Origin of the sequence: Pseudomonas sp. LLC-1, from assembly GCF_002992185.1 — a bacterium.
GTDB classification, from domain to species: domain Bacteria; phylum Pseudomonadota; class Gammaproteobacteria; order Pseudomonadales; family Pseudomonadaceae; genus Aquipseudomonas; species Aquipseudomonas monteilii.
The window spans coordinates 57,672-113,591 of the sequence record NZ_LUVY01000002.1 but is presented as its reverse complement, the minus strand read 5'-3'; the positions used below and the strand labels follow the sequence as shown (position 1 = coordinate 113,591).

At 60.4% G+C, this 55,920-nt stretch carries 54 protein-coding genes and 1 pseudogene (2 of these 55 running past the window's edge); 32 read left to right on the top strand and 23 right to left on the bottom strand.

What is annotated here, in order from left to right; genetic code table 11:
* Positions 1-446, bottom strand: partial view of a CsiV family protein gene (locus A0O30_RS00605; RefSeq protein ID WP_060498878.1) — the 5' portion only. 127 nt of this gene lie to the left of the window's left edge; 446 of the gene's 573 nt are visible here — the first part of the coding sequence; it begins with the start codon at positions 444-446; its stop codon lies beyond the left edge, outside the window.
* A 9-nt stretch (positions 447-455) separates the two neighbouring features.
* Positions 456-3,905, bottom strand: coding sequence for a transcription-repair coupling factor (gene mfd, locus A0O30_RS00600; RefSeq protein ID WP_105945225.1), 3,450 nt, complete (start codon positions 3,903-3,905; stop codon positions 456-458).
* A 167-nt stretch (positions 3,906-4,072) separates the two neighbouring features.
* Between mfd and A0O30_RS00595 the strand changes: the two genes are divergently transcribed.
* The 3 genes from A0O30_RS00595 (at position 4,073) to sthA (ending at position 8,344) form a co-directional block, all read left to right on the top strand.
* Positions 4,073-5,536: a glyceraldehyde-3-phosphate dehydrogenase gene (locus tag A0O30_RS00595; protein ID WP_016714907.1), complete on the top strand. Its 1,464-nt coding sequence runs from the start codon at positions 4,073-4,075 to the stop codon at positions 5,534-5,536.
* A gap of 210 nt (positions 5,537-5,746) precedes the next feature.
* A complete protein-coding gene (locus A0O30_RS00590; protein ID WP_105945224.1) occupies positions 5,747-6,745 on the top strand; it encodes an FAD:protein FMN transferase in 999 nt (332 codons plus the stop codon).
* Positions 6,746-6,949: 204 nt separating this feature from the next.
* The gene (gene sthA, locus A0O30_RS00585; protein WP_105945223.1) at positions 6,950-8,344 is read left to right on the top strand and encodes a Si-specific NAD(P)(+) transhydrogenase; all 1,395 of its coding nucleotides are present in this window, start codon (positions 6,950-6,952) and stop codon (positions 8,342-8,344) included.
* Positions 8,345-8,392: 48 nt separating this feature from the next.
* Here sthA and A0O30_RS00580 read toward each other — a convergent pair whose 3' ends face one another.
* Together A0O30_RS00580 and A0O30_RS00575 are read right to left on the bottom strand one after the other, a co-directional pair.
* Positions 8,393-9,109, bottom strand: a complete 717-nt coding sequence (locus tag A0O30_RS00580; RefSeq protein ID WP_019096214.1) for a glycerophosphodiester phosphodiesterase — start codon at positions 9,107-9,109, stop codon at positions 8,393-8,395.
* Positions 9,110-9,140: 31 nt separating this feature from the next.
* On the bottom strand, positions 9,141-9,725 hold the full coding sequence (locus A0O30_RS00575; protein ID WP_105945222.1) for a PilZ domain-containing protein: 585 nt from the start codon (positions 9,723-9,725) through the stop codon (positions 9,141-9,143).
* Between the two features lie 93 nt (positions 9,726-9,818).
* On the opposite strand from A0O30_RS00575, the gene A0O30_RS00570 reads away from it, so the two are divergent.
* The 3 genes from A0O30_RS00570 (at position 9,819) to A0O30_RS00560 (ending at position 13,063) form a co-directional block, all read left to right on the top strand.
* Complete coding sequence (locus A0O30_RS00570; protein ID WP_105945221.1) at positions 9,819-11,069, top strand: lipoprotein-releasing ABC transporter permease subunit; 1,251 nt, start codon at positions 9,819-9,821, stop codon at positions 11,067-11,069.
* A gap of 7 nt (positions 11,070-11,076) precedes the next feature.
* Positions 11,077-11,760: a lipoprotein-releasing ABC transporter ATP-binding protein LolD gene (gene lolD / locus A0O30_RS00565; RefSeq protein ID WP_174244669.1), complete on the top strand. Its 684-nt coding sequence runs from the start codon at positions 11,077-11,079 to the stop codon at positions 11,758-11,760.
* Between the two features lie 61 nt (positions 11,761-11,821).
* Positions 11,822-13,063 (top strand): lipoprotein-releasing ABC transporter permease subunit, encoded by a 1,242-nt coding sequence (locus A0O30_RS00560; RefSeq protein WP_025754455.1) that lies wholly within the window; start codon positions 11,822-11,824, stop codon positions 13,061-13,063.
* 141 nt (positions 13,064-13,204) lie between these two features.
* Here the strand turns inward: A0O30_RS00560 and A0O30_RS00555 are convergent, their stop codons facing one another.
* Positions 13,205-14,557 carry a heavy metal sensor histidine kinase gene (locus A0O30_RS00555; protein ID WP_105945220.1) on the bottom strand — a complete coding sequence of 451 codons (1,353 nt, stop codon included), beginning with the start codon at positions 14,555-14,557 and terminating at the stop codon, positions 13,205-13,207.
* Positions 14,554-15,234, bottom strand: a complete 681-nt coding sequence (gene cinR, locus A0O30_RS00550; RefSeq protein ID WP_105945219.1) for a two-component system response regulator CinR — start codon at positions 15,232-15,234, stop codon at positions 14,554-14,556. Before cinR ends, A0O30_RS00555 begins: the two co-directional genes overlap by 4 nt.
* Before the next feature lie 160 nt (positions 15,235-15,394).
* Here cinR and A0O30_RS00545 point away from each other — a divergent pair, with 160 nt between their 5' ends.
* Both A0O30_RS00545 and queF read left to right on the top strand, forming a co-directional pair.
* Positions 15,395-15,904: a plastocyanin/azurin family copper-binding protein gene (locus tag A0O30_RS00545; protein ID WP_105945218.1), complete on the top strand. Its 510-nt coding sequence runs from the start codon at positions 15,395-15,397 to the stop codon at positions 15,902-15,904.
* A gap of 68 nt (positions 15,905-15,972) precedes the next feature.
* The gene (queF, locus tag A0O30_RS00540) at positions 15,973-16,803 is read left to right on the top strand and encodes an NADPH-dependent 7-cyano-7-deazaguanine reductase QueF (RefSeq protein ID WP_105945217.1); all 831 of its coding nucleotides are present in this window, start codon (positions 15,973-15,975) and stop codon (positions 16,801-16,803) included.
* Between the two features lie 143 nt (positions 16,804-16,946).
* Here the strand turns inward: queF and A0O30_RS00530 are convergent, their stop codons facing one another.
* Both A0O30_RS00530 and A0O30_RS00525 read right to left on the bottom strand, forming a co-directional pair.
* Positions 16,947-17,210, bottom strand: coding sequence for a DUF4404 family protein (locus tag A0O30_RS00530; RefSeq protein ID WP_003248815.1), 264 nt, complete (start codon positions 17,208-17,210; stop codon positions 16,947-16,949).
* Positions 17,211-17,332: 122 nt separating this feature from the next.
* On the bottom strand, positions 17,333-17,899 hold the full coding sequence (locus A0O30_RS00525) for a phosphonoacetaldehyde phosphonohydrolase-related protein (protein ID WP_105945215.1): 567 nt from the start codon (positions 17,897-17,899) through the stop codon (positions 17,333-17,335).
* 201 nt (positions 17,900-18,100) lie between these two features.
* Between A0O30_RS00525 and A0O30_RS00520 the strand changes: the two genes are divergently transcribed.
* A complete protein-coding gene (locus tag A0O30_RS00520; RefSeq protein WP_060500427.1) occupies positions 18,101-18,808 on the top strand; it encodes a VacJ family lipoprotein in 708 nt (235 codons plus the stop codon).
* A gap of 34 nt (positions 18,809-18,842) precedes the next feature.
* Here the strand turns inward: A0O30_RS00520 and A0O30_RS00515 are convergent, their stop codons facing one another.
* On the bottom strand, positions 18,843-19,142 hold the full coding sequence (locus A0O30_RS00515) for a PilZ domain-containing protein (RefSeq protein WP_060500429.1): 300 nt from the start codon (positions 19,140-19,142) through the stop codon (positions 18,843-18,845).
* 281 nt (positions 19,143-19,423) lie between these two features.
* On the opposite strand from A0O30_RS00515, the gene rssB reads away from it, so the two are divergent.
* Complete coding sequence (rssB, locus tag A0O30_RS00510; RefSeq protein ID WP_105945348.1) at positions 19,424-20,605, top strand: two-component system response regulator RssB; 1,182 nt, start codon at positions 19,424-19,426, stop codon at positions 20,603-20,605.
* On the top strand, positions 20,602-21,084 hold the full coding sequence (gene rssC / locus A0O30_RS00505) for an anti-sigma factor antagonist RssC (protein WP_019096598.1): 483 nt from the start codon (positions 20,602-20,604) through the stop codon (positions 21,082-21,084). The genes rssB and rssC overlap by 4 nt, the downstream gene beginning before the upstream one ends.
* Before the next feature lie 12 nt (positions 21,085-21,096).
* On the opposite strand, the gene A0O30_RS00500 is transcribed toward rssC, so the two are convergent.
* The 3 genes from A0O30_RS00500 to dusA form a co-directional block, all read right to left on the bottom strand.
* The gene (locus A0O30_RS00500) at positions 21,097-22,947 is read right to left on the bottom strand and encodes an alkaline phosphatase D family protein (protein ID WP_105945214.1); all 1,851 of its coding nucleotides are present in this window, start codon (positions 22,945-22,947) and stop codon (positions 21,097-21,099) included.
* Between the two features lie 144 nt (positions 22,948-23,091).
* Positions 23,092-24,018, bottom strand: a complete 927-nt coding sequence (gene tal, locus A0O30_RS00495; protein WP_105945213.1) for a transaldolase — start codon at positions 24,016-24,018, stop codon at positions 23,092-23,094.
* Positions 24,019-24,188: 170 nt separating this feature from the next.
* Entirely contained in the window at positions 24,189-25,199 is a 1,011-nt protein-coding gene (gene dusA / locus A0O30_RS00490) for a tRNA dihydrouridine(20/20a) synthase DusA (RefSeq protein WP_105945212.1), read from the bottom strand.
* A gap of 101 nt (positions 25,200-25,300) precedes the next feature.
* Between dusA and A0O30_RS00485 the strand changes: the two genes are divergently transcribed.
* The 6 genes and pseudogenes from A0O30_RS00485 (at position 25,301) to A0O30_RS00460 (ending at position 30,516) form a co-directional block, all read left to right on the top strand.
* The gene (locus A0O30_RS00485; protein ID WP_105945347.1) at positions 25,301-26,434 is read left to right on the top strand and encodes a site-specific integrase; all 1,134 of its coding nucleotides are present in this window, start codon (positions 25,301-25,303) and stop codon (positions 26,432-26,434) included.
* Positions 26,431-27,237 carry a hypothetical protein gene (locus A0O30_RS27600; RefSeq protein ID WP_146256283.1) on the top strand — a complete coding sequence of 269 codons (807 nt, stop codon included), beginning with the start codon at positions 26,431-26,433 and terminating at the stop codon, positions 27,235-27,237. The genes A0O30_RS00485 and A0O30_RS27600 overlap by 4 nt, the downstream gene beginning before the upstream one ends.
* A gap of 113 nt (positions 27,238-27,350) precedes the next feature.
* A pseudogene (locus tag A0O30_RS00475) lies at positions 27,351-27,650 on the top strand (glycoside hydrolase family 19 protein); the annotation flags it as partial.
* A complete protein-coding gene (locus A0O30_RS00470) occupies positions 27,650-28,204 on the top strand; it encodes a lysis system i-spanin subunit Rz (RefSeq protein ID WP_105945210.1) in 555 nt (184 codons plus the stop codon). The pseudogene A0O30_RS00475 and the gene A0O30_RS00470, both read left to right, overlap by 1 nt.
* Before the next feature lie 151 nt (positions 28,205-28,355).
* Positions 28,356-29,162 carry a DNA adenine methylase gene (locus A0O30_RS00465; RefSeq protein ID WP_105945209.1) on the top strand — a complete coding sequence of 269 codons (807 nt, stop codon included), beginning with the start codon at positions 28,356-28,358 and terminating at the stop codon, positions 29,160-29,162.
* Positions 29,163-29,229: 67 nt separating this feature from the next.
* Complete coding sequence (locus A0O30_RS00460; RefSeq protein ID WP_105945208.1) at positions 29,230-30,516, top strand: hypothetical protein; 1,287 nt, start codon at positions 29,230-29,232, stop codon at positions 30,514-30,516.
* A 103-nt stretch (positions 30,517-30,619) separates the two neighbouring features.
* Here A0O30_RS00460 and A0O30_RS27595 read toward each other — a convergent pair whose 3' ends face one another.
* The 6 genes from A0O30_RS27595 to A0O30_RS00430 form a co-directional block, all read right to left on the bottom strand.
* Positions 30,620-31,699, bottom strand: a complete 1,080-nt coding sequence (locus tag A0O30_RS27595) for a HEPN domain-containing protein (RefSeq protein ID WP_146256282.1) — start codon at positions 31,697-31,699, stop codon at positions 30,620-30,622.
* A gap of 712 nt (positions 31,700-32,411) precedes the next feature.
* The gene (locus A0O30_RS00450) at positions 32,412-33,713 is read right to left on the bottom strand and encodes a hypothetical protein (protein ID WP_105945206.1); all 1,302 of its coding nucleotides are present in this window, start codon (positions 33,711-33,713) and stop codon (positions 32,412-32,414) included.
* A 407-nt stretch (positions 33,714-34,120) separates the two neighbouring features.
* A complete protein-coding gene (locus tag A0O30_RS00445; RefSeq protein WP_105945205.1) occupies positions 34,121-34,990 on the bottom strand; it encodes a GyrI-like domain-containing protein in 870 nt (289 codons plus the stop codon).
* 198 nt (positions 34,991-35,188) lie between these two features.
* A complete protein-coding gene (locus A0O30_RS00440) occupies positions 35,189-35,518 on the bottom strand; it encodes a hypothetical protein (RefSeq protein ID WP_105945204.1) in 330 nt (109 codons plus the stop codon).
* 184 nt (positions 35,519-35,702) lie between these two features.
* On the bottom strand, positions 35,703-36,092 hold the full coding sequence (locus A0O30_RS00435) for a GFA family protein (RefSeq protein WP_105945203.1): 390 nt from the start codon (positions 36,090-36,092) through the stop codon (positions 35,703-35,705).
* Between the two features lie 85 nt (positions 36,093-36,177).
* Positions 36,178-37,698, bottom strand: a complete 1,521-nt coding sequence (locus A0O30_RS00430; RefSeq protein ID WP_105945202.1) for an NCS1 family nucleobase:cation symporter-1 — start codon at positions 37,696-37,698, stop codon at positions 36,178-36,180.
* Positions 37,699-37,962: 264 nt separating this feature from the next.
* Between A0O30_RS00430 and A0O30_RS00425 the strand changes: the two genes are divergently transcribed.
* Both A0O30_RS00425 and A0O30_RS00420 read left to right on the top strand, forming a co-directional pair.
* Complete coding sequence (locus A0O30_RS00425; protein ID WP_105945201.1) at positions 37,963-38,997, top strand: L,D-transpeptidase; 1,035 nt, start codon at positions 37,963-37,965, stop codon at positions 38,995-38,997.
* 85 nt (positions 38,998-39,082) lie between these two features.
* Positions 39,083-39,799 (top strand): murein L,D-transpeptidase catalytic domain family protein, encoded by a 717-nt coding sequence (locus A0O30_RS00420; protein ID WP_105945200.1) that lies wholly within the window; start codon positions 39,083-39,085, stop codon positions 39,797-39,799.
* 16 nt (positions 39,800-39,815) lie between these two features.
* Here the strand turns inward: A0O30_RS00420 and A0O30_RS00415 are convergent, their stop codons facing one another.
* Complete coding sequence (locus A0O30_RS00415; protein WP_105945199.1) at positions 39,816-40,508, bottom strand: tellurite resistance TerB family protein; 693 nt, start codon at positions 40,506-40,508, stop codon at positions 39,816-39,818.
* 337 nt (positions 40,509-40,845) lie between these two features.
* On the opposite strand from A0O30_RS00415, the gene A0O30_RS00410 reads away from it, so the two are divergent.
* Positions 40,846-42,108 (top strand): FAD-binding oxidoreductase, encoded by a 1,263-nt coding sequence (locus A0O30_RS00410; protein WP_105945198.1) that lies wholly within the window; start codon positions 40,846-40,848, stop codon positions 42,106-42,108.
* Between the two features lie 39 nt (positions 42,109-42,147).
* On the opposite strand, the gene A0O30_RS00405 is transcribed toward A0O30_RS00410, so the two are convergent.
* Positions 42,148-43,074, bottom strand: coding sequence for a LysR substrate-binding domain-containing protein (locus A0O30_RS00405; RefSeq protein ID WP_105945197.1), 927 nt, complete (start codon positions 43,072-43,074; stop codon positions 42,148-42,150).
* 279 nt (positions 43,075-43,353) lie between these two features.
* Between A0O30_RS00405 and A0O30_RS00400 the strand changes: the two genes are divergently transcribed.
* The 9 genes from A0O30_RS00400 (at position 43,354) to A0O30_RS00360 (ending at position 51,294) form a co-directional block, all read left to right on the top strand.
* Entirely contained in the window at positions 43,354-44,247 is an 894-nt protein-coding gene (locus A0O30_RS00400) for a LysR substrate-binding domain-containing protein (protein WP_105945196.1), read from the top strand.
* A gap of 99 nt (positions 44,248-44,346) precedes the next feature.
* Positions 44,347-45,051, top strand: coding sequence for an SDR family oxidoreductase (locus tag A0O30_RS00395; protein ID WP_105945195.1), 705 nt, complete (start codon positions 44,347-44,349; stop codon positions 45,049-45,051).
* 56 nt (positions 45,052-45,107) lie between these two features.
* Positions 45,108-45,662, top strand: a complete 555-nt coding sequence (locus A0O30_RS00390) for a pyridoxamine 5'-phosphate oxidase family protein (RefSeq protein ID WP_105945194.1) — start codon at positions 45,108-45,110, stop codon at positions 45,660-45,662.
* 106 nt (positions 45,663-45,768) lie between these two features.
* Positions 45,769-46,323 (top strand): helix-turn-helix domain-containing protein, encoded by a 555-nt coding sequence (locus A0O30_RS00385; RefSeq protein ID WP_060500453.1) that lies wholly within the window; start codon positions 45,769-45,771, stop codon positions 46,321-46,323.
* Positions 46,324-46,350: 27 nt separating this feature from the next.
* Positions 46,351-47,697: a glutamine synthetase family protein gene (locus A0O30_RS00380; RefSeq protein ID WP_105945193.1), complete on the top strand. Its 1,347-nt coding sequence runs from the start codon at positions 46,351-46,353 to the stop codon at positions 47,695-47,697.
* A 74-nt stretch (positions 47,698-47,771) separates the two neighbouring features.
* On the top strand, positions 47,772-48,545 hold the full coding sequence (locus A0O30_RS00375; RefSeq protein WP_105945192.1) for a gamma-glutamyl-gamma-aminobutyrate hydrolase family protein: 774 nt from the start codon (positions 47,772-47,774) through the stop codon (positions 48,543-48,545).
* A 68-nt stretch (positions 48,546-48,613) separates the two neighbouring features.
* Complete coding sequence (locus A0O30_RS00370) at positions 48,614-49,972, top strand: aspartate aminotransferase family protein (protein ID WP_105945191.1); 1,359 nt, start codon at positions 48,614-48,616, stop codon at positions 49,970-49,972.
* Between the two features lie 144 nt (positions 49,973-50,116).
* Entirely contained in the window at positions 50,117-50,671 is a 555-nt protein-coding gene (locus tag A0O30_RS00365) for a helix-turn-helix domain-containing protein (protein ID WP_105945190.1), read from the top strand.
* 113 nt (positions 50,672-50,784) lie between these two features.
* A complete protein-coding gene (locus A0O30_RS00360; RefSeq protein ID WP_105945189.1) occupies positions 50,785-51,294 on the top strand; it encodes a ProQ/FinO family protein in 510 nt (169 codons plus the stop codon).
* Between the two features lie 59 nt (positions 51,295-51,353).
* Here A0O30_RS00360 and A0O30_RS00355 read toward each other — a convergent pair whose 3' ends face one another.
* Positions 51,354-51,914 (bottom strand): nucleotidyltransferase family protein, encoded by a 561-nt coding sequence (locus tag A0O30_RS00355; protein WP_105945188.1) that lies wholly within the window; start codon positions 51,912-51,914, stop codon positions 51,354-51,356.
* A gap of 136 nt (positions 51,915-52,050) precedes the next feature.
* On the opposite strand from A0O30_RS00355, the gene A0O30_RS00350 reads away from it, so the two are divergent.
* Positions 52,051-52,293 carry a hypothetical protein gene (locus tag A0O30_RS00350; protein WP_177410236.1) on the top strand — a complete coding sequence of 81 codons (243 nt, stop codon included), beginning with the start codon at positions 52,051-52,053 and terminating at the stop codon, positions 52,291-52,293.
* Between the two features lie 53 nt (positions 52,294-52,346).
* Complete coding sequence (locus A0O30_RS00345) at positions 52,347-52,844, top strand: glycine zipper domain-containing protein (RefSeq protein ID WP_105945186.1); 498 nt, start codon at positions 52,347-52,349, stop codon at positions 52,842-52,844.
* Between the two features lie 26 nt (positions 52,845-52,870).
* Here the strand turns inward: A0O30_RS00345 and A0O30_RS00340 are convergent, their stop codons facing one another.
* Both A0O30_RS00340 and A0O30_RS00335 read right to left on the bottom strand, forming a co-directional pair.
* A complete protein-coding gene (locus A0O30_RS00340) occupies positions 52,871-53,950 on the bottom strand; it encodes an AraC family transcriptional regulator (RefSeq protein WP_105945185.1) in 1,080 nt (359 codons plus the stop codon).
* Positions 53,951-54,145: 195 nt separating this feature from the next.
* Entirely contained in the window at positions 54,146-55,156 is a 1,011-nt protein-coding gene (locus A0O30_RS00335; protein ID WP_105945184.1) for a phosphotransferase enzyme family protein, read from the bottom strand.
* Between the two features lie 230 nt (positions 55,157-55,386).
* Between A0O30_RS00335 and fabG the strand changes: the two genes are divergently transcribed.
* Positions 55,387-55,920, top strand: partial view of a 3-oxoacyl-ACP reductase FabG gene (gene fabG / locus A0O30_RS00330; RefSeq protein WP_105945183.1) — the 5' portion only. The gene runs 240 nt beyond the window's last position; only the first 534 of its 774 coding nucleotides appear in the window; the start codon lies at positions 55,387-55,389; the stop codon falls past the right edge of the window.

Here is a 55,920-nt window from a genome sequence, read left to right as displayed (position 1 = left end):
CTTTGTTTGAACTGCTCGCTTTGCAGCACGCTGCCGTTGCCGTCCAGCTGGTTGACCCAGAAATTGGCGTCGACCGTGATGAAGCGGCCTTCAGCGATGCTGAGGTTGCCTTCGATGGGGAAGTGGCCGAACTGCTCGGCGCCTTCGCCCAGGGCAATGCGGCTTGGCTCGCTGCCCACCTGTTGTTGCCAGGCCTTGTGCATTAACACGGTGTAGTCGGCAGTGGCTTCCAGGCGGGTGGCTTCGTCTTCCAGCGCCAGGCGGCGCTCGGCGTCCTTTTCCAGGCGTGGGGCGCCGGCGCTCCAGTTTTCCGGGGCGAACGGGCTGGTGAAGGCGGGCACGGCGTTTTGCCGCACCAGGATCATTTCAACCTGATACAGGCCTTCGGCGAAGGCGGCTGGCGCAAACAGCGCCAGCAGCAGGGTCAGGCTACGGATGGCACGCATGGATCTTCCTTAGGCAGGCTGTGGGGTCAGGCGCTCGAACAGCGCCTCCAGGGTGTTGAAACGTTCGTCGGGGCGCTCCATCGGCACCAGGAAGCGGAACTGGGTCGCGCCTTCGAACTTGTAGCGTTTGGGCTGGCCCTGAATCAGCTTGATCAGGGTCAGCGGGTCGACCGGGGTTTCGGCCTCGAACTCGAGCTTGCCGCCATTGGGGCCGGCGTCGACTTTCTTGATGCCGAGCTTTTCCGCAAGCAGCTTGAGCGAGGTCAGGCGCATCAGGTTCTTGGTCGGCTCCGGCAGCAGGCCGAAGCGGTCGATCATTTCCACTTGCAGGTCTTTGAGGCCTTCTTCGTCGGCCGCCGAGGCAATGCGCTTGTACAGGATCAGCCGTGCGTGCACGTCGGGCAGGTAGTCTTCGGGGATCAGCGCCGGCAGGCGCAGGTTGATCTCCGGGCCGCCGCCCAGTGGCTGTTCGAGGTTTGGCTGGGTGCCTTTGCGAATCGCCTTCACCGCCCGTTCGAGCATTTCCATGTACAGGGTGAAGCCCACCGCCTGGATCTGCCCGCTTTGACCTTCGCCCAGCAGCTCGCCCGCACCGCGGATTTCCAGGTCGTTGGTGGCCAGCACGAAACCGGCGCCCAGGTCCTGGGTGTTGGCGATGGCCTCCAGGCGTTTTTCGGCATCGGCGCTGACTTTTTGCCGGGTGGGCGTGAGCAGGTAGGCGTAGGCCTGGTGGTGGCTACGGCCGACCCGGCCACGCAACTGGTGCAACTGGGCCAGGCCGAACTTGTCGGCACGCTCGATGACGATGGTGTTGGCGCTGGGCACGTCGATGCCGGTTTCGATGATGGTCGAGGCCACCAGCACGTTGAAGCGCTTGTGGTAAAAGTCGCTCATCACCTGTTCCAGCTCGCGTTCGCGCATTTGCCCGTGGCCAATGCCGATGCGCGCCTCGGGTACCAGTTCGGCGAGGTCGGCGGCGCATTTCTCGATGGTTTTCACATCGTTGTGCAGGTAGTACACCTGGCCACCGCGCAGCAGTTCACGCAACAGCGCTTCCTTGACCGTGCTCTTGTTCTGCTCCATGACGAAGGTGCGCACCGACAGGCGGCGCGCCGGCGGGGTGGCGATGATCGACAGGTCGCGCATGCCCGCTACCGCCATGTTCAGCGTACGCGGAATCGGCGTGGCGGTGAGGGTAAGGATGTCGACCTCGCTGCGCAGGGCCTTCAGTTGCTCCTTCTGGCGCACGCCAAAACGGTGTTCTTCGTCGATGATGGCCAGACCCAGATCCTTGAAGCGCACATCGTCCTGCAACAGCTTGTGGGTGCCGATGAGGATGTCGATCTTGCCTTCGGCCAGGTCGACGGCGGCGGCGGCCACTTCCTTGGCGGATTTGAAGCGGCTCATCACTTCCACGGTCACCGGCCAGTCGGCGAAGCGGTCGCGGAAGCTGTTGTAGTGCTGTTGGGCGAGCAGGGTGGTGGGCACCAGCACGGCCACCTGGCGGCCGCTGTGCACGGCGATGAACGCGGCGCGCATGGCCACTTCGGTTTTGCCGAAGCCCACATCACCGCACACCAGGCGGTCCATCGGCTTGGGTGCCAGCATGTCGGCACGCACGGCTTCGATGGCGGCTTGCTGGTCCGGGGTTTCTTCGAACGGGAAGCCGGCGCTGAAGGTGGCGTAGTCGGCAGACGGGTCGGCAAACGCATAACCCTTGCGCGCAGCGCGGCGGGCATAGATGTCGAGCAGCTCGGCGGCCACGTCGCGCACCTGTTCGGCGGCCTTGCGCTTGGCTTTCTGCCAGGCCTCCGAGCCCAGCCGGTGCAGCGGCGCCAGCGCGTCGTCGCTACCGGTGTAGCGGGCGATCAGGTGCAGGTTGGCCACCGGCACATACAGTTTGGCGTTCTCGGCGTATTCCAGGGTAAGGAACTCGGCGGCCTGGCCGTCGATTTCCAGGGTGGCCAGGCCCAGGTAGCGGCCCACGCCGTGGTCGATGTGCACCACTGGCGCGCCTTCGCGCAGCTCGGTGAGGTTCTTGATGACGGCGTCGTTGGCGGTTTCGCCACGCTTGTCGCGGCGTCGGCGCTGCATCACCCGCTGGCCGAACAGCGGGCTTTCGGCCACCAGGGCCAGGCCTGGATCGTCCAGCACCAGGCCGTCGTCCAGCGGGGCAATGGTGATTGCCAGTCGCTCGCTGCCGGTAATGAAATCGTCCCAGCCGTCGACGGTATGCGGGCGCAGCTTCAGCCGGTCGAGCAGCTCCAGCAACACTTCGCGGCGGCCCGCCGATTCGGCGGTGAACAGCACGCGGCCGGGGAACTGGTCGAGAAAGTTGGCCAGTTCGGCCAGCGGCTGGTTGGCCTTGGCCTCGATGGCCAGGTTGGGCAGGGCGCGTGCCGGGAAGCGCTCGCGGCCCGCGCCCGGGTCGACGTCTTCGCTGCTGGCCACCACCCGTGGCCATTGCTTGAGCCGGGCGAAGCAGTCTTCCACCGGCAGGAACAGCTCGGCCGGTGGCAGCAGTGGCCGGCTCAGGTCGCCGCGACGGTCTTCATAACGCCCGCGCACGTCGTTCCAGAAATGTTCGGCGGCCTGTTCCACGCCGGGCAAGGAGAACACCTGGGTGTCGGCTGGCAGGTAGTCGAACAGGGTCGAGGTTTCTTCGAAGAACAGCGGCAGGTAGTACTCGATGCCGGCGGGGATGATGCCGCTGGCCAGGTCCTGGAAGATGGCGCTGCGGCGGAAGTCGACGTCGAAGCGCTCACGGAAGCGCGCCTTGAAGCGGGTCACTTCCTCTTTCTGCATCGGGAACTCGCGTGCAGGCAGCAGGCGCACCGAATCCACCTTGTCGATCGAGCGCTGGGTCTCGGGGTCGAAGGTGCGCAGTGTCTCGATCTCGTCATCGAACAGGTCGATACGGTAGGGCAGTTTGCTGCCCATCGGGAACAGGTCGATCAGCGCACCACGCACGGCGAACTCGCCATGCTCGTACACGGTGTCGACGCAGCGATAGCCGCTGGCCTCCAGGCGCGTGCGCATCTGCTCGACGTCGATGGTCTGCCCCACATCCAGCACCAGGCTGCTGCCCAGCAGGAAGCGCGTGGGCGCCAGGCGGTGCAGGGCGGTGGTGACCGGCACCACGAGGATGCCGTGGCTCAGCTCCGGCAGGCGGTACAGGCTGGCGATGCGCTGGGAAATGATGTCCTGGTGTGGCGAGAACAGGTCGTAGGGCAGGGTTTCCCAATCGGGAAACGGCAACACCGGCAGGTCCGGGGCAAAGAAGCGCAGCTCCTGTTCCAGACGGTCGGCGGCCTGGCTGTCGGCCGTCAGCAGCAGGGTGAAGCGGCCAGCACTGCTGGCGGCCTCGGCGATGGCAAGGCTGAGGGCGGCACCGGGCAGGTTGCCCCAGGTTTGTTTGCCGGCCGTGGCCGACATTTGCGGTAGGCGCAGAACTGACACGGGAGATTGCACTCCAAGCGTTGCGGCAAAGAGACCGATTGTACCGGTGCCAGTGCCGCCTGTCAGGCTTGAAAGGGCATGAACGCTGGCTTGCGTGACTGCGACAGGCGCTCATTGCCGGTTCCGCGTTGGGGCGTCATAATGTAGCCCCTTTTTTCTGTCCCTACATGTGGAAGGTTCCCGTGACTCAGAAGCCCGACCAGTGTCTTGGTGAGTGGATTGATCGTGAAGCCCTGGCTGAAGCGATGATCCCGCTTATCGGTCAGCTCTACCGCAACAACAACGTGGTGAGCTCGATTTATGGCCGCAGCCTGATCAACCGTTCGGTTATCTCGATCCTCAAGGCGCACCGCTTTGCGCGTCATCGTCAAGCCGACGAAACCGAACTGTCCGTCCACGAGACATTCCCACTGCTCAAGGCCATGAGCGAGCTGAAACTGGGCGCCGCTTCGGTCGACCTGGGCAAGCTGGCCAACAAGTTCAAGCAGGAAGGCAATGGCCGCACTGCCGAGCAGTTCGTCCGTGAAGAGCTGGCTGACGTGGTTGGCCAGCAGAACGCTTCGGCCCGTAAAGGCACCGACGTTGTCCTGTACGGCTTCGGCCGTATCGGCCGCCTGCTGGCGCGTATCCTGATCGAGAAGACCGGTGGTGGCGACGGCCTGCGCCTGCGTGCCATCGTCGTGCGCAAAGGCGCCGAAAACGACCTGGTCAAGCGTGCCAGCCTGCTGCGCCGTGACTCGGTTCACGGCCCGTTCGATGGCACCATCACCATCGACGAAGCCAACAACACCATCACCGCCAACGGCAACCTGATCCAGGTTATCTATGCCAAGAGCCCGAGCGAAGTCGACTACACCCAGTACGGCATCGACAACGCGCTGATCGTCGACAACACCGGCGTATGGCGTGACGCTGACGGCCTGGGCCAGCACCTGGCCTGCCCGGGCGCTGCCCGTGTGATCCTCACCGCACCTGGCAAGGGCGCGCTGAAGAACATCGTGCACGGCATCAACCACGGTGACATCGCCGCCGATGACAAGATCATCTCGGCAGCTTCCTGCACCACCAACGCCATCGTGCCGGTGCTCAAGGCCATCAACGACCAGTACGGCATCGTCAACGGCCACGTCGAAACCGTTCACTCGTTCACCAACGACCAGAACCTGATCGACAACTTCCACAAGGGCAGCCGCCGTGGCCGTGCCGCGCCGCTGAACATGGTCATCACCGAAACCGGCGCCGCCACTGCTGCCGCCAAGGCACTGCCAGTGCTGAAGGGCAAGCTGACCGGCAACGCCATTCGCGTACCGACGCCGAACGTTTCGATGGCCATCCTGAACCTGAACCTGGAAAAGGCCACCAGCCGCGACGAGATCAACGAGTACCTGCGCCAGACCGCCATGCACTCGGAACTGCACAAGCAGATCGACTACGTCAGCTCGCAGGAAGTGGTTTCGACCGACTTCGTCGGCTCGCGCCACGCCGGTGTGGTTGACGCTGAAGCCACCATCGCCAACGACAACCGCGTTGTTCTGTACGTCTGGTACGACAACGAATTCGGTTACAGCTGCCAGGTGGTTCGCGTGATGGAAGAGATGGCCGGTGTGAACCCGCCAGCGTTTCCACGCTAATGCGCTTGTAAGGCAATGAAAAAACGGGAACCTTCGGGTTCCCGTTTTTTTTGCCTGATGAACTGATCGGGCATTTACTGTGTCTGTACTGGCCTCATCGCCGGCAAGCCAGCTCCCACAGGTACTGCACAGGGCTCAGGCTCAGTGCAGTACCTGTGGGAGCTGGCTTGCCGGCGATGAGGCCAGTGCAGGCAACCGAGAACCTGAACCTTGCGCACAGCTCTATTGTTCACCCTCATGCTGCTAACCGCCTGCAACCAAGGCCCCACCCTGGAGCGCCTGGGTGGCCCGACCATGGGCAGCAGTTACAGCATCCAGTACGTCCGTGAGCCCGGCGGCCCGGCGCCGGAACAGGTGCAAGCAGCGGTCGAAACCATCCTGGGCGACATCGACCAGCACTATTCGACCTACCGCGCAGACTCCGTCGTCAGCCTGTTCAACCAGTTGCCCGCCAACCAGTGCCTGGCCCTGCCGCCCGACATGCTCGAACTGGTCAACCTTGGCCAGCACCTGGCCGAGCAGAGCGATGGCGCCTTCGACCTCACTGTCGAGCCCCTGCTCGACCTGTGGGGCTTTGGCCCTCAGGCCCGCCACGAGCAGGTGCCGGACCCGCAAGCCCTGGCCCAGGTGCGCCAGCGCGTGGGCTACCGGCACTTGCACATCAAAGGCCCGGCCCTGTGCAAGGATGCCCCGGTGCAGCTCGACTTCAACAGCATTGCCGCCGGCCATGCCGTCGACCTGATTGCCGCTCGCCTGCAAGCCATGGGCGTAACCCGCTTTGTCGCCGAGGCCACTGGCGAGCTCAAGGCGGTCGGCCGCAAACCCGATGGCAGCCCATGGCGCATCGCCCTGGAACTGCCCCGTGAAGACCGCCAGATTGCCCGGCAGATCATCCCGGTCAATGGCCTTTCAGTATCAACCTCGGGTGACTATCGGCACTATTTCGAGCAGAATGGCCGGCGCTATTCGCACGCCTTCGATGCCCGCCTGGGGCGCCCGGTGCAACATGACCTGGCCGCCGTCACCGTGCTGCACGCGTCGGCGCTGCAGGCCGACGGTTATTCGACGCTGCTGCTGATCCTTGGCCCTGAGCGTGGCTGGGATTTTGCCATGGCGCATGGCCTGGCTGCGGTATTGGTGACTCGGGCCGAGGGTGGCTTCGTCTCCCGAGCTACGCCCGCATTCGAACGGGCGGTGAAAGGCGATTGAAAGCGCAGGCAGGGATGATTGCCGCCAGGGAATGGGTAAACCATATGTAGTGCGGGCGAAATTGGCCTACGACGCGACCAAGGGTTAATGTGCGCGGCGTTCACGCTTGATTAGACTGCACCCGAATTTTCTCATGACGCCCCGGCGGCATGATCGCGCCCCGCGAGCGACCGTGGCTTGCGGGCCAGTTCTGAAGGAGTACGCATGGCTGTCTACAACTACGACGTAGTGGTGCTGGGTTCCGGCCCGGCCGGTGAAGGCGCGGCAATGAACGCCGCCAAAGCAGGGCGCAAGGTAGCGATGGTCGATGACCGTCGCCAGGTCGGTGGCAACTGCACCCACCTGGGTACCATCCCGTCCAAGGCACTGCGTCACTCGGTGCGGCAGATCATGCAGTTCAACACCAACCCGATGTTCCGTGCCATCGGTGAGCCACGCTGGTTCTCGTTCCCGGACGTGCTGAAAAGCGCCGAGAAGGTGATTGCCAAGCAGGTGGCATCGCGCACGGGCTACTACGCCCGTAACCGCGTTGACGTGTTCTTCGGCACCGGCAGCTTTGCCGACGAGCAAACCGTCGAAGTGGTGTGCCCGAACGGCGTGGTGGAAAAACTCAACGCCAAGCACATCATCATCGCCACTGGTTCGCGCCCATATCGCCCGGCCGACATCGACTTCCACCACCCGCGTGTGTACGACAGCGACACCATCCTCAGCCTCAGCCACACCCCGCGCAAGCTGATCGTGTACGGCGCCGGCGTGATCGGTTGCGAATACGCTTCGATCTTCAGCGGCCTGGGCGTGTTGGTAGAGCTGGTGGACAACCGTGGCCAGCTGCTGAGCTTCCTGGATTCGGAAATTTCCCAGGCGCTGAGCTACCACTTCAGCAACAACAACATCACCGTGCGCCACAACGAAGAGTATGAGCGCGTCGAAGGCCTGGACAACGGGGTGGTCCTGCACCTGAAGTCGGGCAAGAAGATCAAGGCCGACGCCTTGCTGTGGTGCAACGGCCGTACCGGCAACACCGACAAGCTGGGCCTGGAAAACATCGGCATCAAGGTTAACAGCCGTGGCCAGATCGAGGTCGACGAGGCCTACCGCACCAGCGTGCCGAACATCTACGGTGCAGGCGACGTGATCGGCTGGCCAAGCCTGGCCAGTGCCGCCCATGACCAGGGCCGTTCGGCGGCTGGCAGCATCGTCGACAATGGCAGCTGGCGCTTCGTCAATGACGTGCCGACCGGCATCTACACCATTCCGGAGATCAGCTCGATCGGCAAGAACGAGCAGGAGCTGACCCAGGCCAAGGTGCCGTACGAAGTGGGCAAGGCCTTCTTCAAGGGCATGGCGCGTGCGCAGATCGCCGGCGAGCCGCAGGGCATGCTGAAGATCCTGTTCCACCGCGAAACCCTGGAAATCCTCGGCGTGCACTGCTTCGGCTACCAGGCTTCGGAAATTGTCCACATCGGCCAGGCCATCATGAACCAGCCGGGCGAGCTGAATAACCTGAAGTACTTCGTCAACACCACGTTCAACTACCCGACCATGGCCGAAGCCTATCGGGTAGCTGCCTACGACGGCCTGAACCGGCTTTTTTGAGCGGCTCCGACCGGTGGCCTGAGCCGGTCGGAGAGACCGATTTCAACCCTACCCGAGGGTGGTCTTGGCCAAACCGGGAAAGTCTGTAATCAGGCTGTCCACGCCAAAGTCAGCGAGCCGGCGCATCAGTGCCGGTTCGTTGACCGTCCACACCGACACGTGCAAGCCCTGGCCCTGTGCTTTGAGCAGGCGCTCGGGGGTGCACAGTGTCCAGTTCAGGGCCAGCATCTCGCAGCCGTAGTTCTGCGCCACCTTCAACGGGTCGAGCCAGGCGTATTCGGCTACCAGCCCGCGTTTCACGTCCGGCACCAGTTCCTGGGCTGCGCCCAATACTTCGCGTGAGCTGGAGGTGATGGTGACCTTGTCCAGCAGACCGTATTGCTGGGCCAGTTCGCGGATCGCCAGCACGGTGGTGGCGGCGCGGGTGCGCGAAGCGCTCTTGACTTCCAGCTGCCAGTGCTCGAACGGGCACTTCTCGAACAGCTCTTCCAGTTTTGGAATAGGGCAGGGCTGCACATGGCCCGGGCCGCCTTTGCGTGCGTCGATCTTCACCAGGTCGGCGGCCGGGTGCTCGACCACCTTGCCGCGTTTGCCGGTGGTGCGCTTGAGGGTAGGGTCGTGGATCACCATCAGCTCGTTGTCGGCCGACAGGTGCAGGTCCAACTCGCAGCGGGTGACGCCGTGGGACAGGCACTGGCGAAAGCTGGTCAGGGTGTTCTCGGGTGCTTCGCCCTTGGCGCCGCGATGGCCGTAGATCAGGGTCACGTTCGTTCCTTCAAATCAGGGGGAAATGGGCTCAGGAGGCGGGGTCGTTCTGTTCCAGCTGCTGGCGCCGTTGTTGTTGCTGGCGCTGCAGGATGTAGCGGGCCAGCAGTTGACGCTGGGCGTCGGTCATGTCGGTAAACTCGGTGCCGACCTCGAAGCCGCCCTCCGGGTGCGGGTCGCAATGGGTGACCTTGCCGCGCAGCAGCAGGCCATGAGCACGCGGCATCAGCACCATTTTCACTTTTACCCGGGTGCCGGGGTCAATCTGCGTGGCCTGGGCGAATTCGATACCGCCTTCGGAGATGACCACCGGCAGCGGCTGGCCGACTTCGCCAAGCAGGGTTTGCGCAACCACCGCGCTAAGCAGGTCGAGGCGCTTGTTCTGCGCCCGCAGGAAGGCCGCGAGGGTGCGGTCCTTGTCACTCAGCTGGCGCAGCAGGTGCTGCGACTCGAAGTCGGACAGATGCAGTTCGCTGAGCAGGTTGAACAGCGGGGAATCATCTTGCAACACATCTGGGTCGAGGGCTTCGGCCGCGCTGAGGGGGCTTATTTGAAGTGCGATCCGATCTTCGATGCGGTAGTATTCGCGGCGATCTTCTTCGTCTAATGTCGTCATGGCGAACCCAAGGTAGCGGCGGTGGTCCGAGTGTAAAGCCGCCGTAGGCGCCTCGCCACAAGGACGTTCCCTTTCATCCGAACAAGCCCCGACATGTTCAGACCTCTTTTCGCATTCATCGGTACGCGTTATACCCGTGCCAAACGCCGTAATCACTTCGTCTCGTTCATTTCCCTGACCTCGATGATCGGCCTCGCCCTGGGCGTGGTGGTGATGATCGTGGTGCTGTCGGTGATGAACGGTTTCGACCACGAGATGCGCACCCGCGTGCTCGGCATGGTCCCGCATGCCACGCTGGAGAGCGGCCAGCCCATTACCGACTGGCCTGCCCTTGCCCAACAAGTAAAGCAGAATCCGCAGGTGGTGGCGGTAGCGCCCTTCACCCAGATGCAGGGCCTGCTGACCCATGACGGCAAGGTGCAGAAGGTGCTGCTCAACGGCATCGACCCGGCCCGCGAGCGCGAGGTGTCGATTATCGACAACTTCATCTTGCAAGGCCGCCTCGACCAGCTGGCGCCGGGCGAGTGGGGCATCATGATCGGCGACAAGGCTGCGGCCAAGCTGGGTGTGGCCATTGGCGACAAACTCACCTTCGTCGCCCCGGAAGTCAGCGTGACGCCTGCCGGCATGTTCCCGCGCATGAAGCGCTTCACCGTGGTGGGCACCTTTCATGTGGGCGCGGGCGAGATCGACGGCTATCTGGGCCTGACCAACATCAGCGACCTGTCCCGCCTGCACCGCTGGAAGCCCGACCAGGTACAGGGCCTGCGCCTGAAATTCGACGACCTGTTCCAGGCGCCACGGGTGGCCTGGAGCATTGCCCAGCAGCTGGGTGACCAGGAGTACTACAGCCGCGACTGGACCCGCACCCACGGCAACCTGTACCAGGCCATCCGCATGGAAAAGGCCATGATCGGCCTGCTGTTGCTGCTGATCGTCGCGGTGGCGGCGTTCAACATCATTTCCACGCTGGTAATGGTGGTGAACGACAAGCGTGGTGACATTGCCATCCTGCGCACACTGGGCGCCACGCCCGGGCAGATCATGCTCATCTTCATGGTCCAGGGCACGGTAATCGGGGTGATCGGTACCCTGATCGGCGCCGTGGTCGGGATTGTTGCCGCGCTGAACGTGAGTGCGGTGATCGCCGGCATCGAGAAACTGATCGGGCACAAGTTCCTCAACGCCGACGTGTACTTCATCGATTACCTGCCCTCGCAGATCCAGGCCCAGGACGTGTACATGGTCTGCGGTGCGGCGCTGGTCCTGAGTTTCTTCGCCACCCTGTACCCGGCCTGGCGTGCGGCCCGCACCCAGCCTGCAGAGGCGCTACGTTATGAGTGAGTCGCGCATGAGTGATAAAGCCGTTCTGAGTTGCCGCAACCTGGGCAAGTCCTACGACGAGGGCCCGGAGTCGGTGCAGGTGCTGTCCGGGCTCAACCTGGAGCTGCACGCCGGCGAGCGGGTGGCCATTGTCGGCAGCTCCGGTTCGGGCAAGAGTACCTTGCTCAACCTGCTGGGCGGCCTCGACCGGCCGACCCAGGGCAGCGTCTGGCTGGCCGGCGAAGAGCTGTCGGCGCTGGGCGAGCGTGCCCGTGGCCTGCTGCGCAACCGTGAGCTGGGCTTTGTCTACCAGTTCCACCATCTGTTGCCAGAGTTCACCGCCATCGAGAACGTGTGCATGCCGCTGCTGATCGGCCGCACGCCCATCCCCGAGGCCCGTGAGCGCGCCGAGGCGCTGCTCAAGCGCGTGGGCCTGGGCCATCGCCTGAACCACAAGCCGGCCGAGCTGTCCGGCGGTGAGCGCCAGCGTGTGGCGATTGCCCGGGCCCTGGTCAACCGCCCTGGCCTGGTGATGCTCGACGAGCCGACCGGCAACCTCGACCACCATACCGCCCAGGGCATCCAGGAGCTGATGCAGGAGCTGTCCAGCGCCTCGCGCACGGCGTTCCTGGTGGTGACCCACGACCTCAACCTGGCGCGGCAGATGGACCGTGTATTGAAGCTCGACGACGGCCACCTGGTGGCCATCTGATCGACTGCCCGGGGTGGCAGGTGCCGCCCCGTTTTCCTGTTTTCACTGGGTGATTCCGTACATGTTCAGACCCTTGCCCATTTTCATCGGCGCGCGCTACACCCGAGCCAAGCGTCGCAACCACTTCATCTCGTTCATTTCGATGACCTCGATGATCGGCCTGTCGCTGGGTGTGCTGGCGATGATCGTGGTGTTGTCGGTGATGAACGGGTTCCAGCGTGAAATGAGCGCGCGCATTCTTGGCCTGGTGCCGCATGCCGCCATCCTGGGCGTGCAGCCGATGGACGACTGGCACAAGGTGGCCGACGCAGCCCTGCAGAACCCGGCGGTGATGGCGGCCGCGCCGATTACCGAAATGGAAGGCATGCTGTCGTACAAGGGGGCGATGCAGCCGATCCAGGTGGGCGGTATCGACCCGGCCGAAGAGGGCAAGGTCTCTATCGTTGGCCAGCACATCGTGCAGGGCCGCTTGCAGGACCTGCAGCCGGGTGAGTTCGGCGTGGTCATCGGCGAGCTGACGGCGCGCCGCTTCCGCCTGAACACCGGCGACAAGCTGACCCTGATCGTGCCGGAAATCAGCAAGGAGCCGGGCGGCATTACCCCGCGTATGCAACGCCTGACCGTGGTCGGTATTTTCAAGGTGGGCGCCGAGCTGGATGGTTCGCAGGCTTACATCCACGTGGCTGATGCCGGTGAGATGCAGCGCTGGGCGCCGGGCCAGGTGCAGGGCGTGCGGTTGAAACTGCATGACCTGTATGCCGCGCCGCAGGTGTCCAAGGCCATCGCTGCCGGGCTGGGCGATGCCTACCGCGCCGATGACTGGTCGCACACCCAGGGCAGCCTGTTCAGCGCCATGAAGATGGAAAAGACCATGATCGGCCTGTTGCTGATGATGATCATCGCGGTGGCCGCGTTCAACATCATCGCCACCCTGGTGATGGTGGTGAACGATAAGGGGCCGGACATTGCCATCCTGCGTACCCTGGGCGCCACGCCGGCGCAGATCATGGGCACGTTCATGGTTCAGGGCAGCCTGATCGGCATTGTCGGCACGTTGATTGGTGGCGTGCTGGGGGTGATTGCGGCGTTCAATGTCAGCCAGATCGTTGGATGGCTGGAGCGGGTGAGCGGGCAGCACATCTTTACGTCGGATGTGTACTTTGTCAGCAGCTTGCCGTCGCAGTTGCAGTGGGGCGATGTGGCGATCATCTGCACTGCGGGGTTGGTGATGAGCTTTTTGGCGACCATTTACCCGGCATATCGGGCATCGCAGGTGCAGCCGGCGATTGGCCTGGCGGTTTGATGTTTACCTGAGAGTCTGGGGGCGCTTTGCGCCCCTATCGCGACACAAGGCCGCTCCCACAGGGATCGCGAATTGGCCAAGCTGACACGATCCCTGTGGGAGCGGCCTTGTGTCGCGATGGGCTGCGAAGCAGCCCCAATTTCACCGATCCTGAGTGAACCCGATCAAAAACCGCGTCCACCCATCCTCGCATTCCGCCCGAATGTTCCCGCCATGGGCCTGCACGATCGACCGGGTAATCGCCAAACCCAATCCCGCATGCTCGCTGCTGCCTTCCCGCCGCGCAGGGTCCACCCGGTAGAAGCGGTCGAACAACCGTGGTAACGCCGCAGGGTCGATAGCCTGCCCGGTATTGGCCACGCAGATTGTAGGCCCCGGCTCCAGCGTCACCCTTATCTGCCCGCCCGCTGGCGTAAAGCGCATGGCGTTATCCAGCAAGTTGGACAACGCTCGCCGCAGCATATGCCGGTCGCCCTGCAGCACCGCCTCACCCTCGCGCAGCATCTGCACACCGCTGTCCTCGGCCAGCGGCGCGTAGTACTCCAGCAGTGCATCCACTTCATCATGCAACGCCAGCGGCGCCTGCCCCGGCACCAGCAGGCCGTGATCGGCCTTGGCGAGGAACAGCATGTCGTTGATCATCTGCGCCATCCACTGCAGCTCTTCCAGGTTGCCATGCAGCGCCTCGCGGTACTCCTCCAGGCTGCGCGGGCGGGTGAGGGTGACCTGGGTGTGGGTCAGCAGGTTGGACAGGGGGGTGCGCAGTTCGTGGGCGATGTCGGCTGAAAACGCCGACAGGCGCTGGAAGGCATCGTCCAGGCGTTGCAGCATGGCGTTCATGCTGGTGGCCAGCTCGGCCAGCTCTTCGGGCATCTGCGCCACCGGCAAGCGGGTGGTGAGCGAACGTGCCGACACGCCGGCGGCCACCTGGCCCATCTGCCGCAAAGGGCGTAGCCCACTGCGTGCGGCCCAGGCGCCGAGCAGCGCGGTGGCCAGCGCCGACAGGCCGACGGTTAGCCAGATCAACCGTTGCATGCCTTGCAGGAAGTGCTGGTGGTGGGTGATGTCGAGGTAAAGGGTGAGTTGCGGCGACGGTGTTGTGCCTTGTGCCAGGTGCACGGCCAGGCTTCGGTAGTCGGTACCTTGCGCGTGCAGGGTAGCGAGCCCGGCAGGCCGTGGTGCCTGTGGCAGCCCTGTGCGGCTTTCGAACCAGGTGGTGCCGTCGTTGCCGCTGATGCGCAAGGCCAGGTCGGCCTGGTGGCTCAGCTCATCGTGCAGGGCAGGCAGGCGGGCCTGTAAATCTTCCGGCGTGCTGATGCCGGCCAGTTGTGTGCGGAACAGCGACAGGCGCGAGTCCAGCAATTGTTGGTCCAGCTCGACGAAATGCTGCTCGCTGGCCTTGCTGAACAACAGGCCGGCGCCAAGCGAGACGGCTGCTGTGCAGGCGGCGAACAACAGGGCCAAACGGCTGCCGAGGGAAAGCCTGCGCATCAATCTGCACGCTCTTCGAGTACATACCCCATGCCGCGTACGGTGTGGATGAGCTTGTTGGGGTGCGGGTCGTCAATCTTCAGGCGCAAGCGGCGGATCGCCACCTCGATCACGTTGGTGTCGCTGTCGAAGTTCATGTCCCATACCTGCGAGGCAATCAGCGATTTTGGCAGCACCTCGCCCTGGCGGCGCATCAACAGTTCGAGCAAGGCGAACTCCTTGGCGGTCAGGTCGATGCGCTGGCCGGCGCGCTCGGCGCGGCGTCGGATCAGGTCCAGGCGCAGGTCGGCCAGGTTCAGGGTGGTGTCCTGTCCGGGGTTGGTGCCACGGCGCAGCAGGGTGCGCACCCGGGCCAGCAGCTCGGAAAAGGCAAAGGGCTTGACCAGGTAATCGTCGGCGCCCAGCTCCAGGCCGTGCACCCGGTCTTCGACGGCGTCGCGTGCGGTGAGGAACAGTACCGGCGTGTCCAGGCCGGCCTGGCGCACCGCTTGCAGGATTTGCCAGCCATCCCGGCCGGGCAGCATCACGTCGAGGATCAGCAGGTCATGGTCACCGGTCAGCGCCAGAAACTGGCCGGTTTCGCCATCGGTGGCCAGTTCGGTGGCGAAGCCGGCTTCGCTCAGGCCCTGGCTCAGGTACTGGCCGGTGCGGGCCTGGTCTTCGACGATCAGCAATTTCATTGGGTAGCTTGCCTCCAGCAAGGGCCGGGTGATGCTTGAAATGATACGTGACTATCCCGGCCGTCACTCAAGCTGACAAAGTTGTAATCTCCCTGTCAGGTTGCCGCCAGCCGTCCCTGACTAAGGTGGCCTCATACTGTTGTGCATTCCCGGAGTCATCATGAAACACCTGTTTATCGCCGCCACCCTTGCCTTGGTCAGCCTGCCGGCCTTTTCTGGCGAGGCGCAAACCTTCGCCTTCGGCGAGCCGGCCCCGGCGGCCAAAGCCACCCGCACGGTGGATGTGGTGCTCAAAGACATTGCCTTCGAGCCCAAGAGCCTGCAGGTAAAAGCCGGTGAGACGGTGCGCTTCGTGCTGGTCAACGAGGGCAAGCTGCCGCACGAGTTCAACCTGGGTGACAAGGCCATGCATGCCGAGCACCAGAAAGAGATGGTCGCCATGCAAGGCAAGATGTTCACCCAGGCCATGAACCATGAAGGCATGGATCACAGCCAGATGATGGATCACGGTGGCGGCCATGGTCACGGTGGTGGCAATACCGTGCTGGTAATGCCCGGCCAACGCGCCGAGCTGACCTGGACCTTCCGCCAGTCGGCGCCCATCGAGTTTGCCTGCAACGTACCAGGGCATTACCAGGCCGGTATGGTTGGGGCCTTGACCATCGAGTGACTTGCCCTGCAAGGCGGGGTGCAAAACCGGTAAACTAGGGGCAATTTCGAACCTCTAGGTCAGTTTCCATGCATCCCGCTGCCGAACACTCCCCGCTGGGCAAATCCAGCGAATACATTGCCACCTACTCCCCGGAGCAGCTGTTCCCGATCCCGCGTACTGCCAAGTGGGCCGAGCTGGGCGTCACCGCGCAGACCTTGCCCTGGCAGGGCGTGGACTACTGGAACTGTTTTGAGTTGAGCTGGCTGCTGCCGTCGGGCAAGCCTGTGGTGGCGATCGGCGAGTTCGCCATTCCGGCTGATTCGCCGAACATCATCGAATCCAAGTCGTTCAAGCTGTACCTCAACTCGCTGAACCAGACGGTGTTCGCCTCGCTGGGCGAGTTGCAGGCGTGCCTGGAGAAAGACCTGTCCGCTGCTGCTGGCAAGCCGGTGGGCGTGAAGGTGCGGACCTTGGCCGAGGTCGAGGCCCAGGGTGTGGTGGCTTTGCCGGGGCTGTGCATCGATGCGCTGGATGTGGCCATCAGCAACTACGAGCAGCCGCAGCCAGAACTGCTGCGCTGCAACCCGGAGCGGGTGGTGGAAGAAACCTTGCACAGCCACCTGCTGAAGTCCAACTGCCCGGTTACCGGCCAGCCAGACTGGGGCAGCGTGGTGGTCGAGTACAAGGGCAGGGCGCTGGACCACGCCAGCCTGCTGACCTACCTGATCAGCTTCCGCCAGCATGCCGACTTCCACGAGCAGTGTGTGGAACGCATTTACCTGGACTTGAAGAACCTGCTGCAGCCGGAGCACCTGACGGTGTATGCGCGCTATGTGCGCCGGGGTGGGCTGGACATCAACCCATACCGCAGCACCGGGGCGATCAGCCCGCAGAACACGCGGCTGGTTCGGCAGTAAGGTTCAAGTACGCTGGGGGCGCTCTGCGCCCCTTTCGCGACACAAGGCCGCTCCTACAGGTACAGCGCAAACCTCTGATCTCGCGCTGTACCTGTAGGAGCGGCCTTGTGTCGCGAAAGGGCTGCGAAGCAGCCCCGGCTATTTCAGATCCCCATGCTGTGCAGCGAGTTGGCAATGCTGCGCAGGGTGGCGGTGAGGTCGGGGTGGTCGGCCTCGAAGCGTTCGATCGCCAGGTTCACGCCATCCACCAGGTTGTTGTCCGGCGTGGCTTCCTCAAGTTTCAGTTGCGCCTCGATCTGGCGCGCTTCTTCGTGCAGCGCGGCCAGCTCTTCTTCCGAAAGCGGTACGTTGCGGTCCAGTTGCTCGCGCAAGCTGTTCAGGCGCTCTTGCAATTCGCGGGCAGGCATTGGCAGTTCTCCATCAATGGCTTGGCAAGCCATGGACCTCAGCGAAGCGGCAAAGGTTCTGGCCTGTCTTCAGCGTAATCCACCTGCCGCCGCTTTGCATGATCCGTGTCAAAGGTGCTGTATCAGGGTTTTTCACCTTTGCGCCGGCGCTGCGCGATGTCCTGCAGGCAGGTATCCAGCGCTTCGAGGTGGTCGATTACCGAATGCACGCCCAGGCTGAACAGCTCCAGCGTCGCCTTGCCGCGGGCCAGGTCCTGTTCCTGCGTGCTCATGGCTTGCCATTGCTGCGAGCTGCGGTCGCAGAGTGGGCTGCAGGCCGCCAGGCCCACCGTCCACAGGCCAGCGTTAAGGCCCGACTGCAGCAGGCGCGGGTCGCCGCTGACCAGCACGCAGCCGTCCAGGCGTTCGCTGTCCAGGCTCATCAAGGCCTGCCAGCAGGCGTTGGGCGCTGGCCAGCGGACGCCGTTGACCAGGTGCCCCGGCAGCCAGTCGGGCAGCACATGGGCCAGGCGTTTGCTGTGGGTGGCGGTGAGGTCATCCAGCCAGATGCACGGCACCTGGCGATGACGCAGGCTGGCAAGGGTGGCCAGTGCGCCGGGGGCGGGTGAGGGGGCGCCGCCATTGGCAGCCTGCACCAGGCAGCCGCGCAAGCCGAACAGCACAGCAGTGAAGGCGGGTGCAGCGTCCATGGCAACTTCCCCCAAATAGCCCGCAGGCTATTCGCTGATTGTTACCGGCCTGTGACAGGCTCGCCCGCGCAACAGTTGTTCACAAAATATTGAGCAAAAATGTGTAAAGCTGTTTATCAGGCCGCAAGCCTCTATACTGCCGCCTTACCAGCAGCGCGCCCCGTTGCGCGTGCGGCCGAGAAATTCGATGGAGAGACATCTATGCGTAGGATCGGTGCCAGTGTGATCGAACGAGTCACCCAGGCCTGTGTCTGCGCCAGCTTGCTGCTGGCGCCCGTGGCAGCCACCCAGGCCGCCACCGAGGAAGATCCCTGGGAAGCGGTCAACCGCCCGATCTTCCGTTTCAACGATACCCTCGACACCTATGCCCTGAAGCCATTGGCCAAGGGCTACCAGGCGGTCACCCCGCAGTTCCTTGAAGATGGCATCCACAACATCTTCCGTAACCTGGGTGACGTGACCAACCTGGCCAACGACCTGCTGCAGCTCAAGCCTCATGCAGCGGGCGTGGACACTGCGCGGCTGATCGTCAACACCACGTTCGGCCTGGGCGGCTTCTTCGATGTGGGCACCAAGATGGGCCTGCAACGTAATGACGAGGACTTTGGCCAGACCTTGGGTTATTGGGGCGTGCCGAGCGGCCCGTACGTTGTCATCCCGCTGCTGGGGCCGAGCACCGTACGTGACGGCGTAGCCAAGTACCCGGACACCTACACCAAACCTTACCGCTACATCGACCATGTGCCGACGCGCAACTCGATCTTCGCCCTGGACGTGATCGACACCCGTGCCGACCTGTTGTCGGCCGAGAAGCTGATTCAGGGTGACAAGTACATCTTCATTCGCAACGCCTACCTGCAGAACCGCGAGTTCAAGGTGAAGGACGGCGAAGTCGAAGACGACTTCTGATCCGTGAGCCTGGGGCTGCAACGCGGCCCCAGGTTCAGTGCATCGCCAGAATCCGCAGCCCGAACTTCTGCTGCCCGCCGGGCTGGTCGGCAATCCATACCACTTCGGTGCTGGCATGCAGCCCTTTCAGCGCCGGGTGGTCCGAGTCGATCCGCACCTCGATATGATCCCCCACCAGAAAGCGCTGCGGTGCCTGCACCTGCATGCCGCCGCTGGACAGGTCCAGGCACACCGCCGCAATCACCTGGCCTTCATGCAACAGGCTCACCTCGGTGTCGATGCGCATACGGATAAAGTCGCGTTTCTCGCTGTGGCTGGAGGGCGTGTGGGGCATGCTGCATCCTTCCCATCGGGTTGCGCTGGTCGACTTTCTTATAACTCCCGGTGATTTGCCCTGTAAAGAGCGGCGAGGTCGACCCTTGCATGCTTGAAACCCCTGCCGGATGGGAGTACCGTCTGCGCCTTACAAGGTAGCGCTCACAGTTGCCAGAGAGTTGCCGGGCAGGTGTTCTTGTCCTACAACTCAAGTAGAGTGTGACCATAAAGAATTCCCGTAGCTGGCCGTCTGCCTTGCCGACACCGCTGCACCAACCTAAATCGGCGCCGTTCGCCCACATGCAGAAAACCAGTGCAACGCTGCTGATCATCGATGACGACGACGTGGTCCGTGCGAGCCTCGCCGCCTATCTTGAAGACAGTGGCTTCAGCGTCCTCCAGGCCGGTAATGGCCAGCAGGGGCTTCAGGTCTTCGAAGAACACCAGCCCGACCTCGTGATCTGCGATCTGCGCATGCCGCAGATGGGCGGCCTCGAACTGATCCGCCAGGTCAGCGAGCGCGCGCCGCAGTTGCCGGTGATCGTGGTGTCGGGTGCCGGCGTCATGAGTGATGCGGTGGAAGCGTTGCGCCTGGGCGCCGCCGACTACCTGATCAAGCCGCTGGAAGACCTGGCCGTACTCGAACATTCGGTGCGCCGCGCCCTCGACCGTTCGCGTCTGGTGCTGGAAAACCAGCGCTATCGCGACAAGCTCGAAGCCGCCAACCGCGAACTGGAAGCCAGCCTGCACCTGCTGCAGGAGGACCAGACCGCCGGTCGCCAGGTGCAGATGAACATGCTGCCGGAAAGCCCCTGGGCAGCCGGCAAGTTCGCTTTCGCGCACCAGATCATTCCGTCGCTGTACCTGTCGGGTGATTTTGTCGATTACTTCCGCGTGGACGAGCGGCGCATTGCCTTCTACCTCGCCGATGTTTCCGGGCATGGAGCGTCGTCGGCCTTTGTCACCGTGCTGTTGAAGTTCATGACCACGCGGCTCATGTTCGAGCTCAAGCGCAGCAAGATGCGCGAGTTCAAGCCGTCGGAAGTGCTTAGCCATATCAACCGCGGCCTGATCAACAGCAAGCTGGGCAAGCATGTCACCATGGTCGGCGGCGTGATCGACGAAGAGTCCGGTCTGCTGACCTACGCCGTTGGCGGCCATCTGCCGCTGCCGGTGCTGTACACCCCCGATCACGCCCGCTACCTGGAAGGCCGTGGCCTGCCGGTAGGGCTGTTCGAGGAGGCCACCTACCAGGACCTGGTAGTCGAGCTGCCACCACAGTTCAGCCTCAGCCTGATGTCCGATGGCATTCTGGACCTTTTGCCGGGTGACACGCTCAAAGATAAAGAAACCGCCTTGCCGGAGATCGTCAAGGCAGCAGGTGGCAGCCTGGATGGGCTGCGTCAACGATTCGGATTGGCTACGCTTGGGGAGATGCCGGATGATATCGCCCTATTGGTGTTGAGCAGGAACCTTCAATGAGTACCGGTAGAATCCAGTTCGCCGAGCAGAGTGGCACCTTCGTACTGAAGTTCGTCGGTGAAGTGCGCCTGACCCTGTGTTCGGCGCTGGATGCGACGATCGAGAAGATTTTCACGGCGTTGAACTTCTCGGCGATTGTCATCGACCTGACTGAAACCGAAAGCATCGACAGCACCACCCTGGGCCTGTTGGCCAAGCTGTCGATCCTGTCGCGGCAGAAGGTGGGCCTGCTGCCGACCGTGGTTACCACCAACCCGGACATTTCCCGGTTGCTGCAGTCGATGGGCTTCGATCAGGTGTTCAACATCGTCGATCGCCCAATTCCGTGCCCGGAATGCCTGACCGACCTGCCATCGCAGGACCAGAACGAAGACGTGGTGCGCTCCAAGGTGCTGGAGGCGCACAAGATTCTCATGGGCCTGAACGACTCCAACCGCGAAGCGTTCCATGACCTGGTCAGTGCGCTGGAACGAAGCTGACCTGTTGCCAGGCTAGCGCCCGGCAACAAACTCGGTTGCTTCAGCGCCGCCGGCATCCAGCTGAAATACCCGCACTGGCCGCCCCTGTTCGTCGAAGAACACCTGCCCCAACCCCGCCCCGTTCCACAGCCGCTCTCCCGCCTTGCTGTGGCTGGGCGTGCGCGGTACCACTTCCATCTCCCGGCGCCTGGTGAACCAGTTCAACGGCGAGCGTGGTGAATACAGCCAGCGGTTGAGCCGGTCGAGCACATCCAGCAAACGCCGGGGGAACTCGTTCTTGATCCCGCTGCTGGTCACCTGCCACAAGTGCGGGCTGCGCTGGCGGTGGCGGATCAGCACTTCATAGACGAACGAGTAGTGCACATCCCCGGACAGCACCACGTAGTGCCCCGGTGTACGGGAGTGGCGGAAGATGTTGAGGATGACCTGCGCCGCCCCCCGGTGGGCCATCCAGTTTTCGGCATCTACCAAGAGTGGATAGCCCAGCCAGCTGAACACCTTTTGCACTGTCTCAATCAGCTTCACGCCAAAAATCGGCGCAGGTGACACGATGACCGCTGACGGGTGGTCGAGCAGTGCTTGCTGCAGCTCGCTCAGCGCCTCCCAATCGAGCAGGCCGGACGGCTTGGCCAAACTGCTTTCACTGCGCCAGCGCCGGGTGCGGGTGTCCAGCACCAGCAGGGGCGGGTTTGTGGGCAGGCTGAATTGCCAGCCCTGGAAGCGCAACAGCTCGCCGATCAGCTCATCCTGGTGTTGGCCGGTCAGCGCCTGGCATTGCTCGGTCAGTGGCTTGCAGCCGTCCGGGTTGTTACCCCAGGCCTGGCACAGCAGGTAGCCGAGCAGGGCGTTGCCGATGATGCGCCGCGAGAACGGATGGCCGTAGGCGGTTTCTTCCCACTGTGCCGAGAGGTTCCAGTCGTCGGTGATGTCGTGGTCGTCGAAAATCATCAGGCAGGGCAGGTGGGCCATCACCCGCGCCACCTGGCCGAGGTTGTCGGCAAACGCCTGGATCAGTGGCAGCTCTTGCCGGTAACGGGCCTGGCGCTGGTCGGTAAGGCCGGTGGGCATGTCCAGGTTCACCAGTTGCCAAGGCACCGGTGACCACACCAGCAGGTACATGGCCATGACCTCGGCGAAGGTCACCAGGTGGTTGTCGGCGTTGCTGGACGAGAAAATCGGCTTGCGCTTGCCGCCGAAAAAACGCTCGCGCAGGGTGTCGTTGTGCTCCTGCGCCGGCAGCAGGTCGGCGCGGTGGTAGTAGCTGGCCGGGTGCTGGTAAAGCGCCTGGCTATCAGGCACCACCGCACCCTCCAGTTGCTCGTCGAACAGGCCCAGGCGCGCGATCAGGCTATGGATGGCGCGCAGCATGGGGCCGGCGACATCGTCGGCGTACACCTGGTCGCCGGTCATCAGCAGCACGGCCGGGCGGTCTTCAGGTTGCTTGCAGGTTTGCAGCAGGCGGTCGGCGCACAGCAGGCCATCGGCAGCGGGGTGGTGCGGCTTGCGGCAGGAGCCGTGCAGCAAGTGATCGAGGCGATCGCGCAGCACCAGGCTTGGGCGCTGGGTGCCGGGGTAGAGCAAGTGTGGCGCCCAGCTGGCGATGCCTTGACCGTTGATCATCAGATCGTAGTCAAGCAGCTGGTTGCAGGGCAGGGGATTTGTGAAGTGGATATCCAGCAGGTGAATGAAGGCCTGCTGGCCGACCGGGATAACCTGGCAATCGACCTGGGCCTCGCCTGCGGGGCAGATGAAATCGGGTTGCAGCGGTTGGGTGGCGACCAGCCAGATGGCCAGGCGCTGGGGCTCCAGGCGGCGCAGTACCGGGCCGGCGAGCACGAGGGGCAACGGCGTAGAGGGGGTCATCGACAGCTCGGGTGGCTATGCGGGCCTCTTTGCGGGCAAACCCGCGAAAAGGCCCTGGAATTCATTACACAACTAAAACAGGGCAAAACAAAACGGGCGGAAAATGCTGAACACTTCCCGCCCGTCAGGCAAACCCGAACTGTATCAGGCCTTTTCAGCCATCAACTTCTCCAGTTTTTCCTGGTCCCGCGCAAACTGGCGGATACCCTCGGCCAGCTTCTCGATGCCCATGGCATCTTCGTTCATCGCCCAGCGGAACTGGCTTTCATTCAGCTGCTGCTTCGCCTCACCGGCATTGCCCGGTTTCAGCACCTGCGGCAGCTCGCCCTGGTCATCGCTCAGTTGCTGCAACAGTTCCGGGCTGATGGTCAGGCGGTCGCAGCCAGCCAGCTGTTCGATCTGGCCGATGTTGCGGAAGCTGGCGCCCATGACCACGGTGTTGTAGCCATTGGCCTTGTAGTAGTTGTAGATACGCGTGACCGACTGCACGCCCGGATCCTCGGCGCCGGCGTATTCCTTGCCGGTGCTCTTCTTGTACCAGTCGTAGATGCGGCCCACGAACGGCGAAATCAGGAACACCCCGGCATCGGCGCAGGCTTGTGCCTGGGCGAAGGAGAACAGCAGGGTGAGGTTGGTCTGGATACCTTCCTTCTCCAGCTTTTCGGCGGCGCGAATGCCTTCCCAGGTGGAGGCCAGCTTGATCAGCACACGCTCACGGCCAACGCCGGCCGCTTCGTACAGCTCGATCAGCTTGCGCGCCTTGGCCAGCAGGGCCGGTTCATCGAACGACAGGCGCGCATCCACTTCAGTGGAGATACGCCCTGGGATGACCTTGAGAATGCCCGAGCCCACGGCCACTGCGAACTTGTCGCAAGCCAGGTCGACATTGCCCTTGGCATCGGCCTTCACCTGCGTGAGCAGATCGGCGTAGCCCGGGATGGCGGCGGCCTTGAGCAGTAGCGACGGGTTGGTGGTGGCATCGACCGGCTTCAGGCGGGTGATGGCGTCCAGGTCCCCGGTGTCGGCGACCACGGTGGTGAACTGCTTGAGTTGTTCCAGCTTGGAGGTCATGGGCGTGCTCTGTCCTGTGCAATGACTCGACATTACCCGAGCCCCGACGGCCGCTCAAGGGCCGTCGAAACCATGCAGGCAAGCGGTGGCAGCAGGCTTGCCCGCGAAGGGCGGTGCGAACGGTGAAGATTCGAGTCACAAGCCGGCCCGAGGTTCCCAATCCCGCGTTGTCACCGCCCCTGCAACAACTCCACTGCCTGATCAAACACTGCCAACGGCTCAGCGGCCTTGTGAATATCCGCCGACAGCAATTGGCGGAAGCGCCGTGCGCCCTTGAACCCCTGGGCCAACCCCAGAATGTGCCGGGTAACGTGATGCATCGCGCCACCGCTTTCCATATGGGCCACGATATAAGGCCGCAGCTGAGCCAGCGCCTCGCTACGGCTGACCACCGGCGCCGCGCTGCCAAACAGCTGCTGGTCTACCTCGGCCAGCAGGTAAGGGTTGTGATACGCCTCACGCCCCAGCATCACGCCATCGAAGGTTTCGAGGTGCGCCTGGCATTCGGCCAGGGTCTTGATCCCGCCGTTGAGCACGATCTCCAGGTCCGGGAAGTCGGCCTTCAACTGCGCTGCCACGTCATAGCGCAGCGGCGGGATTTCGCGGTTCTCCTTCGGCGACAGCCCCTCCAGAATCGCGATGCGCGCATGCACGGTAAAACTCCGGCAGCCTGCCTCGCGCACCTGGCCGACGAAGTCGCACAGTTCGGCGTAGCTGTCGCGGCCATTGATGCCAATGCGGTGCTTGACCGTCACCGGCGTCGACACCGCATCACGCATGGCCTTCACGCAATCGGCCACCAGCACCGGGTGCGCCATCAGGCAAGCGCCGATCATGTTGTTCTGCACCCGGTCGCTCGGGCAGCCGACGTTGAGGTTGACCTCGTCGTAGCCAGCTTCCTCGGCCAGGCGTGCGCAGGCAGCCAGGTCGGCGGGCACACTACCGCCCAGTTGCAGGGCCAGCGGGTGCTCGGAAGCGTCGTGGCGCAGGAAGCGGTGGGCGTCGTTGTGGAGGAGGGCACCGGTGGTGACCATCTCGGTGTAGAGTAGGGTTTGGCTGGAGAGCAGGCGCAGGAAGAAGCGGCAGTGGCGGTCTGTCCAGTCCATCATAGGGGCAACGCTGAAGCGGCGTGACGGCTCAGGGCGCGTGGTTTGTGGCGTGGAGCCTGATTTTGCGGTCATTTCGTTCAACGTTTTTTGTACCAATTTTCGGGGTTTTGGGGCGTTTGTACCAAGCGCTTGGTGCAATGTACCTAGCGAAAGACGACGTGTACCAATCTCAGATGGCAACGATCAGAACGCGTAAAAAGGCCGATGGCAGCACCAGCTACCTCGTCCAGATCCGCATTAATCGCGATAAGGTGACAGTCTACCAAGAGAGCCAAACGTTCGCCCGCAAACAGGCTGCGGTGGCTTGGGCGAAGCGACGGGAAACCGAGTTGTCTGAGCCTGGTGCTATCGAGCGCGCCAACCGGGTAGGGCACACAGTCACACATATGATCGACCGGTATCTGGTTGAGGCCGAGAAAGCTCGGCCTCTGGGCGAGACTAAGCGACGCACGCTGAACGCCATCAAGAACAGTTACCTGGGTGAGATGGTCGATTCTGACATCAGTCAGCAGGCACTGGTGGACTATGCCCTATGGCGTATGAGTCCTGCAGGCGGTGCCATCAAACCGCAGACAGCCGGCAATGATCTGGCTCACTTGGGCTCAGTGTTGTCGTTGGCCAGGGCAGCGTGGGAGTACGAGATCAACCCTCCAGCTATGCCCGATGCACGCCTTGTCCTGAAGCGCCTCGGCTACAACATGAAAAGCCGGGAGCGGGATCGCAGGCCAACGCTCGAAGAGCTCGACAAAGTGCTAGAGCACTTTGTCGAGATGCTTGCACGGCGTCCGACAGTCATTCACATGCCGAAGGTCGTGGCGTTTGCCATCTTTTCTACGCGCCGTATGGACGAGATCGCTCGCATCATGTGGGAGGATCTGGATGAGCACCGCCAAGCGGTGAAGGTGCGGGACATGAAAAACCCCGGGCAGAAAATCGGTAACGATGTGTGGTGCCATCTGCCAGATGAGGCATGGGCGATTGTGCAAAGCTTGCCTCGTCAATGTGCTGAGATCTTCCCTTACAACACCGATTCAATCGGCACGGCTTGGTCTAGGGCGTGCAAGATGGTTGGCGTGGAGGATCTGCATTTTCACGATCTGCGCCACGAAGGTGTGAGCAGGCTTTTCGAAATGGATTGGGATATACCGAGAGTTTCGAGTGTGTCCGGACACCGCGACTGGAACTCGCTGCGACGTTATACGCACTTGCGTGGGCGAGGTGATCGTTATGTTTGCTGGGATTGGCTTTGCAAGATAATTGATAGTGAGGTTTTTTTGGGGGCTAGAGTGGACGGTAGGGAACGATGAAAAAAGTGTTTGTGCAGTTGATTAAAGAGTTTGCTTTGCCTTGTGCTGCCGCTGTTGCGTGGACTGTCTATTCTCTGGGTGGGGAATCGTTGACCTTAGTTGCTGTTGTGACTGCATTTAGCTCCGCCTTTTTTCTATCTAGCTGGCTGGTTGGGCAAGTGTTTCGGGTGCGTAAGCAAGTTGGGGTGGAAAAGAGTTTTGGTAGCGTTGAAAGTCGTCTCGTAAAATTGAGTAATGGTTTGGGTGATGTAGAGGTTAGACTTGAAAAGCTGGCCGAGTCCCTTGAGTCTAATGTGAAAAAACTGGTGGGGCATATAAATGGTGGTGACAGTTTCTGCTGTGTAATGCCTAATGGGCAGGTTAACGGAATTCGACAGTGGCACTTGCGTCACTGTGGTGATTATCCGCTATTTAAGTTCGGCGTTCGATTTGTTGATATTGGTGATATAACCAAAGGAATCGAGGAAACTTTTCGCTCAGACGAGCTTTCGGTTGGTGGGGGTTCAATTCTGACATGTTTGCCAGCATGTGATGGGGAGCAGTCTGTCAATGTTTTCTTCCAGTCGCGGGGTGGTAGTTTCTACCAAGAAATTCGCTTTGGTATGGTGGAGGGGCGCCAAGTCTATGCCTATAGACTGGCTAGAGAATACGAGACTTTGATTCAATATCTTCCTGAGGGATTCGAGTTGCGAGAGGAAGATAGGCGCGACTGGTTACCAGAGTTTGGTGTAACTGGTACACGTAAGGAGTGGAGTATCGAGTATAGCTTCCAAGAAATGTGTAAGGAGACGGTAGAAGGTTGAGGGTAAGGGATAGATAAACGTGCTGGCTGGGTCGTATTCTCCGGGCACTGGTTGTTGGCAGTGCCCGGAGTGCTTGCTCAGCTAGATCTTAACGCTTTGTTAAGCTGTGCGTGCGGTACCGTGGCCGTGGGCTGATTCAGATCACCGGGCGCGATAACTACGAAGCCTGCAGTGAGGCACTGTTCGGTGACAGTCGCTTGCTCAATACCCCGGACCTGCTCGAGCAGCCGGTCTATGCGTCGCTGTCGGCCGGCTGGTTTTGGCAGCGCGCAGGCCTTAACAGTCTCGCTGACAAAGTGGCAAGTGCCGATGACTCGGTTTTCGAGTCGATCACTCGCCGCATTAATGGTGGCCTGAATGGTTTGAAAGATTGCCAAGCGCTCTACAAGCGAGCGCTTGAGGTGCTGCAGTAATGTCGCTCAATTGGCGTATCGCCTTGTTGGCCGTTGCGCTCGGGCTCTATGTCGGTGGCCGAGGCGCCTGGGTGTGGCAGGCCAGCGAGTACGGTCGGCAGCTCGCGGATCAGTCAGCTGATTACATTCGGCAGCTGGCCGACAAGGATCGAACCTATGGTCGCGAGCGTGAAGAGGCTGCAGCTGCAGCCCTGGATCAGTTGGCGGAGCAGAAGGCTCAGCGACAAGCCCTGGAGGTTCGCCTGCAGGAGCAGGGCAAAACACATTGGCAGGAGATGAACGATGCTCAAACTACTCAAGCTCGCCTGCGTGACAGGCTTGCTACCGCTGATCTGCGGTTGTCAGTCCTTGTCGACGTCGGAGCCTTTGCCGCCCCGGGTTGTGACGGTGGAGTGCCAGAAACCGCCGGCACCGGAAGCCTGGTACATGGCGCCGTACGCGCCCAACTTGACCGAGCGCATGCTCAACGAATTGTCGCCATCACCGACGAAGGCGACCGGGGGCTGATCGCGCTACAGGCTTGTCAGGCCTACATTCGCGAAGCCACCAAGTGAAAAGAGGCGAGCCGGGTGGATGCGTCAACATCCAGCCCGGCCCGCCGAACCCGCAGACCCTTCCTGCAAGTCCAGCCGTGGCCTCTGCCTTGTGCACAAAGCGCGGCGAGTCTAACACCTGTGTATTCATACAGTAAAGACTTGCATACCTATGACCTCTCCAATCATTCCCTGGATGGGTGGCAAACGCCGCCTGGCCGACCGCTTGATCCCACTCTTTCCCCCTCATGAATGCTACGTCGAAGTCTTCGCCGGCGGTGCCGCGTTGTTCTTCATGCGCCCCCAGCCCGCCCCCGTGGAGGTGCTGAATGATCTCAACGGTGACCTGGTTACCCTTTATCGCGTTGTACAGAATCACCTGGAGGAGTTCGTTCGCCAGTTCAAATGGGCGCTCAGCTCTCGGCAGATCTTCGAATGGCAGAAGATGACGCGCCCTGAAACCTTGACCGATATCCAGCGTGCGGCGCGGTTTTTCTACCTGCAGCAGCATGCCTTTGGTGGCAAGGATGCTGGGCAGACATTCGGTACCGCGACCACGGGGCCGGCCATCAACCTGTTGCGAATTGAAGAAAACCTGTCCGTCGCGTGGCAGCGTCTTGCGGGTACCTACATCGAAAATCTGTCTTGGCTCGACTGCGCCGAGCGCTATGATCGAGCACATACTTTCTTCTATATGGACCCGCCTTACTGGCAGACTGCAGGTTATGGCTTGGATTTTCCGTTTAAGGAGTACGAATGTATGGCTGACTTCATGCGCAGTTGCAAGGGAAGGGTGATGGTCAGCATCAACGACCATCCCGGCATTCGCCGAGCGTTTGAGGGTTTCCATTTTGAGTCCCTAAATATTCGCTATAGCAATACGAATCAGCGAAGAGGCAAAGCTGATGTTTTCGGTGAACTTGTGATCATGAATTGGAAGCCGAATCGGATGGGTGGGCTTTTTGATCAGTTTTTATAAAGTAGTAGAGGCGGCTCGTGAACGTGAATAGCCAATATTACCGCAAGCAATAAATTCAGGAAAAAACATGCTTTTAGATCTCGATGAATTAATTTTGACCTGTCAAGACCCCCGGTCTAAAGAGTATATACGGGAAGCGGTCATTTGTTATCGCTCAGGAGCCTATAGATCGGCCGTAGTTTCGTGTTGGATTGCGGTAGCCTTTGATTTGGTGGACAAGATTAGAGAGCTGGCTGCCTCAAATGATAAAATGGCGCAGGTTGAAGTTTTGCGCTTTGAAAAGATTCAGCGCGACGGAGATATCAAAGGAGCCCTAATTTTTGAGAAAGACCTAAAAGACATGGCTTTGAACAAGTTTGAGTTTGTGTCTCACCTTGAACATATTGATTTGTGCAGGCTTTACGACGACCGGAATCGTTGCGCTCATCCTTCACAGGTTGGCGATGATGGAGTCTTTGAAGCTACTGCTGAGTTAGCAAGGATGCATATTGCTAACTCTGTGCGCTCTATTCTTTCACGCCCAGCTGCAAATGGTAAGTCGGTGCTGGATACCTTAATTGCTGATATTGCCTCTAGATATTTCCCCACCAATCTGGAGAAAGTGGTGGAGTTTTTAAAGCAGGGCGCCTTTAGTCGCCCCCGTCGGTCGCTTTACGAAAATCTCATAAGGGTGATGTTTAAAAATCTCTTTGAGCATCAGTCAGCGATCCCTGGAATGCGAGCTTTACTGACACTCAAAGCAGCGAAGATCATTCATCCCGAAATGTGGGACGGGCACGTTGCTGCAATTTTTTCCAAGGTGGCAAGCGTTCAGAAAGATGAGAGGGGGATGAATTCACTTTTAGCGCTTCTTGTCTATAATACTTCATTGGGTCTCTGGGATGCGCTCGATGATTTTGAAAGAGGGAGGCTGATAACATATGTTGAAAATGCTCCAGTGGAACTGCTCGAAGACTTTGAGGCAGTCCTGGATTGTGGTAATCCATATTTGATTAAATCCGCAGAAGTCAGGATAAAAAATGCGACGCTAGCTGAGCTAAAACGAATTCCTTGGATCGTTTTTATTCCAGACCAGGTTCTGGCGAGAGTATTAGCGCTCTATAGGTTGGCAAAGAGTTTTGCAGAAGCTAATGACGTCGGTAAGTACTTAAGAAACGTGATAGGGGATGCTCGTGAACCGGCCAAATTCACCGCGGCTCTGCTCAATGCAGTGCTCCGCAATGACCAGATAAAAAATAGTATCGAATTGGAAGGCGTGCTCAAAGCATTTGGCTCGGCTGTCGGTCTTATAAATTTTAAGGCTGAATGTGACGAGTTTGGTATCGATTACGCAGCGATGATTGAGGGTGAGTAATTATTTCCCGATTGTTTAGAAGGTGGCACGCCCACGTTGAGAAGTGGGCGTGTCATGTTGAGGCTTGAGATGTCATTTAAAAGAAGTGGGCGTCAATAGGATGTCAGCTTATAAATTTAAGTGCGGCCTTTAGTCTTTTGATTTGTCCTTGAATGTTGTCTGCTTCTGTCGATATTGAGATGAAGTTTGTAATTTCTTCGGTTGTTCGGTAGTTGAATGGGTTGCTGATGAAGAATAGAAGTGCGTGCTCTAGGTGCTGGCAGAGTTGAAATATCTTCAAATGGATGTTCGGTGGTGGCTTTCCGCCGTGAACATGATTGTTTCTTGCTAGTCGAAGCGAACGTAATATAGCTTTTTGTGCGTCTTTCTCACTGTAGAAAAACGAGGTTCTTTTTATTAGCGTGTCGGTATCATCTGTATCTAGTAGTTGCTCTAGTGCTACCCAGAGCTTCAAGAATCTTAGTTCTGGATTTTTTGAAGAAAGTGCAGAGCTGTAATTGATAAGGCATTTTTCAATGTGTGATCTAAAGGGGAGTCTCTTCAGTTGAGCTCTTCTTTTGTTTGTGTGCGTGACCGTGTTTTTAGGATTTCTAAGTGTTGCGGGTTTTCTTTCTTGATAGTCTGTATTGGTCCATGCGGGTTCAGCGTGGGCTCTTCCATTGCTCAGGTGGAGTGTCAGGATTTTACATTGATCAATGACAAGGCGTGAAGGGTATTTGTCTTCATCTCTTAGCGCTAAAAAGTTAACAGACTTTTTAAAGCCTAACTGAAGAAGTCCAGATAAAATGGAGAACGCGTCAGTAGCCTTGTCTACTGCAGATTCTGCGCTTTTGGCTGTGTTGGAAATAACTGCATACGTCAGTCCAGTCTCGATTTCAGTGCTTTCGGTGATGCTTGCCAAGATTTTTTGTCGGGCCGCAGCATATTTTTTTGGAAGCTGGTTGACAAGTCTGATTTTACAGTCGTGAAATGATGTCGTTGGGAGGTGGTATACTCCCTTGAGTTGTATGCAAGTGATTAAGACATATTTTTCGCTTTTTGGTTTTGTGTGGCAAAGTTTGTCGAACTCACTCAGCAGGCGGTTGGGGTCTTTGCAGTTGAATAGTGCTTGGCGTAAGAAATTATATGTAGTTGTGCTGTCCAGCGGATGTTCATGCTCAATTAAGCCGTGAAGGCTGTCCATGAGGAATTCAGCTGGAAATTGGTAGCTACCCCTCCCATCCGAATCAACGGATATTAAGTTTAAAGTCTCAGTTATCAGTTCGGTTGGGGCGGCCTTTTTTGCCCATTTCGATTTCATGCGCAAGATAGTCTACGTTAGAGAGTTCAATGTTGGGTTGCCGAAGAGCTTGGATGATAGCTCAATGCTGGCCACATAGGTTCGTTGGTTGATGCTGACAGATCCTCTGATGATTCAGAGACGAGTGGGTGACATCGGCGCTACGGTCCCGGCGGGCCGCGACGAGTAGCTGGACAGAAACGGGCACCTGTCGGAAGCTTTGAAGCGGGTCTACCAAGCCGGCGAACGTTACAGCAATGCCGATGTGATGCTGCCCGATCTGCGGCAGCCTGGTAAGTTCACTGACGACATTCTTGCGATGACGCACGCCGTGGCCAGTGACAGGCTGATGTCGGCACTCAATGGGATCAACGACCTTATGGCAGGGCGAGCCGTCCCTCGCACCTCCGCTGAGGGAGGCGCCGAAAATTTATGAGATAGTCTTATACGATTAGGGTCGATCAGCTTCGGATGGTTCATGCTCGCTGCTTGCCAGTTTTCCATTCTATTTTTTTGTGGTTTCGCTTACAGACACATTAAGCGCCCAACATTTCGTGTGCGTGGCTTGGGCGCTATTTCAGTTATTGCTTTAGCAAGGCCGGTGTATGCTTAATAATCACTCTTCGATCAGCCTTGAGAAATGTGGGTGCTCGCTGTAATCAAATGAAGGGTCTACTGTGGTGATTCTTTCTATTATTTTGATGTGATCGGATTCGGCTCGGCCTCGATAGTATGTCTGATTGTTTAGTTTGATGTTTTCTAGCAGGAATTGAAGTGCTTCAATGTCGAATAGATCAAGATTTGACTGGATAGAGCTTTGAAATCTAGAGTCTGCGGAATTATAACTTCCACTTGCGCAGTAATAGGCTGCCATGAGTTTGCAGCAGCTTCTCTGCCACTCACCAGAATCTTCAAATACGAGGATAATTGCCCAGAGCTCTGAGTCAATCGTTGGGTATTCATCTCCGGTGATCCAAGCTAGCAGATCGTTGTAGTGGGCTTCGAGGTTCGGTTGGATAAACCATCCTAGGACCCTGCTGTTTGAGTCATTCTCGATGTGATGCGAAATTTTTAGCTGTGCAGCTTCCGGCAGGCATTCGAAAAGCCCAGGGTTTTTGGCGAGATAGAAAACTATGTATGTTAGTGCCATTCCGCCAGAGGCGACATTTCCGTAAAAGTCGTGGTCGCCTCTAATGGCGTCTGGGATGCGCGAGTGTTGCCGAGCACTGATGCATTCGAGAACGTGTAGGTGAAGTTTACGATGTTTTTTGCATTCTTCATTATCCAGTTTGAATGTGAATTTCCAGAAGCTACGGTATAAAGCCATTTGGGCATCTGGCTTCAATCGGCGGAGATACCTGTTTTCAAGATATTGATTGACTTTATCTCGGGTGTTGAGCGCCTCATAAGACTCTGATAGGTCGGCAAGAAGCTCGTTTATTATTTTGTTTGTGTAGAAAGGTGGTTTGATAAGGAGCCCTTCTAATGTGTTTCTCAGCAGAGCTCTTGTGGTATCCTTATTGGGTGAGTGTAGCTCTCGGTCTCTATTTAATATGGGGTGGGCGGAAAGGTGGCGTTGCTTCTGCAGGCTTCGTAAGTTTTCGATTTCTGGAGAATCTAGGAGTTCTGTTTTTTTGAAAACTTCTTCAAATAGGGTTATTTCCCAGCCTGAAGATGTTGGTTGGGCTTCTTGTGCTGCGCTCATCTCGTCGAGAATTTGTTTTGCAGTGGCATCATTGTATATGTCTATAAGGTTTTGAAGCTTATGAACTATATCGCACACAGCCACGGACCAGAGCATGACGATGGCGGAACGATAATTGCCATTTTGATATGATGAAATTACTTCTTCGAAATACTTTCTTGTCTTGGGCGAATGAATATCTTTTGAAATGTGCTCAATTGAAAAGCTGCTCATTTCCACCTCGTATTAATAAGAGTTTTGACGCTTCGGCGTAGAGGCCATTAAGCGGGTTGGCTATGGAGGGGAGATTGCCATTAGATGCTTGAAAAATGAAGAGGGGAGGTGGATACACTAATTTGGCATGGTACAAAATTGGTACAAGACAAATTGGTACCGCCGACAGGCTACGCAGGATAAGGTCCGCAGGAAAGCCATGCCCAATCCATCATCGGTGCAACGCTGAACCGTCGGAACGGTTCAGCACATTGAATTTGAGCTGATTCTTGAGCCCTCTGGGACACGTATCTGATACCCGGCGTGGTTGCCCGACGCCGGGAGTTTTGGGGAATGGGCATAACAGCTTGGCCTGCCATGCGTCTGGCCCTGTGATGATTGGCGTTGCCCGCTGCCCACGGCCTGACTTACTTCAACGGCACATACACATCCGTCTCCCACTGCTCCAGCGGCGTTTCCGGGTACACACTCAGGTACTGAAAGAACAACGGATGATCCCGCAGCTCTTCATGACTCGAAGGCAACCAGTCCCGATAAAGCGGATAAATGGTCTCTCCAATGTAGTCAGGCGAGCCGGTATGCCGAATCACGGCACAACGCCCCGCCGGGATGACCCGTTCGTGCACGCCGAAATCATTGGGCTTTACGGCCTCGTCCAGCTCGCCACACACGGCAAAGCGAAAGGCGTGGGCCGGGGTGGTGTCGGGGTTGTCGTAGGGGATGCCGAAGGTGCGGCTGGTCGCGACGGGCGACTGGCCGCTGTGCATGCGCCATTGGCGAAAGCGCGCAACGCTTTCGCCGACCAGGCTTGGCGCCCCTCGGTGTTCAAGCGCGGCCACGCGGGTTTCGGCGAAATCCACGATACGGATCTGCATGGTGATACTCCTGGTTAAGTGAGGCACAACGAACACCGCACTCCAGGCCTGCCAGTTCGGCGCCTTGGCAAAAACGCTCGGCGCCATGCCGAAGGCACGCTTGAACGCCCTGGAAAAGGCTTCGGGGCTTTCGAAGCCGGCGCCGTATGCGGCTTCCAGTACGGGCGTTGTGGGCGAGGCGACCAGTTGATGCGCCGCACGTCGAAGCCTCATCAGTTGCACATACCGTGTAACCGGAACGCCCATGTATGCTGTGAATTGCCGATGAAAGTGAAACGCCGAGAAGTTGGCGATGCGGCTCAGGGCATTCACCGACAGGTCGCCTTCAAGGTGGCTGTCGATATAGGCAAGCACGGCTTCGAACCGTTTTGCGTAGGTCGGGTTGTGCTGTGAGTCAGTCAACGAACGGAATCTCCGGAAGGTGCGGTGAGCGCTAGCATCCGTTGTTCAGGCATCGAGGTGCCTAGCCGTGATTGCTCAATCGGGAATACGTTTGACCATGCCGTGGAGGGCGCCCGTGTTCGCGGGTTTAACGCAATGCCCACCCGTTAGGCAAGTTGGGCCGCAACGCGGCCCCTGGAGCGCTGGCTGACAGGTGGGTCAATCCACTCGCACGAACTCGTTCTTGGCCATGTCACTGCCGCCAACGGCCTCCAGACGCTTGCCGCCGTCCAGTACGCGCACGTTGATCAGTGCAAGCCCGTCCTTGTTGCGCGCAATGACCACATCGTCCTTGCGCTCCCACTCTTCAACCTTGACCTTGCTGCCGTTGGCGATGATGTAGTCCTTGGAGAACTCCCATTTCTGCTTGGGGCTTTTGAAACCCATTACAGTGGTGGTCGCTTCGTAAGTCCCTTCCAGGGCGTCGTTGCCGCAGCCGGCCAGAACAAAGAATGGCAACGCCGCGAGCACGTATTTGAATGTACGCATGAGATTTCCTTATCGGTTTGGTTGTGATCAAGAGGCATCATGAAGACGCCGGTCCATGGGTATCCGCATGGGGTGCTGGGTGCCCAGCGGGACTATACAGACCGGGCTCAATCGCCAAAGTTGCACGCACACGGGCAATTGCCATCGCGCTTTTGGCACCGCCCTGGCAGTGCAGCCGTGGGTTTCAGTCAGCACTACAGGCTGTGTACCAGGGGGCAGCAGAGTCGACATGAAGGTGTTTCTGCTTTTTGGGCAGAAACGGTGTATCAAGCGTGCCCAGCGCGATCGAAACCCAAGCGGCAAACTCACCCTGGGAACGTGACCAGAACAGGCTAGAGCCGCACTCGGCGCAAAATTCGCGCACTACGGTGGGTGAGGAGGCAAAGGCCTTGAGGCTGGCAGCGCCGCGCAGTATTCGCAGCCCGCTGCGTGGAACGCTGCCGTATGAGGCGAAGGCGGCCCCGTGGCTTTTGCGGCACTGGCTGCAGTGGCAATGGCTTACTGCCTTGGGTGGGGTAAGTAGCAGGTAACTGACCGCTGCGCACAGGCAGCTTCCTTGATAGGCCTCTTTCACTGGCGCTTCCGTGCAGGTGGAAAGCGCCAGCGTAACTGCCCCGGCTTGGTCCGTCGACTGGCCAGGGCGGCCTGTTGGCCGCTTTTCAGTGCTGCGCGCTATCCACCGCGATGCTTTCACCGGAAACGTCGGCATGCCTGGCACTGCGATCGGCAATGGCGTAATGAATCAACCCGCCCAAACCGGCGCCGAAGAACCACGAGAACTGCGACAGCGTGTCGAACGCTGGCACCAGCGCCAGCACGATGGCGATCAGCGCAGCGGGGATGAACGCCGCTACGGCGCGCAGGTTGACCCCGCCCTTGTAGTGGTAGGCGGCCTCGGTGCTTTCGCTGTACAACTGCGGCAGGTTCACCCGGCTGCGACGCACCAGGTAGTAGTCGGTGACGATGATGCCGTACAGCGGGCCGAGCAGGGCGCCCAGGCCGCCGAGGAAATACACGATCACGGACGGGCTGTTGTACAGGTGCCAAGGCAGGATCACCACCGCGATGCCGGCGCTGAGCAGGCCCGCGCGGCGGAAGTTCAGCAGGTTCGGGGCCAGGTTGGCGAGCACGTAGGCCGGGGCGACGAAGTTGGCCATGATGTTCACCGCCACGGTGACGATCAGGAAGGCCAGGCAGGCCAGCACCAAACCGACGGTGCTGGGGATGGCGGCGACGATTTCGGTGGGGCCCTGCACCAGCTTGCCGTCGATGCTGAACTGCGCACCGGCGAGCACCACGGCAATCAGCGCAAAGCCGAGCATGTTCACGGGCAGGCCCCAGAAGTTGCCCACGCTGATGGTGCGCCGGTCTGGGCAGTTGCGGGTGAAGTCGCAGAAGTTGAGGATCATGGTGCCGTACAGCGAGACCCACAGGGCGGCGGCGCCTAGCACTTTCAGCCACATGGTCGAGCCGGTCGGGGCGTTGCCGCTGGACCAGGCAATCGACAAGCCACTGCGCCAGTACATCCAGCCCGCCAGGCAGGCGAATGCGACCAGGATGATCGGCCCGGTGATGGACTCGAAGCGGCGGACCATCTCCATGCCGTAGGCGAAGATCGCCACCTGCACGCACCAGATGCCCAGGAAGGTGACCCAACCCAGTGTCGACAGGCCAAGGATTGCGTTCTGATCGTAGGCCTTGAGGTCTGGCACGATGGCGGTGAGCAGCACGCGCAGCACGACCGAGGCGAGGTACGTCTGGATGCCGAACCAGGCAATGGCGATCACCGCGCGGATCAGGGCCGGGATCTGTGCACCGTGGATACCGAAGCTGATCCGGCACAGGACGGGGTAGGGCAGGCCTGTTTTCTGGCCCATGTAGCCAGACAGGTTCATCAGGCCGTAAATCACCAGCGCGCCGAGGGCGAAGGCGCCAAGGATTTGCGCGCCGCTCATGCCCAGGGCGAACAGGCCGATGGCGAAGGAGTAGTTGGCGATGTTGTGCACATCGTTGGTCCACAGCGCAAACAGGCTGTAGCGCCCCCAGGTGCGATTTGCCGCGCGGGTTGGCGCGAGGTCGGCGCTGTACAGGCGCGGGCTCAATGCCTGCTGAGCGGGCTCGGCCGTTTCGACGGGTAGCGCGTCAAGGTGGCCAACATCGGAACGAGAAATCGACGCCATCGGAACTCCATGATGGTTGTGTACTTTTATTGTTGGAGTTGTATACAAACAAGATTCGTACCAACCCGAAGGTTTCATGGAATTTGCCGTTTTGGCGCCGTTTTGCTGCCTTTTGCCGCGACGGATCGGGCCTTTGGAGTGGGAAGTTCGTGCACATTTGTGTGCGCAGTTGTTACCACCCGCGCAGGTTGACGCAGTGAATGGCTGGCTTTGCGGGGAATGTTCCGACTAAGCTGGGGGCAGGGTTCTAACGGGGGCTATTCGATGTTGCATGTACCGCTCGGACTGGGTCTGTTACTGGCCGTCGCCTTGGTCGAAGCGGCCCCCCTGCAGGTCCCGACCCCGGCCCAACTCAAGAGCCAACTCGACAGCCTCAAGCCTGGGCAGTTTCTCTGGTACCCGCAGGTCTCGCCGGTGGGGCCGGTGACTGTGGTGGTCAGCCTCACCGAGCAACGTGCCTATGTGTACCGCAATGGCATCGCCATCGGCGTCAGCACCGTGAGCAGCGGCAAGCCAGGCCGGGAAACCCCCACCGGGGTATTCAGCATTCTGCAGAAAAAGGTCGAGCATAAATCCAGCCTCTACAACAGCGCACCGATGCCCTACATGGAGCGCCTGACCTGGGACGGCATTGCCCTGCACGCTGGCCACCTGCCGGGGTATCCCGCCTCGCATGGTTGCGTGCGGCTGCCCATGGACTTTGCCAAAAAGCTGTACGAAGTGACCGGCTTCAGTTCGACCACGGTCATCGTTTCCGACACCCACAGTGCACCGGTGGAGGTCTACCACCCCGGGGTGCTGGCGCCCACGGTCAGCGAGGGCAAAGCCCAAGGCCCGTTGGTCTTGAGCAATCAACAGTTCTGGAACGACCCCGACCCGACGGCAGGGCCGCTGTCGATCCTGATCAGCCGCGCCGACTTGCGCGCCTACGTGTTTCGCGGTGGCCAGCTGGTCGGCTCGGCACCGGCACTTTCGCTTGAAAGCAGCCAGCATCGCAGCGGCATGGCGGTGTATTCCCTGCTGCAAAAGCCATCCGCCCCGGCACTCGATGGCGCGCTACCCTTGCATTGGTCGGTGGTGGGCCTGAGCAACCCGGAGTACGGGAACACGCCTTATGAACAATTGGGCCAATTGAGCATCAGCCCGGAATTCCGCCGCCATTTGCGGGCGGCGATGGACGTTGGCACGATGCTGGTGATCACCGACTGGGCATCCACCCGGGATACCCGCAGCAATGGACAATTCACGGTAATCAGCACCGAAGGCAGTGAAGACGTTAAACCATTGGTCAAGAAATGATCGGCAATGCCGCAGGAATCAAGCAAAGTAGCCGCTTTTGGCTGCAATCAAGGCAACAACGGCCACGTTTTCATCAAGGTAATCCATGTCGATCTTCAAACCATTGCGGGGAGCCGCGCGGCTCTCGTTGGCCAGTATTGGCCTGTTTTTCCTCAGCGCCTGGCAAGCCGCCCACGCGCAACCGCTGCCGAGTGCCGCCGAGCTGCAGCAGTTGGCCCCGAGCGCCAGCCTGTCGACCCTGGCCCTGGCACTCACCGCCTACGCATGCGCCAGCCACAGCGACGCGGACAAGTTGCTGACGGTGATCGACTACTCCAAGGCCTCGCGTGACAAACGCTTGTGGGTGTTCGACCTGCGTGCCAGGAAGCTGTTGTTCGAGGAATGGGTCGCCCATGGCAAGAACAGCGGCGCCGATGTACCGACTGCGTTTTCCAACGCGCCTAACAGCTACCAGTCGTCTATCGGCCTGTATGAGACCGGCCAGACCTACAGTGGCAAGCACGGCCGCGCGCTTCGCCTGCAGGGGCTGGAGCCGGGGTTCAATGACAACAGCATGTCGCGGGCGATTGTGATGCACGCCGCCGCGTATGCCGACCCCAAGGTGGTGCCCGGCCTCGGTCGTTTGGGGCGCAGCCAGGGGTGCCCGGCTGTTCGGCCGGCCATTGCCGGCAAGCTGATCGAGACGCTGCAACGCGGTAGCTATGTGTTCGCCTATTACCCGCAGCAGGACTGGCTGAAAACATCGCGTTTTCTTAACGCCCAGAGCTGCCCGCTGGCGAATCAGTCGATTGCCAGCAAGTAGGGGAAGTGGCGGGTAGTTACTGGCTACCCTTGGCCTGTTGCTCCAGGTGCACCTGCAATGCCGGATCGAGTTGCAGTGCGCTGGCCAGTTCGTCCAGGTAGGCCCGCTCGCCGGGCTGCTGATCATCCACCAGCATCACGCTGGCCAGGTACATTTCCGCGGCCATGGCCGGGTCCTGGGCCGACTGTGCCACCTCGGCAGCGTCGAGTGGTTTGCTGACTTCCTCATCCAGCCATTGCTGGAGTTGCGGGTCTTTGGTGTGACGTTTGATTTCGGCGTAGATCAACTGTTCTTCTTGCTGGTCGATGCGACCGTCCGCCTTGGCTGCCGCGATCAGTGCGCGCAACACAGCATGGCTGTGATCTTCGGCCTCGGGGCCGGACAATTGATCGACTGTGCGTAAGGCCTGTTGCGGTGCCGCCGCCTGGCTGCGCTGCCAGCTTTGATAGGCCTGGAATGCCATCATGCCCAACGATGCCAGGGCAGCGTAGTTCGTGCCGCCCGTTGAGCGCCCTTGGGCCGAGCCGCCAGCACCGCCCAACAGTCCACCCAGTAAACCACCCAGGCCACCCGTTGCACTGCCGCCGCCAAGCAGCCCACCCAGCAAGCCGCCCAGGCCGTCTTGCGACGACAGGCCGCCGCTGCCTTGTTGTGTTTGCGAGCGTTGCCCGGCGCGAAGCAACTGTTCGAGTAGATCACTGGTGTTCATGGCACCGCCCTCGGTCGGTAGTCGTTGCCCAGACAGACAACGATAGCCCCTGCGACCGAAGGTGGCCAGGTTCCCCCGATGCCTATAGGTGAAGGGCGCGTCAGCGGGCTTGCCCTTCAAGCGTCGGCCAATGTCGTTGGCGATGTACTTCCCTTGTTGTTTGGCTGCCGGGGTAATGCCTGTAACAGACTGACCGTCCAGAGGCATGTGCTGGCTTTTTTTTGAGCGCCCTCAGCCTGTAGTATCGCTACTGGCTGGGCTTAATATTTCTGGTTAGTGCGAGGCAATTTAATCTGGCTTCATAACAGCGGAAACCACTAACCCGCTGAGAAAAAACATGGCCTACCAGCAAAACTCATCGTCAAAAGACGCTTCCTGGCAGATAAACATTCCGCAGACCGAGACTACCCCGAAGCAGGGTGCTTATGATGTCGTCATTATCGGCGGCGCCACCATGGGGGCATGCACTGCCTGGTTTCTGGTGTCGAACCCCGACTTCAAGGGTAAAGTTCTGGTTGTCGAACCAGACACCACATTCGCCAAGTCACAGACCGGCGCATCGAACAACTGCATGCGGCAGCAGTTTGCGAACCCTATCAATGTCAGAATCGGCCAGTTTGCCGCCGAATTTGTGAAGTCATTCCGTCAAAACCTGGGTGGAGATCCCGCAATACCAGATCTCCCGATCCGCAATTTCGGCTATCTCTACCTTTCCGATAATACCGATCTCACATCCGTGCTCGAACGGGATCAGAAAGTTCAAGCGGAGAGTGGTGCCGGTACGCGTATGGTGGATCGAAAGGCGATCGCTGCTGAATATCCGTTCTATCGGCTGGACGATATTGAAGCGGGTAGCCTGAACACGCAGGACGAGGGCTACTACAACGCACCTCTGATGGTGGAGTGGTTGATCAAGAAGTCGATTGAACGTGGCGTGGATTATATCCGCAACAAGGTGGTTGCCATTGGCCGTACAGGCAATAAGGTAACTCATGTCACGCTGGCATCAGGCGAGGTCATCAAGGCAGGCCATATCGTCAATGCGGCGGGAACCCGTGCGGGTCAAATCGCCGCCATGGCTGACCTTGAGCTCGATATCCAGCCTAAACGGCGATATACCTACATCTTCCGTGCAAAACACCCGCTGGATCGTGACCTGCCACTCACCATCGACCCTACTGGGGTCCACTTCCGCCAATTTGGCGATGATTACCTGGTTGGCTGCCCGCCATTGGGCGAGGATGAGACCGTCGATTACGATGATTTCACCGCTGAGGCGGGTATTTGGGAGAAGAAGATTCACCCCATACTGTCCCACCGTATTCCGCAGTTTGGCGATGTGGAGGTGATCGACAGCTGGATCGGCCATTACGACTTCAACACGTTCGACTACAACGTCGTGATCGGCCCTCATGATGTGGTGTCTAACTTCCACTTCAGCAATGGATCTTCCGGCCATGGTTCGCAACAGGGGCCGGCTGTTGGGCGCGGGATCGCGGAGCAGATTATCTACGGGGAGTTTCGCTCACTTGACCTGTCGCCGTTTCTTTACGCCCGCTTTGCCAAGGGTGAGCGTGTAATCGAGCGGGCCGTGATCTGACGGTTTTCTAGTGGCGCTGGGCCTTGCGCTCAGCGCCGTTCATTTCAACCCGGTGCATACGTCGACTTCGCTGAGCAACCAGGTCACGACAGTTGCCAGGGCAGAGTCGGGCGGGATGGGCTCAGCCGTCACCACATAAAAACCGTGTTCGGTTTCCAGCGGGTAAGCGCCAGCAAATGCCCTTGTCAGCGCGCCTGTCTTAAGTGAGGGAATCGCCAGCGGTTCAGGAATCAACGCAATCCCCATCCCTTGTTCAGCCGCGTCAAGCGCCAGGTTGGCCTGCGAGAAGGACGGCCCCGAGAAACGGGCACCCGGCAACCCGTAGGCGTCAAACCAACGTGTCCAGTTATTATGCGTGTCTGAAATCAGCGGTACGTCCAGTACATCCCGAGGACGCTGCCAACCGCCGTATCCACTCAAGGTGGGAGAGCACACCGCAATGCTGCGCCCCGGCAGCAAGAAACGTGCAGCGGTGTCGAGGAAAGGTGGCGCGCCCCATCGGATCGCCATATCGACGCTGCCCGGACCTTTCAGCGGTCGAGTGACATCGGTTGCATCTATCATGATGGATATTCGTGGATGCTGTGCAGTCAGTCGCGCAAGGCGCGGTAGTAACCAGCGACTGGCGAATGCTGCCGTCGTGCTGAGTGTGAGTCGGTAGGGGTCTTTTTCGCTCTCGGTGTGTAGCAGGGCCCGCGTAGCCTCTTCGATGATTCCCATGGCCAGGCGAACGCGATTGACGTAGTCCTGTGCCACCGCAGTTGGGGCCAGGCCACGGGGCAGGCGGGTAAACAACTTCATACCCAGTTTTTCTTCCATGACGCGAACTTGCTGCGCAACTGCGCCCTGCGTAACGAAGAGTTCGTCGGCTGCGGACCTGAAGCTTCCAAGCCTGGCGGTAGCTTCGAATGCAATAAGCTGGTTGTGTACAGCTTGAGTCATACGGCGCGCATCAGTGACCTTCATCCTGTAGCCCTCCTGCAACACGATAGTCGCCAGGCCGTAATCATGTCGCTACAGCTCGATTTAACGCCGGCTGGACTGTTTCATCCGGGCGAGGTTTGCGAGCGTTTCATGAAGGGGCCCGTTAGCAAACAATGTTTATCTACTGGCACGGGTTTCTCTGATGACTTTCAGGGAGTAGCCTCGGCATGGTGAATCTTTCGAGCCTGATCAGGTTATCAACCTTGCGCAGGGATCAGAGAGGCAAAAAAAATTAGACAATTCGATAGAATTTCCATTGCCATGTCAGACGGTTTCCCTGATTTGCCCTCGCTCAATGCGTTGCGTGTTTTTGAAGTGGTGGCTCGCCATTTGAACTTTCGTGTGGCTGCCGAGGAACTGGGCGTGACTCAGGCAGCGGTAGCCCAGCAGATACGCGGGTTGGAAGCGAGCCTGGACGTGCGCTTGTTTGAACGTCTACCCCGTGGTTTGGCGTTGACAGATGCGGGCCAGGGCTACAGCGCAAGCATACGCAGTGCACTCGCCATGATTGACGAGGCAACACGCCTGCTCAAGCCACAGACATCTCACCTGACGGTCAGCGTTACACCCACCTTTGCCTCGAAATGGCTGATTCCCAGGCTCGGCGACTTTGCGCAAAACCATCCAGACATCGATTTGCGTGTGCTGGCCACCGATCGGCTCTCTCATTTCAGCACCGATGGCGTGGATATCGCAGTCCGTTATGGCAAGCCTGACTTCGGAGCAGGGTTGAACAGCGAGCTGTTGATGGAGCAGCGCATCGTTGCAGTGGCCAGCCCAAGGTTGTTTGAAGGAAGCGAAACTCCCGTCAGCTTTGAACAGCTTCAGGGCTTCATCATGCTTCACGATGCCCATAATTTCTGGCCTCAGTTTCTTGCGGATCTATTCCCGCAGCATGCGCAACCAACAGCCAGGAACCTGCGCTTCAATCAGACCTCACTGGCCATTGAGGCAGCAGTCAACGGTCAGGGCATTGCGTTGGCCAGCCTCGCGTTTGTCGGTGAGGACATCGCCGCAGGCCGGCTGATGCAGGTTTTCACCCGGCAGCTCAGGCTCGACAAGTCGTTTTACCTGGTGTGGCCACGCAAGATGAAGCAGCCGGATTCGTTGAGCCTTGTCCAACACTGGCTCAAACAACAAGCTGTCGATAGTTAATCTATTGCAACAGTAAAGCTCAGCTGTCTCCCTCGCCACTGGGGCTGCTGCTAAGGTGAATGCACCTAAGCAATCAGTGTTGAGAGATCTGGAGGCAGCATGTCAGTAGAAAAAGTTGCGATTATCACGGCGGGTGGCAGCGGCATGGGCGCGGCAGCGGCACGGCGCCTGGCCGCCGATGGCTTCAAGGTGGGTATTCTTTCCTCTTCGGGCAAGGGTGAGGCGTTGGCTGCCGAGCTTGGTGGCGTCGGTGTAACCGGCAGCAACCAGTCGGTTGAGGACCTGCAACGCTTGGTCGATGCTGTTGTGCAGAGATGGGGCCGTATCGATGTGCTGGTCAATAGCGCCGGCCATGGTCCGCGCGCGCCGATCCTGGAAATCAGCGACGAAGATTGGCACAAGGGCATGGATACCTACCTGCTCAATGTCATTCGCCCGACTCGCCTGGTGACGCCTTACATGCAGCGCCAGAAGGGTGGGGTGATCATCAACATCTCTACTGCCTGGGCGTTCGAACCCAGTGAGCTGTTCCCGACTTCTGCCGTATTCCGCTCAGGCCTCGCCGCGTTCACCAAGATATTCGCCGACAATTTCGCCGGGGACAACGTGCGCATCAACAACGTCCTGCCAGGCTGGATCGACAGTTTGCCGGCCACCGAGCAGCGCCGTGACAGCGTGCCGCTCAAGCGTTATGGCACCAGTGAAGAGGTCGCGGCGACCATTGCGTTCCTCGCTAGCGAAGGCGCCGCCTACATCACAGGGCAGAACATCAGGGTCGATGGCGGCGTAACACGCAGCGTTTGATCGCCCGTGGCCGCAGCATGCCTGCGGCCCTCGTTTCAGGGGACATGGATGACTTCATGCTGGACGATCTGTTTCAGTTTATCTGGACGCAGCTGGCGATCCCGGTCGGCCCCGTGCGCAACCCTTATCGGCTCATGCAGCTTTCCACTCTGGACGAGCAAGGATGGCCTGTTTCCAGGACGGTTGTGCTGCGTGATGCCGATGCCCGTGCAGGCGCGCTGTACTTTTACGCGGACAGGCGTTCGGCAAAATGCACACAGATAGCCGTTGACCCACGCGTTGCAATCACGGCACTGAGCCCTTGCGGCCTGACGCAGGTGCGCATGGAGGGGCTTGCCAGCCTGATCGAGGATATCGGGCATCGACGACGCTGCTGGGCGGCAGCGCGTGACAAGACACAGGCACTGTTCCGCCATGGCGCAGTGCCGGGGCAGGTGGTTGAAAACCCGGAAGCCATCAACAAACGCATCCAGGACGGTTTCGAGCACTTTGCAATTATTTGCATCGAGCCGCGAGCCCTGGAGTGGCTGGATCTCACGCGACCTGTTCAGCAACGGGCTCGCTTCTTGCGGCATGAGGGAGGGTGGCAATCCACCTGGCTTGCTCCCTGAGGCCGGCTTCTGGCTGCACATCTCCATCTCCAGGCTTGACTCGTGAAATTTTTCATGTAATTTTTCATGAAAAATAACTCTAAAAATTTCACGGCAGTCCGAAACGATGAAGATGCACGAAGAGGTTGAAGCCCTCGCGATCCTTATTCACGACCTGCGCAAATTCAAGAACCTGACCCTGGGTGAGCTGGCCGAGCGCATCAACCGCTCGGTCGGGTTCCTTTCCCAGGTCGAACGCGGTGTTTCGCGCCCGACCGTGGCCGACCTCACCGCCATCAGCGAAGCGCTCGGCGTGTCGACCGCGTACTTCTACAACCTGAGCAAGCCCCGCAGCATCGGCTGGGTCACGCGCCCCCACGAGCGGCGCACGCTGTACCTGGAGTCGGGCATCACCGATGTGCTGGCGTCGCCCACCATCGCCGGTGCCTTCTCCCTGCTCGACAGCCATCTCGAGCCCGGCGCCACCAGTGGCGAGGCGTACCTGAGTGACCGCTCCGAGCAGGGCTGCTTTGTGCTCGAAGGCGAACTCACGGTATGGCTGGACCAAGGCGAGGCCGTGACCCTTCAGGCCAATGACTGCTTCCAGCTGCAACCCCACGCGCAGTTCCGTTACGCCAACTTGACGGCAAAGCCCACCCGCGTGCTCTGGGTCTTCAATTGAATTCGTTCAACTCACAAGGATAAGAAGATGAGTGTCATCTTTCCGGATCTGCTGACTGAAGTGCGTGCGTTTCGAGCGCAGCACCCGGCCATACGTTATGTCGACCTGATTGCGCTGGATATCCCCGGGCACTTTTACGGCAAGCGTTACCCCATGGACATGCTGGAAAAGGTCGCCGCCGGCGCGCCGCTGAAGCTGCCACAGAACTGCGTGCTGCTCGGCACCCAGGGTGGGCTCTACCCGATTGGTGACTACTGCTTCGCCGACGGCGACCCGGATGCCACGCGGCGTCTGGTGCCAGGCACCCTGAAACCGGTGCGCTGGGAAAAGGAAGTGATCGCCCAGATGCTGATTACCTCCGACGGCACCGCCCAGCCGATCGAGTTCGAGCCCCGTGAGGTGCTGGCCCGCGTTATCGAACGCCTGGCCAAGCGTGGCATTCGCCCGGTGGTGGCGTTCGAGCTGGAGTTCTACCTGTTCGACCGCCAGCTGGATAACGGCCTGCCGCAGTACCCACGCGACACGGCGACCGGGGATGAAGACGATCAGCCGAACATGCACATCGAGCGGCTGTCGCGTTTCTCCTCGGTGCTGCACGAAATGGTGGATGGCGCGAACGAGCAGGGTGTGCCAGCGAACGTCATCACTGCGGAGCTGGGCCCAGGCCAGTTCGAGATCAACTTCTCCCACAGCGACGATGCCCTGAGCGCGGCGGACTGGTCGGCGCTGTTCTGCCGCAGTACCCGGGGTATCGCGATGAAGCACGGCTACCGTGCCAGCTTCATGAGCAAGCCCTACCTGGATGCGCCAGGCAGCGGCATGCATGTGCACGTCAGCCTGTACGACAGCGCTGGCAATAACATCCTTGCCGGTGCCGAACAGCGCAAGCTGCGCCATGCGGTAGCCGGGTGCCTGGAGTTGCTGCCGCACTGCATGCCGATCTTCGCCCCTAACCACAATGCTTATCGCCGCTATGGCGCCATGGTCAACGCGGCGAGCAAGGCCAGTTGGGGCTTCGAAGACCGTGATGCGTGCATTCGCATCCCCGAGTCCGACCCGCGCAACCTGCGCATCGAACACCGCCTCGCGGGCGCCGATGCCAACCCGTACCTGGTGCTGGCGGCCATCCTGACCGGCATGGAGCATGGCCTGGACCGCGGCGTCGAGCCCATCGCCCCGCTGAACGACAACCGCCAGAGCGGCATCGACTTCCCCAAGGATGCCCTCGGTGCCCTGGCCACCATGCGTCACCACCCGGTGGTCAACCAGGGTTTGGGCAGTGAGTTCGTGATGGTTTATTGCGAAAACAAATACCAGGAGCAACTGGACTTCATGCGCCACATCGATGCCCGCGAATACCGCTGGTTCCTGTAGCTGGCGCCGTTCGTAAAGCGACGCCTTTCCAACGTTCAAACACCACGCGCAATACCGATTTGCCGGAGGAAGATATGCCACGTGTGCCCGTTATTGGCATTACCGCATGCACCAGCATGATTGAGCAGCATGCCACCCAGACCATCGCCGAGAAGTATGCACGCGCGGCGGCCAAGGCGGCGTGTGGCTTGCCCATCGTGATACCCAGCCTCGGTGAGCTGATGGACAGCGCCGATATTCTCGACGTGGTGGACGGGCTGATCTTCACCGGCTCGCCGTCCAACATCGAGCCGTTTCACTACAACGGCCCGGCCAGTGCCGAGGGCACCCATCACGACCCGCTGCGTGATGCCACCACCTTGCCGCTGATGCGTGCGGCTATCGCTGCCGGTGTGCCGGTACTCGGCATTTGCCGTGGCTTTCAGGAAATGAACGTGGCACTGGGCGGCACCCTGCACCAGAAGGTGCACGAGGCCGGGGTGTTCATGGACCACCGTGAAGGCAAGGGCGAGCCCATCGAAAAGCAGTATGGCCCGCGCCACACCATGCATGTAGAGCCTGGTGGCCTGCTCGACCGCATGGGTTTGCCGGCGATCTTCGACGTCAATTCCATCCATGGTCAGGGCATCGATGTACTGGCCCCGGGGCTGAGGGTGGAAGCGCTGGCACCCGATGGCCTGGTGGAAGCGATTTCGGTCGAGAACGGCAAGGCTTTTGCCCTTGCGGTGCAATGGCACCCTGAGTTCCAGGTCATGGACAACCCGCACTACCTGACCCTCTTCCAGTCCTTCGGCAAGGCCTGCCGGCAGCGCTCGGTATTGCGCCAGAAGCTGTTGCTGTCTGCCTGAAAGCGACCTTTCCCAACTAGAAAAAGTACCTGCGCAGCCTGGCTGCGCAACGCGATGGAGTGAAAGCAATGAGTGAGCAGAATTCGCAAACCCTGGCCTGGCAGGCCATGAGTCGCGACCACCACCTGGCGCCGTTCAGCGATGTGAAGCAACTGGCCGAGAAAGGCCCGCGCATCATCACCTCGGCCAAGGGCGTGTACCTGTGGGACAGCGAAGGCAACAAGATTCTCGATGGCATGGCCGGCCTGTGGTGCGTGGCGGTTGGCTATGGTCGCGATGAGCTGGCCGAAGTCGCCAGCCAGCAGATGAAGCAACTGCCTTACTACAACCTGTTCTTCCAGACCGCTCACCCGCCTGCACTGGAGCTGGCCAAGGCGATCGCCGACGTGGCCCCGCAAGGCATGAACCATGTGTTCTTCACCGGCTCCGGCTCCGAAGGCAACGACACCGTGCTGCGCATGGTCCGCCATTACTGGGCGCTGAAGGGCCAGAAGAACAAGAAGGTGATCATCGGCCGCATCAACGGTTACCACGGTTCTACCGTGGCAGGCGCCGCCTTGGGCGGCATGAGCGGCATGCACCAGCAGGGCGGGGTGATCCCGGATATCGTGCACATTGCGCAGCCTTACTGGTTCGGGGAAGGCGGCGACATGACCGAGGCCGAATTCGGCGTGTGGGCGGCCGAGCAGCTGGAGAAGAAAATCCTTGAAGTCGGCGAAGACAACGTCGCTGCCTTCATCGCCGAGCCGATCCAGGGCGCCGGGGGCGTGATCATTCCGCCGCAGACCTACTGGCCGAAGGTGAAGGAGATCCTCGCCAAGTACGACATCCTGTTCGTCGCCGACGAAGTGATTTGCGGCTTCGGGCGTACCGGTGAGTGGTTCGGTACCGACTACTACGACCTCAAACCCGACCTGATGACCATCGCCAAGGGCCTGACCTCTGGCTACATCCCCATGGGCGGGGTGATCGTGCGTGACGAAGTGGCCCAGATAGTCAGCGAAGGTGGCGACTTCAACCACGGTTTCACCTATTCCGGCCACCCGGTGGCGGCGGCGGTAGGCCTGGAGAACCTGCGCATTCTGCGTGATGAGCAGATCATCCAGCAGGTGCACGATACAACCGCACCATACCTGCAACAACGCCTGCGCGAGCTGGCCGACCATCCGCTGGTAGGCGAAGTGCGTGGCCTGGGCATGCTCGGTGCGATCGAGCTGGTGAAAGACAAGGCCACCCGCGCCCGTTACGAAGGCAAGGGCGTGGGCATGATCTGCCGCCAGCACTGCTTCGACAACGGCCTGATCATGCGCGCCGTGGGCGACACCATGATCATCGCGCCACCGCTGGTGATCAGCATCGAGGAGATTGACGAACTGGTGGAAAAGGCCCGCAAGTGCCTGGACCTGACGTACGAGGCTGTTCGCTAAGCGGCCGTTGGCTGCACCGGGGTCGCAAGGCGGCCCCGGTTTGCCCGGCTGGCAAGACGTACACCTGTGAAGCATTTTGCTTTGCGAGTCGGATCATGTACTTTTCAGGGCATTCATTTCCTGTCTGAAAGTCGCGATTCAACTATGAAAGTGCACGAAGAAATCGAAGGCCTGGCAGTACTGATTCGCGACCTGCGCAAGTTCAAAGGCCTGACCTTGGGCGATCTGGCCCAGCGAATCGGCCGTTCGGTGGGCTTTCTGTCCCAGGTCGAGCGGGGCGTATCACGCCCGACCGTGGCCGACCTTACCGCCATCAGCGAAGAGCTGGGTGTCTCGACCGCCTACTTCTACAAGCTGGAAAAACCCCGCGAGCTCGACTGGGTCACCCGCCCGCACGAGCGTCGCACGCTTCACCTGGCGGGCGGCATCACTGATGTATTGGCATCCCCCACCATATCGGGCGCGTTCTCCATGCTCGATAGCCATCTGGAACCGGGGGCCAGCAGCGGCGAGGAGTACCTGGACGACAGCTCGGAGCAGGGCTGCTTCGTGCTCGAAGGTGAACTGACCGTGTGGCTGGGCGGCGGTGAGCCGGTAACGCTGCGCGCCAGTGACAGCTTTCAGCTGCAACCCCACGCCAGTTTTCGTTACGCCAACCTCACCGACAAGCCCACACGGGTACTCTGGGTGTTCAGCTGAAAGGCCCACTCGGCGTGTCTCGGTTGGCCAGGAAAGATGACCTGCAAACACTGTAAGGGCTGCATAGGGTATCCTTGCGCCACGCAATCAACTTCGAAGCAGTGAACTGAACGATGGGTTTTGAACAACTAGCAGCGCTACGCGACCGCCTTCGGGCGGAAAAACAGCAGGTAAAGGCCGAGAGCCCGAAACAGCCCAAGCGCAAACCGTCCCCGCAGGCGAAGCCGCGCGAGCAGGATCCGGCGGTCGCGGCGATCTGGCCATTGCAGAAGCATTTTCCGTTGGCCTTCCCGGTCAACCCGGCCCCCAAGGTGCCGCTCAAAGAGGGCATTTTCAAGGATGCCGAGCAACACCTGGAGCTGCTCGGGCTAACCCGTGAGCAGCTCAAGCTGGGCATCTCGACCTGGTGCCGGGGTGCCCGGTACTGGGCAAGCATGGTCGAGAACGCACCACGCCTGGACTTGACCGGCCAAGCCGCTGGCACCGTAACCGCCGCTCAGGCACTGCATGCCAAGCAGCAGGCATCGCGGCAGCGCAGCCAGGACCGTCGCAACCGTGCGAAGTCGAAAGCGCAGGCTCCGGCCCCCGCCGCTGACACCGCAGCGACGCCCGCCGCCGACTGACACGCCCGGGCGGCTTGCCTGCTGCAAGGCCAACATGAGTAACGCAGCGGCATAGGCCATCACTCGACCAAGGCAAGCCATGGCCAGCGCTCGCGATAACTGGCGGCTTTTGCCTTGAACAAATCGGGGCGAGGATTCAACGCGTTCATCCTCAGCTGGTTGTTCTGCAGGTCTTCCAGGCCATGCGTGCTGTACAGCGCGCCTGTGTGTGCATCAACGCCCAGGCAGGTCGAGCGGATCAGGTAGCGGTCGATGCCATCGGTCACCTTGTGTAAAGGCGCGTAAGTGCCGCCGAACTTGGCCTGGTACCACAGGTGAACGCGGGCCTGATTGCGTACCTCGACATTGACGCCAAGGTGCGCACAGGCCTGCTGCACCCTGGCAATCATCCGGTCCTCTGCTTCCCAGGACAGGTCAGTGTCGAAATAGGCGATGTCGTAGTCCTTGATCCCCCACTCGGCAGGCAGCCCCGCGCGGTGGTTCCAGAAGGCCTGGAACAGGGCGCCCGCAGTCAACATGCAGTGGGGAACATCCAGCGTTGGCAGGATCGTCAGGAGCGCCCGGTTTACCGGGTTTTCATGGATGCTCTCCAGCACCTGCTCATCGGTCAGTGAATGCATGCGTGCTGTCCTTCAGGGTTGCATGACAGAGGGCCGATCTTACCTCTCAATCGTCCTTGTGCAGTGATTACTTGCTCAGTACCTGCAGGCGTGGGCTTGCCCGCAAAAAATGCCACGCGCGCGGGTGCCTGGGGTGTTGAAAACGGACCTTCTGGCGGGCAGGTGTACCCGTTGCGATGGCGTGGTCGCGCTTGCGTTGCAATCCACACCAGCCATTCGTGAGGCACGCAAGCAGCAGCTCAAATCGATCGCAGCGCGGGTGGTCTGGCCCATGGTTGCGATTAGCCTCAGACTGTTGAAAGCCTTTAAAGTTTCGTCGAAAAAACAGCAAGTTAGGGAATTTTTGCAAGGCGTGTTACTCGTCGGAATTCAATTGTAAGCCCCCGTTCAGAGCCTCAGGATCGCCTCGGCATCCCTATGAGGCTTTCATCAATGAAGTATTCCTCGATTCTTTTGTTGTCACTTGGCCTGCTAAGCGGTGTTGCGTCTGCAGGCGGCAATACCGAAGCAGGCATAGGCGGCGCATTGGGTGGGGTATTGGGCTCGGTGGTCGGCCAGTCGATTGGCGGCAGCACCGGCTCGGCCATCGGTGCTGGCCTGGGTGGCGCAGCGGGTGGTGCAGTGGGCGCCAACAAACACAGCCGTGGTGAAGCGGCCATTGGCGGCGCACTGGGTGCGGCAGGTGGCAACGTGGTAGGTCGCAAGATGGGCGGCACCACAGGCAGCCTGATCGGTGCAGCAGCCGGCGGCGGTGTGGGTGGTGCCTTGGGCAACCACATGGGCCGGGAATACGATGACGAAAGTGGTCACCGTTATCGTGACGACGATGACGATGATGACGACGATCGTGGCTGGCGCCGTCGCCACCACGACCGTGGCCATCACTATGGTTGGCGTAATCATCACAGGGACTGGCGCGACGATGACTGATCGCGCGTTACAGGCCTGAACCTGCACTACGCATCCGCCCATTGCCCCTTGTGCGCCTGGCGCCACTGCTTGGGGCTGACATCGAACCAGCGGCGGAACGCCCGCGAGAATGCGCTGATTTCCGAGTACCCCAGCAGCAAGGCCAACTCGGAAATCGGCAACGCCGACTGCTGCAGGTAGTAGGTCGCCAGCTCCTGACGCACAGTGTCGACCAGGGTCGAAAAACTCAGCCCTTGGTCCTGCAGGCGGCGTTGCACGGTCCAGCTGGGCAGGCGCAATTGCTCGGCCACCTGCTCAAGGCTGGGGTAGCCGTCGCCCAGCAGGGCACGCACCTGGGTTTTCACATCATCGACAATGCCCGGGCGGTTGGGCGTGCCGGCCTGGCCGCCGAGCAGGCGCATGCTTTCGATGACTATCGCCAGCAAGCGGGGATCTCGGCCAGGCATTGGCCGGTCGAGCACGCTGCGGCGGAACACCAGCGCGTTGCGCTGCTGGCCAAACAGCACCGGGGCGTCGAACACTTTGCAGTGCTCGTGCCAGGCCTCGGGTTGCGGGTGTTCGAATAGCACTTTCTCGGGGGCCCAGTGCTGCCCCAGCGCATGGCGCATCAGGTTGAAGAACATGCCCAGCGACAACTCGGCGTCCTGCCGCTTGCGCAGGATGGCGCCGTACTGCACCTGGTAGTCCAGGCGATAGAACTCACCCATTTCCTCCAGCCGCAACAGGCTGCTTTGCTGGTGCACCGGGAAGGTGCTGACCACGTTTCGCAGGGCATCGCCCAGGGTGGCCGAGCACATGCCCACATAGCCAAGCAAGCCAAGCGCGTCGGGCTTGAACTGCTGGCCGAAGCGCAGCCCGAAATTGTCGTTGCCGGTTTGCCGGGCCGCTTCCTCGAACACCTGGCAATACTGGTTCAGGTCCAGGGTGAGGGTAGGGTGCTCCAGCCGATCGCTGTCGATGCCGGCACGCCCCAGGATGCGTTCGGCATCGCCACCTTGCTGGCTGATGAAACCGACCAGGCCGGTAGCTGCCGAGGCCAGGATACCTATCGGGTTGCCAGGCGGGGCACTCGCCGGTTGGCGCGAGCCTGTATGGATAACGTGCACGAAGCATCCTCCTCGGTCGTTTACCGGCTGTTGCTGGGTAACGGAGGGAGCAATTTTCATTCCACGCCGGGCAAAAGGCCGTACGCCAGCCTGTCGAGCGCTCAAGGGCCATTCATTGCGGCGCTGCCGGGGCCCCTCCTGGCGCAGGCTGCGCACCGGCACGGTGCGTAGCCTTTGGTTACAAAACTGTTTCGATCATGCCCGCGCGAGTGCGCCCACGGGGCGCTCCTGCAAGTAACGCTGGCACAGCCCTACAGTTTGCTCGACCCACTGCGGGCCCAGGCATTCCACCTGTGGCGTGCCGCGGTGGGTGCCGGTCCAGGCCAGCAGTTGCAGGCGCCGCTGCATGATCAGCGTAGGCAGCATGGCGATATCGCCAGCATCCAGGCTGGCCACGCTGCCGTAGCCTTCCAGCCAGTTGTCGATCCACTGCGGCAGGTCGGGGTGGTGTTCGAAGAAGCTCAGGGCCGCCGCCAGGTCGTGCAGGTACCAACCCATGCCGCAGTCGTCGAAGTCGATGATGCGGGTACGGTCACCTTGCACCAGTAAGTTGGTCAGGCGCAGGTCGGCGTGAATCAGGCCAAAGCGCGACGGGTCCTCGCCATAGTCGGCCAGGCGCGCACCGATTACCTGTACCGTTTCGCTGATCAGGGCGCTGCCCCGGGCATCCAGGTAGGGCGCATCACGCCAGCTGCCCCAGTGGCCCTGTTCACCCAGCATGCTGGGGTGGTTCCAGGTCAACCGCTGGAAGTTGCCGGGGCGTTGCCAACTGCGGGCGTGGCGATGCAGATGGGCGTTGATGGCGCCAAGCCGGCGAAACGATGCATTCAGCTGTTGCTGGTCGGGCTCGCCGCCGTCTATCCAGTGGAACAGCACCACGTAGCGGTGGCCATGGCCGGGCAGGTCGACTACCTGGATCGCTTCGCCGTCCAGCCCGGCGATGGGCACCGGCACTTCCAGGCCAGCCTGCTCCAGTGCCGCCAGCCAGGCCAGTTCACTGGCGATGTCAGCCTGCTGGTGATAACCCGCGCGGTGTACGCGCATCACAAAACGTTGCCGCTGGCCCCGCACCCGGTAGGTGGCGTTCTCGGAGTGCACCAGCAGCTCGATCTGGCCCTGGTAGGTATCGGCGTAGCCCGCCAGCGCACGCTGGGCAAAGCGTTCAAGCACGGCAGGGCGGTTGTGGGATGGGTGATCGTTGGTCATCAGGCACGCTCCGTTGGCAGGGGTCTGGTTGCCAGCATGAGTCGAGCCTCGCGCCACTGGCTTGACCGCAAACCGCGAAATCTTGACCACACGCCACAAGCCGCCAGGGCCGTTTCGAGAATTTGATCCTGCAGCCCTCAACTTGTGCCCTGCGGTCAAGTCGCCACCTGCCGGCCGGCCCACCATCGGCCTCCATCACTGGCGCAAACAGCGGATCGAGGGCTTGGAGCATGCTGACTTCACTACAAGGCAAAAGCGTATTGGTCACCGGCGGTACCAGCGGTATTGGCCTGGGTATCGCCGTCGGTTTCGCCCGTCAGGGCGCCAAGGTGGCGATCAGTGGTCGGCACCGGGACAAGGTTGAAGCCGTTGCCTGCCGCTTGCGCGATCAAGGCCTGGATGTCATCGGCCTGGTGGCCGATGTTGCCGACCGGGCGCAGGTGCGGCAGATGGTCGAGGAGGTGGTGCAGGCCCAGGGTGGGCTTGATGTGCTGTGCGCCAATGCTGGCGTGTTCCCCTCGGCTGCGCTGGCCGACATGCGTGATGACGACTGGGACCAGGTACTTGGCACCAACGCCAAAGGCACCTTCCTCTGTGTGCAGGCGGCGCTGCCGCATTTGCGCAATGCAGCGTACGGCAGGGTGATTCTGACCTCATCCATCACCGGCCCGGTCACGGGCTTTCCTGGCTGGGCGCACTACGGCGCGAGCAAGGCGGCGCAGCTGGGTTTCATGCGCACCGCCGCGATCGAGCTGGCCCGCGAT

Excerpts from the sequence above, each read along its gene's own strand:
- A0O30_RS00595 (WP_016714907.1), top strand. The coding sequence starts at position 4,073 with ATGTGGAAGGTTCCCGTGACTCAGAAGCCCGACCAGTGTCTTGGTGAG.
- sthA (WP_105945223.1), top strand. The coding sequence starts at position 6,950 with ATGGCTGTCTACAACTACGACGTAGTGGTGCTGGGTTCCGGCCCGGCC.
- A0O30_RS00575 (WP_105945222.1), bottom strand. The coding sequence starts at position 9,725 with ATGACGACATTAGACGAAGAAGATCGCCGCGAATACTACCGCATCGAA.
- A0O30_RS00570 (WP_105945221.1), top strand. The coding sequence starts at position 9,819 with ATGTTCAGACCTCTTTTCGCATTCATCGGTACGCGTTATACCCGTGCC.
- lolD (WP_174244669.1), top strand. The coding sequence starts at position 11,077 with ATGAGTGATAAAGCCGTTCTGAGTTGCCGCAACCTGGGCAAGTCCTAC.
- A0O30_RS00560 (WP_025754455.1), top strand. The coding sequence starts at position 11,822 with ATGTTCAGACCCTTGCCCATTTTCATCGGCGCGCGCTACACCCGAGCC.
- cinR (WP_105945219.1), bottom strand. The coding sequence starts at position 15,234 with ATGAAATTGCTGATCGTCGAAGACCAGGCCCGCACCGGCCAGTACCTG.
- A0O30_RS00545 (WP_105945218.1), top strand. The coding sequence starts at position 15,395 with ATGAAACACCTGTTTATCGCCGCCACCCTTGCCTTGGTCAGCCTGCCG.
- queF (WP_105945217.1), top strand. The coding sequence starts at position 15,973 with ATGCATCCCGCTGCCGAACACTCCCCGCTGGGCAAATCCAGCGAATAC.
- A0O30_RS00530 (WP_003248815.1), bottom strand. The coding sequence starts at position 17,210 with ATGCCTGCCCGCGAATTGCAAGAGCGCCTGAACAGCTTGCGCGAGCAA.
- A0O30_RS00525 (WP_105945215.1), bottom strand. The coding sequence starts at position 17,899 with ATGGACGCTGCACCCGCCTTCACTGCTGTGCTGTTCGGCTTGCGCGGC.
- A0O30_RS00520 (WP_060500427.1), top strand. The coding sequence starts at position 18,101 with ATGCGTAGGATCGGTGCCAGTGTGATCGAACGAGTCACCCAGGCCTGT.
- A0O30_RS00515 (WP_060500429.1), bottom strand. The coding sequence starts at position 19,142 with ATGCCCCACACGCCCTCCAGCCACAGCGAGAAACGCGACTTTATCCGT.
- rssB (WP_105945348.1), top strand. The coding sequence starts at position 19,424 with ATGCAGAAAACCAGTGCAACGCTGCTGATCATCGATGACGACGACGTG.
- rssC (WP_019096598.1), top strand. The coding sequence starts at position 20,602 with ATGAGTACCGGTAGAATCCAGTTCGCCGAGCAGAGTGGCACCTTCGTA.
- A0O30_RS00500 (WP_105945214.1), bottom strand. The coding sequence starts at position 22,947 with ATGACCCCCTCTACGCCGTTGCCCCTCGTGCTCGCCGGCCCGGTACTG.
- tal (WP_105945213.1), bottom strand. The coding sequence starts at position 24,018 with ATGACCTCCAAGCTGGAACAACTCAAGCAGTTCACCACCGTGGTCGCC.
- dusA (WP_105945212.1), bottom strand. The coding sequence starts at position 25,199 with ATGACCGCAAAATCAGGCTCCACGCCACAAACCACGCGCCCTGAGCCG.
- A0O30_RS00485 (WP_105945347.1), top strand. The coding sequence starts at position 25,301 with ATGGCAACGATCAGAACGCGTAAAAAGGCCGATGGCAGCACCAGCTAC.
- A0O30_RS27600 (WP_146256283.1), top strand. The coding sequence starts at position 26,431 with ATGAAAAAAGTGTTTGTGCAGTTGATTAAAGAGTTTGCTTTGCCTTGT.
- A0O30_RS00470 (WP_105945210.1), top strand. The coding sequence starts at position 27,650 with ATGTCGCTCAATTGGCGTATCGCCTTGTTGGCCGTTGCGCTCGGGCTC.
- A0O30_RS00465 (WP_105945209.1), top strand. The coding sequence starts at position 28,356 with ATGACCTCTCCAATCATTCCCTGGATGGGTGGCAAACGCCGCCTGGCC.
- A0O30_RS00460 (WP_105945208.1), top strand. The coding sequence starts at position 29,230 with ATGCTTTTAGATCTCGATGAATTAATTTTGACCTGTCAAGACCCCCGG.
- A0O30_RS27595 (WP_146256282.1), bottom strand. The coding sequence starts at position 31,699 with ATGGACAGCCTTCACGGCTTAATTGAGCATGAACATCCGCTGGACAGC.
- A0O30_RS00450 (WP_105945206.1), bottom strand. The coding sequence starts at position 33,713 with ATGAGCAGCTTTTCAATTGAGCACATTTCAAAAGATATTCATTCGCCC.
- A0O30_RS00440 (WP_105945204.1), bottom strand. The coding sequence starts at position 35,518 with ATGCGTACATTCAAATACGTGCTCGCGGCGTTGCCATTCTTTGTTCTG.
- A0O30_RS00430 (WP_105945202.1), bottom strand. The coding sequence starts at position 37,698 with ATGGCGTCGATTTCTCGTTCCGATGTTGGCCACCTTGACGCGCTACCC.
- A0O30_RS00425 (WP_105945201.1), top strand. The coding sequence starts at position 37,963 with ATGTTGCATGTACCGCTCGGACTGGGTCTGTTACTGGCCGTCGCCTTG.
- A0O30_RS00420 (WP_105945200.1), top strand. The coding sequence starts at position 39,083 with ATGTCGATCTTCAAACCATTGCGGGGAGCCGCGCGGCTCTCGTTGGCC.
- A0O30_RS00415 (WP_105945199.1), bottom strand. The coding sequence starts at position 40,508 with ATGAACACCAGTGATCTACTCGAACAGTTGCTTCGCGCCGGGCAACGC.
- A0O30_RS00410 (WP_105945198.1), top strand. The coding sequence starts at position 40,846 with ATGGCCTACCAGCAAAACTCATCGTCAAAAGACGCTTCCTGGCAGATA.
- A0O30_RS00405 (WP_105945197.1), bottom strand. The coding sequence starts at position 43,074 with ATGAAGGTCACTGATGCGCGCCGTATGACTCAAGCTGTACACAACCAG.
- A0O30_RS00400 (WP_105945196.1), top strand. The coding sequence starts at position 43,354 with ATGTCAGACGGTTTCCCTGATTTGCCCTCGCTCAATGCGTTGCGTGTT.
- A0O30_RS00395 (WP_105945195.1), top strand. The coding sequence starts at position 44,347 with ATGTCAGTAGAAAAAGTTGCGATTATCACGGCGGGTGGCAGCGGCATG.
- A0O30_RS00390 (WP_105945194.1), top strand. The coding sequence starts at position 45,108 with ATGCTGGACGATCTGTTTCAGTTTATCTGGACGCAGCTGGCGATCCCG.
- A0O30_RS00385 (WP_060500453.1), top strand. The coding sequence starts at position 45,769 with ATGAAGATGCACGAAGAGGTTGAAGCCCTCGCGATCCTTATTCACGAC.
- A0O30_RS00380 (WP_105945193.1), top strand. The coding sequence starts at position 46,351 with ATGAGTGTCATCTTTCCGGATCTGCTGACTGAAGTGCGTGCGTTTCGA.
- A0O30_RS00375 (WP_105945192.1), top strand. The coding sequence starts at position 47,772 with ATGCCACGTGTGCCCGTTATTGGCATTACCGCATGCACCAGCATGATT.
- A0O30_RS00370 (WP_105945191.1), top strand. The coding sequence starts at position 48,614 with ATGAGTGAGCAGAATTCGCAAACCCTGGCCTGGCAGGCCATGAGTCGC.
- A0O30_RS00365 (WP_105945190.1), top strand. The coding sequence starts at position 50,117 with ATGAAAGTGCACGAAGAAATCGAAGGCCTGGCAGTACTGATTCGCGAC.
- A0O30_RS00360 (WP_105945189.1), top strand. The coding sequence starts at position 50,785 with ATGGGTTTTGAACAACTAGCAGCGCTACGCGACCGCCTTCGGGCGGAA.
- A0O30_RS00355 (WP_105945188.1), bottom strand. The coding sequence starts at position 51,914 with ATGCATTCACTGACCGATGAGCAGGTGCTGGAGAGCATCCATGAAAAC.
- A0O30_RS00345 (WP_105945186.1), top strand. The coding sequence starts at position 52,347 with ATGAAGTATTCCTCGATTCTTTTGTTGTCACTTGGCCTGCTAAGCGGT.
- A0O30_RS00335 (WP_105945184.1), bottom strand. The coding sequence starts at position 55,156 with ATGACCAACGATCACCCATCCCACAACCGCCCTGCCGTGCTTGAACGC.